The 57,671-nt window shown below is 39.6% G+C and carries 62 protein-coding genes and 3 pseudogenes (2 of these 65 cut by a window edge); 26 read left to right on the plus strand and 39 right to left on the minus strand.

Annotated elements, in window-relative coordinates:
* From MHH79_RS13490 to MHH79_RS13505, 4 genes are all read right to left on the minus strand, one after another.
* A protein-coding gene (locus tag MHH79_RS13490; protein WP_340034648.1) for a xanthine dehydrogenase family protein molybdopterin-binding subunit crosses the window boundary here: on the minus strand, positions 1-30 show its beginning. 2,301 nt of this gene lie to the left of the window's left edge; 30 of the gene's 2,331 nt are visible here — the first part of the coding sequence; the start codon lies at positions 28-30; the stop codon falls past the left edge of the window.
* Positions 31-35: 5 nt separating this feature from the next.
* Positions 36-656: an NTP transferase domain-containing protein gene (locus MHH79_RS13495; protein WP_063335478.1), complete on the minus strand. Its 621-nt coding sequence runs from the start codon at positions 654-656 to the stop codon at positions 36-38.
* Positions 653-1,687 carry an XdhC/CoxI family protein gene (locus MHH79_RS13500; protein WP_251217657.1) on the minus strand — a complete coding sequence of 345 codons (1,035 nt, stop codon included), beginning with the start codon at positions 1,685-1,687 and terminating at the stop codon, positions 653-655. The genes MHH79_RS13495 and MHH79_RS13500 overlap by 4 nt, the downstream gene beginning before the upstream one ends.
* Positions 1,688-1,755: 68 nt before the next feature.
* Positions 1,756-2,766 carry an FUSC family protein gene (locus tag MHH79_RS13505; protein ID WP_340035158.1) on the minus strand — a complete coding sequence of 337 codons (1,011 nt, stop codon included), beginning with the start codon at positions 2,764-2,766 and terminating at the stop codon, positions 1,756-1,758.
* A 753-nt stretch (positions 2,767-3,519) separates the two neighbouring features.
* Here MHH79_RS13505 and MHH79_RS13510 point away from each other — a divergent pair.
* The gene (locus MHH79_RS13510; protein ID WP_063335480.1) at positions 3,520-4,386 is read left to right on the plus strand and encodes a DUF1259 domain-containing protein; all 867 of its coding nucleotides are present in this window, start codon (positions 3,520-3,522) and stop codon (positions 4,384-4,386) included.
* Positions 4,387-5,389: 1,003 nt separating this feature from the next.
* Here MHH79_RS13510 and MHH79_RS13515 read toward each other — a convergent pair.
* The 12 genes and pseudogenes from MHH79_RS13515 to MHH79_RS13570 all read right to left on the minus strand — a co-directional run.
* Positions 5,390-6,427: an NAD(P)/FAD-dependent oxidoreductase gene (locus MHH79_RS13515; protein ID WP_181219825.1), complete on the minus strand. Its 1,038-nt coding sequence runs from the start codon at positions 6,425-6,427 to the stop codon at positions 5,390-5,392.
* 87 nt (positions 6,428-6,514) lie between these two features.
* The gene (gene czcD, locus MHH79_RS13520; RefSeq protein WP_340034652.1) at positions 6,515-7,474 is read right to left on the minus strand and encodes a CDF family zinc transporter CzcD; all 960 of its coding nucleotides are present in this window, start codon (positions 7,472-7,474) and stop codon (positions 6,515-6,517) included.
* Positions 7,475-7,913: 439 nt separating this feature from the next.
* On the minus strand, positions 7,914-9,236 hold the full coding sequence (gene brnQ, locus MHH79_RS13525) for a branched-chain amino acid transport system II carrier protein (RefSeq protein ID WP_063335484.1): 1,323 nt from the start codon (positions 9,234-9,236) through the stop codon (positions 7,914-7,916).
* 164 nt (positions 9,237-9,400) lie between these two features.
* Positions 9,401-9,733 carry a branched-chain amino acid transporter AzlD gene (gene azlD, locus MHH79_RS13530; RefSeq protein WP_003245988.1) on the minus strand — a complete coding sequence of 111 codons (333 nt, stop codon included), beginning with the start codon at positions 9,731-9,733 and terminating at the stop codon, positions 9,401-9,403.
* Positions 9,730-10,494 (minus strand): azaleucine resistance protein AzlC, encoded by a 765-nt coding sequence (gene azlC, locus MHH79_RS13535; RefSeq protein WP_063335485.1) that lies wholly within the window; start codon positions 10,492-10,494, stop codon positions 9,730-9,732. Before azlC ends, azlD begins: the two co-directional genes overlap by 4 nt.
* A 12-nt stretch (positions 10,495-10,506) precedes the next feature.
* A complete protein-coding gene (gene azlB / locus MHH79_RS13540) occupies positions 10,507-10,980 on the minus strand; it encodes an azlBCD operon transcriptional regulator AzlB (RefSeq protein ID WP_015483475.1) in 474 nt (157 codons plus the stop codon).
* A 597-nt stretch (positions 10,981-11,577) separates the two neighbouring features.
* On the minus strand, positions 11,578-12,813 hold the full coding sequence (locus MHH79_RS13545) for a cytochrome P450 (RefSeq protein WP_063335486.1): 1,236 nt from the start codon (positions 12,811-12,813) through the stop codon (positions 11,578-11,580).
* 51 nt (positions 12,814-12,864) lie between these two features.
* Positions 12,865-13,071, minus strand: a complete 207-nt coding sequence (locus tag MHH79_RS13550; RefSeq protein ID WP_063335487.1) for a GNAT family N-acetyltransferase — start codon at positions 13,069-13,071, stop codon at positions 12,865-12,867.
* Between the two features lie 397 nt (positions 13,072-13,468).
* On the minus strand, positions 13,469-14,035 hold the full coding sequence (locus MHH79_RS13555; protein ID WP_063335488.1) for a cysteine hydrolase family protein: 567 nt from the start codon (positions 14,033-14,035) through the stop codon (positions 13,469-13,471).
* Between the two features lie 230 nt (positions 14,036-14,265).
* Positions 14,266-14,637: a YrdB family protein gene (locus tag MHH79_RS13560; protein WP_080467346.1), complete on the minus strand. Its 372-nt coding sequence runs from the start codon at positions 14,635-14,637 to the stop codon at positions 14,266-14,268.
* Positions 14,638-14,682: 45 nt separating this feature from the next.
* Complete coding sequence (locus tag MHH79_RS13565; RefSeq protein ID WP_014477443.1) at positions 14,683-14,838, minus strand: hypothetical protein; 156 nt, start codon at positions 14,836-14,838, stop codon at positions 14,683-14,685.
* 166 nt (positions 14,839-15,004) lie between these two features.
* Positions 15,005-15,138: pseudogene (locus MHH79_RS13570) on the minus strand (sigma-70 family RNA polymerase sigma factor); the annotation flags it as partial.
* A gap of 49 nt (positions 15,139-15,187) precedes the next feature.
* Between MHH79_RS13570 and MHH79_RS13575 the strand changes: the two are divergent.
* A complete protein-coding gene (locus tag MHH79_RS13575; protein WP_250498478.1) occupies positions 15,188-15,262 on the plus strand; it encodes a hypothetical protein in 75 nt (24 codons plus the stop codon).
* Between the two features lie 230 nt (positions 15,263-15,492).
* Here the strand turns inward: MHH79_RS13575 and MHH79_RS13580 are convergent, their stop codons facing one another.
* Together MHH79_RS13580 and aadK are read right to left on the minus strand one after the other, a co-directional pair.
* The gene (locus tag MHH79_RS13580; protein WP_063335490.1) at positions 15,493-15,996 is read right to left on the minus strand and encodes a DinB family protein; all 504 of its coding nucleotides are present in this window, start codon (positions 15,994-15,996) and stop codon (positions 15,493-15,495) included.
* Between the two features lie 226 nt (positions 15,997-16,222).
* Positions 16,223-17,077, minus strand: a complete 855-nt coding sequence (aadK, locus tag MHH79_RS13585; protein ID WP_063335491.1) for an aminoglycoside 6-adenylyltransferase AadK — start codon at positions 17,075-17,077, stop codon at positions 16,223-16,225.
* A 396-nt stretch (positions 17,078-17,473) separates the two neighbouring features.
* Here aadK and MHH79_RS13590 point away from each other — a divergent pair, with 396 nt between their 5' ends.
* The 4 genes from MHH79_RS13590 (at position 17,474) to MHH79_RS13605 (ending at position 21,409) form a co-directional block, all read left to right on the plus strand.
* Entirely contained in the window at positions 17,474-18,517 is a 1,044-nt protein-coding gene (locus MHH79_RS13590) for a nitronate monooxygenase (protein ID WP_063335492.1), read from the plus strand.
* 346 nt (positions 18,518-18,863) lie between these two features.
* Positions 18,864-19,661, plus strand: coding sequence for a glutamate racemase (gene murI, locus MHH79_RS13595; RefSeq protein ID WP_340035160.1), 798 nt, complete (start codon positions 18,864-18,866; stop codon positions 19,659-19,661).
* A gap of 379 nt (positions 19,662-20,040) precedes the next feature.
* Positions 20,041-20,748, plus strand: a complete 708-nt coding sequence (locus MHH79_RS13600; RefSeq protein WP_015483480.1) for a YrpD family protein — start codon at positions 20,041-20,043, stop codon at positions 20,746-20,748.
* A gap of 583 nt (positions 20,749-21,331) precedes the next feature.
* The gene (locus tag MHH79_RS13605; protein WP_072175780.1) at positions 21,332-21,409 is read left to right on the plus strand and encodes a YjcZ family sporulation protein; all 78 of its coding nucleotides are present in this window, start codon (positions 21,332-21,334) and stop codon (positions 21,407-21,409) included.
* A 275-nt stretch (positions 21,410-21,684) separates the two neighbouring features.
* Here the strand turns inward: MHH79_RS13605 and MHH79_RS13610 are convergent.
* The 4 genes and pseudogenes from MHH79_RS13610 to MHH79_RS13625 form a co-directional block, all read right to left on the minus strand.
* A pseudogene (locus MHH79_RS13610) lies at positions 21,685-21,841 on the minus strand (hypothetical protein); the annotation flags it as partial.
* A complete protein-coding gene (locus MHH79_RS13615; protein ID WP_063335493.1) occupies positions 21,822-22,391 on the minus strand; it encodes a flavin reductase family protein in 570 nt (189 codons plus the stop codon). The gene MHH79_RS13615 and the pseudogene MHH79_RS13610, both read right to left, overlap by 20 nt.
* 469 nt (positions 22,392-22,860) lie before the next feature.
* A complete protein-coding gene (locus MHH79_RS13620; RefSeq protein WP_063335494.1) occupies positions 22,861-23,709 on the minus strand; it encodes a MerR family DNA-binding transcriptional regulator in 849 nt (282 codons plus the stop codon).
* A 510-nt stretch (positions 23,710-24,219) separates the two neighbouring features.
* Positions 24,220-24,552 carry an MmcQ/YjbR family DNA-binding protein gene (locus MHH79_RS13625; RefSeq protein ID WP_309530205.1) on the minus strand — a complete coding sequence of 111 codons (333 nt, stop codon included), beginning with the start codon at positions 24,550-24,552 and terminating at the stop codon, positions 24,220-24,222.
* A gap of 352 nt (positions 24,553-24,904) precedes the next feature.
* Here MHH79_RS13625 and MHH79_RS13630 point away from each other — a divergent pair.
* Both MHH79_RS13630 and MHH79_RS13635 read left to right on the plus strand, forming a co-directional pair.
* Positions 24,905-25,189, plus strand: a pseudogene (locus MHH79_RS13630) (phospholipid phosphatase); the annotation flags it as partial.
* A 91-nt stretch (positions 25,190-25,280) separates the two neighbouring features.
* The gene (locus MHH79_RS13635; protein ID WP_063335496.1) at positions 25,281-25,490 is read left to right on the plus strand and encodes a hypothetical protein; all 210 of its coding nucleotides are present in this window, start codon (positions 25,281-25,283) and stop codon (positions 25,488-25,490) included.
* Here MHH79_RS13635 and MHH79_RS13640 read toward each other — a convergent pair.
* Complete coding sequence (locus tag MHH79_RS13640) at positions 25,487-26,242, minus strand: metal-binding protein ZinT (RefSeq protein ID WP_063335497.1); 756 nt, start codon at positions 26,240-26,242, stop codon at positions 25,487-25,489. The genes MHH79_RS13635 and MHH79_RS13640 overlap by 4 nt on opposite strands.
* A 132-nt stretch (positions 26,243-26,374) precedes the next feature.
* The gene (gene sigZ / locus MHH79_RS13645) at positions 26,375-26,905 is read right to left on the minus strand and encodes an RNA polymerase sigma factor SigZ (RefSeq protein ID WP_015384188.1); all 531 of its coding nucleotides are present in this window, start codon (positions 26,903-26,905) and stop codon (positions 26,375-26,377) included.
* A 135-nt stretch (positions 26,906-27,040) separates the two neighbouring features.
* Between sigZ and MHH79_RS13650 the strand changes: the two genes are divergently transcribed.
* Positions 27,041-28,021: an aldo/keto reductase gene (locus MHH79_RS13650; protein WP_015483481.1), complete on the plus strand. Its 981-nt coding sequence runs from the start codon at positions 27,041-27,043 to the stop codon at positions 28,019-28,021.
* A 154-nt stretch (positions 28,022-28,175) separates the two neighbouring features.
* On the opposite strand, the gene csn is transcribed toward MHH79_RS13650, so the two are convergent.
* On the minus strand, positions 28,176-29,009 hold the full coding sequence (gene csn, locus MHH79_RS13655) for a chitosanase (RefSeq protein WP_047182934.1): 834 nt from the start codon (positions 29,007-29,009) through the stop codon (positions 28,176-28,178).
* A 443-nt stretch (positions 29,010-29,452) separates the two neighbouring features.
* Here csn and MHH79_RS13660 point away from each other — a divergent pair, with 443 nt between their 5' ends.
* Positions 29,453-29,743 (plus strand): CD3324 family protein, encoded by a 291-nt coding sequence (locus MHH79_RS13660; protein WP_340034654.1) that lies wholly within the window; start codon positions 29,453-29,455, stop codon positions 29,741-29,743.
* A gap of 108 nt (positions 29,744-29,851) precedes the next feature.
* Positions 29,852-30,667 carry an alpha/beta hydrolase gene (locus MHH79_RS13665; protein WP_063335498.1) on the plus strand — a complete coding sequence of 272 codons (816 nt, stop codon included), beginning with the start codon at positions 29,852-29,854 and terminating at the stop codon, positions 30,665-30,667.
* A gap of 407 nt (positions 30,668-31,074) precedes the next feature.
* Here MHH79_RS13665 and MHH79_RS13670 read toward each other — a convergent pair whose 3' ends face one another.
* The 3 genes from MHH79_RS13670 to MHH79_RS13680 all read right to left on the minus strand — a co-directional run bounded on the left by MHH79_RS13670 (position 31,075) and on the right by MHH79_RS13680 (position 32,612).
* Complete coding sequence (locus MHH79_RS13670) at positions 31,075-31,431, minus strand: SH3 domain-containing protein (protein ID WP_004398671.1); 357 nt, start codon at positions 31,429-31,431, stop codon at positions 31,075-31,077.
* A 52-nt stretch (positions 31,432-31,483) separates the two neighbouring features.
* On the minus strand, positions 31,484-31,843 hold the full coding sequence (locus MHH79_RS13675) for an SH3 domain-containing protein (protein WP_119899611.1): 360 nt from the start codon (positions 31,841-31,843) through the stop codon (positions 31,484-31,486).
* 382 nt (positions 31,844-32,225) lie between these two features.
* Positions 32,226-32,612, minus strand: a complete 387-nt coding sequence (locus MHH79_RS13680) for a VOC family protein (protein WP_041339577.1) — start codon at positions 32,610-32,612, stop codon at positions 32,226-32,228.
* 264 nt (positions 32,613-32,876) lie between these two features.
* Here MHH79_RS13680 and MHH79_RS13685 point away from each other — a divergent pair, with 264 nt between their 5' ends.
* Genes MHH79_RS13685 through MHH79_RS13705 form a run of 5 tightly spaced genes read left to right on the plus strand, consistent with a single transcriptional unit; the run spans position 32,877 to position 35,193 of the window.
* Positions 32,877-33,122 carry a hypothetical protein gene (locus MHH79_RS13685; protein ID WP_014477469.1) on the plus strand — a complete coding sequence of 82 codons (246 nt, stop codon included), beginning with the start codon at positions 32,877-32,879 and terminating at the stop codon, positions 33,120-33,122.
* 17 nt (positions 33,123-33,139) lie between these two features.
* Positions 33,140-33,508 (plus strand): spore coat protein, encoded by a 369-nt coding sequence (locus tag MHH79_RS13690; protein WP_335388725.1) that lies wholly within the window; start codon positions 33,140-33,142, stop codon positions 33,506-33,508.
* Between the two features lie 17 nt (positions 33,509-33,525).
* Positions 33,526-34,662, plus strand: a complete 1,137-nt coding sequence (locus MHH79_RS13695) for a zinc-dependent alcohol dehydrogenase (RefSeq protein ID WP_086344124.1) — start codon at positions 33,526-33,528, stop codon at positions 34,660-34,662.
* An 18-nt stretch (positions 34,663-34,680) separates the two neighbouring features.
* Positions 34,681-34,878 carry a hypothetical protein gene (locus tag MHH79_RS13700; RefSeq protein ID WP_014480384.1) on the plus strand — a complete coding sequence of 66 codons (198 nt, stop codon included), beginning with the start codon at positions 34,681-34,683 and terminating at the stop codon, positions 34,876-34,878.
* A gap of 15 nt (positions 34,879-34,893) precedes the next feature.
* Positions 34,894-35,193, plus strand: a complete 300-nt coding sequence (locus MHH79_RS13705; RefSeq protein WP_340034655.1) for a spore coat protein — start codon at positions 34,894-34,896, stop codon at positions 35,191-35,193.
* 236 nt (positions 35,194-35,429) lie between these two features.
* On the opposite strand, the gene adhR is transcribed toward MHH79_RS13705, so the two are convergent.
* Positions 35,430-35,852, minus strand: a complete 423-nt coding sequence (gene adhR / locus MHH79_RS13710) for an aldehyde stress transcriptional regulator AdhR (protein WP_015483484.1) — start codon at positions 35,850-35,852, stop codon at positions 35,430-35,432.
* A 182-nt stretch (positions 35,853-36,034) separates the two neighbouring features.
* On the opposite strand from adhR, the gene MHH79_RS13715 reads away from it, so the two are divergent.
* The 3 genes from MHH79_RS13715 to yraA all read left to right on the plus strand — a co-directional run bounded on the left by MHH79_RS13715 (position 36,035) and on the right by yraA (position 38,048).
* Positions 36,035-36,229, plus strand: a complete 195-nt coding sequence (locus tag MHH79_RS13715; protein ID WP_047182939.1) for a carboxymuconolactone decarboxylase family protein — start codon at positions 36,035-36,037, stop codon at positions 36,227-36,229.
* Positions 36,230-36,356: 127 nt separating this feature from the next.
* The gene (gene adhA, locus MHH79_RS13720) at positions 36,357-37,406 is read left to right on the plus strand and encodes a formaldehyde dehydrogenase AdhA (protein WP_340034656.1); all 1,050 of its coding nucleotides are present in this window, start codon (positions 36,357-36,359) and stop codon (positions 37,404-37,406) included.
* Positions 37,407-37,538: 132 nt separating this feature from the next.
* Positions 37,539-38,048, plus strand: a complete 510-nt coding sequence (gene yraA / locus MHH79_RS13725) for a cysteine protease YraA (protein WP_100506516.1) — start codon at positions 37,539-37,541, stop codon at positions 38,046-38,048.
* Between the two features lie 41 nt (positions 38,049-38,089).
* On the opposite strand, the gene sacC is transcribed toward yraA, so the two are convergent.
* From sacC to levR, 7 genes are all read right to left on the minus strand, one after another.
* Entirely contained in the window at positions 38,090-40,090 is a 2,001-nt protein-coding gene (gene sacC / locus MHH79_RS13730; RefSeq protein WP_340035161.1) for a levanase, read from the minus strand.
* Entirely contained in the window at positions 40,029-40,160 is a 132-nt protein-coding gene (locus MHH79_RS13735) for a hypothetical protein (protein ID WP_223497671.1), read from the minus strand. The genes sacC and MHH79_RS13735 overlap by 62 nt, the downstream gene beginning before the upstream one ends.
* 116 nt (positions 40,161-40,276) lie before the next feature.
* Positions 40,277-41,104: a PTS fructose transporter subunit IID gene (gene levG / locus MHH79_RS13740; protein ID WP_003229834.1), complete on the minus strand. Its 828-nt coding sequence runs from the start codon at positions 41,102-41,104 to the stop codon at positions 40,277-40,279.
* Positions 41,105-41,125: 21 nt separating this feature from the next.
* A complete protein-coding gene (gene levF, locus MHH79_RS13745; protein ID WP_063335502.1) occupies positions 41,126-41,932 on the minus strand; it encodes a PTS fructose transporter subunit IIC in 807 nt (268 codons plus the stop codon).
* Positions 41,933-41,948: 16 nt separating this feature from the next.
* Positions 41,949-42,437: a PTS fructose transporter subunit IIB gene (gene levE, locus MHH79_RS13750; protein WP_004399158.1), complete on the minus strand. Its 489-nt coding sequence runs from the start codon at positions 42,435-42,437 to the stop codon at positions 41,949-41,951.
* On the minus strand, positions 42,437-42,877 hold the full coding sequence (gene levD, locus MHH79_RS13755) for a PTS fructose transporter subunit IIA (RefSeq protein ID WP_003246144.1): 441 nt from the start codon (positions 42,875-42,877) through the stop codon (positions 42,437-42,439). The genes levE and levD overlap by 1 nt, the downstream gene beginning before the upstream one ends.
* 189 nt (positions 42,878-43,066) lie before the next feature.
* Positions 43,067-45,874, minus strand: coding sequence for a transcriptional regulator LevR (gene levR / locus MHH79_RS13760; RefSeq protein ID WP_063335503.1), 2,808 nt, complete (start codon positions 45,872-45,874; stop codon positions 43,067-43,069).
* 541 nt (positions 45,875-46,415) lie between these two features.
* On the opposite strand from levR, the gene MHH79_RS13765 reads away from it, so the two are divergent.
* Together MHH79_RS13765 and MHH79_RS13770 are read left to right on the plus strand one after the other, a co-directional pair.
* Positions 46,416-46,556, plus strand: coding sequence for a hypothetical protein (locus MHH79_RS13765; RefSeq protein WP_121517033.1), 141 nt, complete (start codon positions 46,416-46,418; stop codon positions 46,554-46,556).
* Between the two features lie 38 nt (positions 46,557-46,594).
* Complete coding sequence (locus tag MHH79_RS13770; protein ID WP_015483487.1) at positions 46,595-47,983, plus strand: amino acid permease; 1,389 nt, start codon at positions 46,595-46,597, stop codon at positions 47,981-47,983.
* Between the two features lie 96 nt (positions 47,984-48,079).
* Here MHH79_RS13770 and MHH79_RS13775 read toward each other — a convergent pair whose 3' ends face one another.
* Positions 48,080-48,712 (minus strand): LysE family transporter, encoded by a 633-nt coding sequence (locus MHH79_RS13775; RefSeq protein ID WP_340034657.1) that lies wholly within the window; start codon positions 48,710-48,712, stop codon positions 48,080-48,082.
* Positions 48,713-48,865: 153 nt separating this feature from the next.
* Here MHH79_RS13775 and MHH79_RS13780 point away from each other — a divergent pair, with 153 nt between their 5' ends.
* From MHH79_RS13780 to MHH79_RS13800, 5 genes are all read left to right on the plus strand, one after another.
* Positions 48,866-49,693 carry a TrmB family transcriptional regulator gene (locus tag MHH79_RS13780; protein WP_015483488.1) on the plus strand — a complete coding sequence of 276 codons (828 nt, stop codon included), beginning with the start codon at positions 48,866-48,868 and terminating at the stop codon, positions 49,691-49,693.
* A gap of 198 nt (positions 49,694-49,891) precedes the next feature.
* Positions 49,892-50,392: an RNA polymerase sigma factor SigV gene (gene sigV, locus MHH79_RS13785; protein WP_340034658.1), complete on the plus strand. Its 501-nt coding sequence runs from the start codon at positions 49,892-49,894 to the stop codon at positions 50,390-50,392.
* Entirely contained in the window at positions 50,392-51,249 is an 858-nt protein-coding gene (rsiV, locus tag MHH79_RS13790; RefSeq protein ID WP_100506512.1) for an anti-sigma-V factor RsiV, read from the plus strand. The genes sigV and rsiV overlap by 1 nt, the downstream gene beginning before the upstream one ends.
* 110 nt (positions 51,250-51,359) lie before the next feature.
* The gene (gene oatA / locus MHH79_RS13795; RefSeq protein ID WP_063335506.1) at positions 51,360-53,264 is read left to right on the plus strand and encodes a peptidoglycan O-acetyltransferase OatA; all 1,905 of its coding nucleotides are present in this window, start codon (positions 51,360-51,362) and stop codon (positions 53,262-53,264) included.
* A gap of 201 nt (positions 53,265-53,465) precedes the next feature.
* The gene (locus MHH79_RS13800) at positions 53,466-53,756 is read left to right on the plus strand and encodes a YrhK family protein (RefSeq protein WP_015483489.1); all 291 of its coding nucleotides are present in this window, start codon (positions 53,466-53,468) and stop codon (positions 53,754-53,756) included.
* A 242-nt stretch (positions 53,757-53,998) separates the two neighbouring features.
* Here MHH79_RS13800 and cypB read toward each other — a convergent pair whose 3' ends face one another.
* The gene (cypB, locus tag MHH79_RS13805) at positions 53,999-57,163 is read right to left on the minus strand and encodes a bifunctional cytochrome P450/NADPH--P450 reductase CypB (protein ID WP_100506510.1); all 3,165 of its coding nucleotides are present in this window, start codon (positions 57,161-57,163) and stop codon (positions 53,999-54,001) included.
* 16 nt (positions 57,164-57,179) lie between these two features.
* A protein-coding gene (gene fatR / locus MHH79_RS13810; protein WP_021480200.1) for a transcriptional regulator FatR crosses the window boundary here: on the minus strand, positions 57,180-57,671 show its 3' portion. 93 nt of this gene lie beyond the right edge of the window; only the last 492 of its 585 coding nucleotides appear in the window; the start codon falls outside the window, past its right edge; its stop codon occupies positions 57,180-57,182.

The raw sequence follows: 57,671 nt of genomic DNA on the forward strand, positions 1-57,671 counted from the left end.
TCGAATAACACTTTTCCCGATATACTCCAACTCATTCACTCCCCGAATTTATTCAGTAGTAAAGTGTAGTCTTTAACTGTATCTACGTCATAAAAAAGCAAAGGGTCTTGAAAGTTGATCATTTTTCCCGTATTTATCATACGTTCACGGATGACATACCGAGCGCCTTGATCTCCCTTTAACTGATGTAATACTGGAAAACATTGATTTGAGAATAAGATAGGGGGCATAGGAAGATGTTGATTTTCAGCAGCTATAAATGAATAGTGGTGCTCCCTTTGGTAGGAATCAATTAACGTATTGATGATATCTGTGGTGACAAATGGCTGATCTGCAAGGAGAATGATAACGGCATCAGCCTCATACTCTAATGCTCTTTTTAAACCACATTGTATGGAGCGGCCTTGGCCATTACCCGCTTGCTCACATTCCACCTGACTCCACTTATTTGACATAGGATATAAAAAGAAAAAAGCCGAAAGCCAATGGAGTGAATCACCCTTTCTAGTGATAACGAAAATATGATCTAATTTAGATAATAAGGCATTTTTAAGAGCCAGACTTCCTAGGGAGACTCCATTAAGAAGTAAACTTCGCTTATCCGTCCCCATACGTCTGCTTGTACCAGCTGCCAGGTAAATGGCTACTGTTTTCATGAGGTAGACCTTTGTTTTCGCATTTTTTTAAGCATCTCGCCAACAATACTTATCGCAATTTCCTCAGGGCCTTGTGCCCCGATAGGAAGCCCAATGGGGGAATGAATATCTTCTGGAACCTCAGACCCGCCTAATAGCCGTTCCGTGCGCCTCCTAGGGCCTAATACACCTTTATAAAACACATCCATATTTTTGAATTTATGTAAAATGATCTGATCTTTTTGAAAGCTGTGTGTCATAATGACTATAAAATCCCTTTGTGTAATGCCCAGACCCTCCATTACTTCTTCCAGTACTCCTACAATCAAATCGTTGGCTTTAGGAAAATGGCCGCTATGACATAAAGCAGGACGCCAATCAATCACTGTGACATGAAAGCCTATATCAGCTGCCAAAGAAACTAATGGCTTAGCATCTTCCCCTGCTCCAAAGATATATAAACAAGGTTTTGGAACCATCTGATGGATAAAAAATAAATCAGACGTATGTTCATCCCTTTTGATTCCCTTTTCCGTATCATAAAGAGGATTCTTATTTCTCAGTTTTTGAATATAGCCTAGTTCCTTAACATCCCCAGTTCCAAACACTCTGCCATCTTCAACGATATACATATCTTCCCTTGACTCTAAGCTTTTAGTGAATCGTTTCATTCGAGTAACAGACTTTTTTACATCTAAGCATTTCTTTACTGTCCTAAGATTTCTTTCTAATTCCCCTTTTACAGGTTCGAGTAAAACCGTCAAAACACCATTACAGCCAACTCCCTGTCCCCATGATAAATCGCCCTCCTCACTCATATCAAAATGAACAATCAACGGCTCTCCTGTAGCCCAAACTCGCTCTGCCCTTTCAACAAGATCTTCTTCAAGACAACCGGCAGATAACATTCCAACTCTCGTTTTGTCCCCTAAAATTAACATGGAGGCCCCTTCTTTCTTATAAGAGGACCCCTCTACTTTAATTATGGTAGCCAGTACCTTAGTATTTTTAGAATCGGCGACTATATCCAAAATTCGGTGGATATCATCCATTTTATTCCCCCACTTTTACCCAATTACATCTACATTTGTATATCCATATTCTTTTACTCTGAAAAATATTATAAATTTTCCAGCAATTTTATTGTTTCTAAAAAAAAAGAGACTTTATAGACCTTATGACTAGGCGGTGGATACAACAGCATTTTTGAACGGAGAGATTCCACTAACATGTTCTGTTCGTTCTGTTTCCAATTGTTTATTTCACCCTGTTGTATTCCTTTAAAATCATCAAAAAATTCACTTAACATTTTTAAATCATTGCCCAACTCCGTTTTGTCGCTTGAAGATAAAATCCCTTCTTTTTCCCATTCTTTTAACGTTTTCACTATATTTGATATATACTCATATCCTGCATTCATCTTTTGCATCTGTATTTGATATCTTGAAAGAATGATTTTATGCTTTTTACTGATTGGGTTGAATTTTAAGCTCTGAGAAGCCGTTTGTAACATTTCTTTTGTCGTATGTAACTCCTGTAGGAGATTGTTCATTTTATACTCCACTAAGTCCCCTTTTCCTTGTCCCCACTCAGATTGAACCCATTTGGAAAGTTCTAAAAGTATGTCAGAAAGCTGACGAGCTAATTTCTGAAAAGATTCCGCTGCCTTTTTTGTATAGTCTGGCGGAAAAAAGAACATATGAACCAGAATGGCGATGATGACGCCGATCATCGTATCGATTATTCGATCCATTGCATAATCTTTAGAGTTTCGTTCAAACGTAAAAACTAATAAAATGGTGAGGGCTACCTGATGTAAAACCGTTTCATCTAATCTTAACCACTTTGCAATGCAGGTCCCCCCTAACATTAATAGGCCTAATATCCAACCATTCATATGTAAGTGACTGACAAGATAGGCTGTTAAAATGATCCCAATGGCAGTTCCCACAATACGATGAAGAGAAAATCGAATCGACTTATCTATGGTTGTTTGCAAACATAATATAACAGATAGGGGTGCTAAATATGGGTGTTCAGAGCCCACTAATTTTGCCACTTCCCAAGAAACAGCAGATGCAATCGCCATTTTCCAAACCAAGGATGTTTTGTTTTCAATTTTTTTCACCATCATATTGCTCCCCCTTTCAGCGAACCTTTTCCATTAATTTTCTGTTACCCAAAGGATTTTATACTGTCATATTAAAGCTCTTTCCAGTGTTTTCTAAACGATCAGCAGCAGACAGGTTGATTAACTTGACGAAGTTAACTTAACAATGATTGAGCAAATGATACATCATTGATCACTCTTTACAGCAACCGAAATAGGCCATGGACAAATAAAAGCATATTTGGCTCAAGCTGCTACCCTAGATACGCAACAACCCCTTAATATATCCGCGATTATCATTATTGTTAGATTCGCAGACCCAGGTTCTTCAAGAAACAGGAGGTGGTAGGTTTGGCGAAGTGGGCACTATCATCAATTCTTTTTTATGGGAGGTTTATTATAGACGCTTTTTATATTGAATTTAATTTTTAGGCATTCTTATACGCTCCACAAAATCCTCAGTAAGAGAAATTTTGTTTTATATTCCAAAGCCAATTAAAACCACATTTGCTTATTAGCGTTACAATGAATGATTCTTGTATGGGGGTACAAATAGGTAGTGTTTTTCGTTGCCAGACAGTTAAAGATGTGTCATTGACGCCACACTACCATATTTCCATGTAAGAAAACCACACCATTGTGGCTACTAATTTTGTTTTTAGAGGATTAAACAAGAAGTGGATTTCCCCTGTATAGACTAATGCCGTGTTACATTTTTTCCATCTCCACATATGTTTAAAGTAAGTAGTAAATTTATTCAGGAGGAGATATTCAGTGGAAGAAATGGGCATGGAGCCATCACAACTTTGTAGGGAATTTGCAAGGATTCTCAATTCAACACCCAGTGTCGTAAATGATGTATGTACGGCTACAAGATTTCGAAACAACATTCATCCAGTGGTACTTGGAAGAAGAGCAGAAGCATTTCCCTTTATTCCTCAAGCCTTTTCATTTGAAAGCATGGATCGGAATGGCAGAGCTTTATGTTTAGGTGAGACTGTTTTACTTCAAGAAGAAGTAAACCCGTTTATGACTGAGTTACGCGAATTTGGTATTATTGTAACTGCCGTTCATAACCATTGGCTGTTTGATAAGCCACGTCTGATGTTTATGCATTTTGAATCAATAGACGAACCTCTCACCTTTGCAAGAAAAGTCAGGGAGGCTATGAAAGTTCTTATTAAGAAAACAGTCCGTGCGGAAGCAAAAATTGATGGTGAAATGATTAAACAGCATGGTCTTTGTGACGAATTCAACGATATTCTAGGTGGAACCATGCATACTTTTGAAAATGGAATTTGTACAGTGATGAGATCACGAACGAATATAAAACCAGAAGTACTAGGAAGACCAGGAAGATCATTTTTACTAATTCCTCAGATGTTTTCATTTGAATCAATGACAAAAGATGGCCGTGCTCTTTGTAGTGGTGAAACCGTGATTCTTCAAAAAGAAATCAACCCATTTATTAGTGTGCTTCGAGAACATGATCTTATTGTAACGTCACTTCATAATCACTGGTTGTTTGATAAACCAAGACTGATGTATATTCATTTCGAATCAATTGATAAACCTATCAACTTCGCTTTAAAAGTAAGAGATGCTTTAAAAGTTCTTACTGATAAAGAAGTTAGAGGTTAACATTATTTTGGGCAAAAAAAAGCGATTTAAAAAATCGCTTTTTACATATACTAAAAGAGTCCCTTAATATAGTAGAAGTATTTTATCAGAAAAGTTAGGGATGCTTTTATTGCATGAAGCAAATCACTTTCTACATATGTAAACCTTCATTCAATGAAGGCTTTTATTAGCAAGTTAGAAATGTATTTTGGGCGATTGCCTTGATCAATAAACAAGCTAGGTGCATATCCTGCCTAAAAGTCTTCAATGAAAGGGGTACAGATATGCATTTTCCATCCAAACCGTATGATAATTATTACGATTTTCGTCAACACCTTGATTTAAGTCAAGCAAATAATGAAATGCGAAGCCTTTTATCTACTATTCGCCAAATTCCAATACACTCATCCTCCTTCAAAGAGTCAATGGCTACAGTTGTGAAAGACTTGAGAGTGGTTAGCAGGGCTCTTGCTCTAGGATGCGGCATGAGTTCAGAATTCAGATTTCTTCCAGATACCTGGGGATTACGTGAACTTCATATTGTGCACGCGAAATACCTTACTCCATTGAGTTATCACGTTTATTCTGCCTTAGGTGCGGCGGAGCTTCTAGCCTCCGGACAAGGACGCGCGCCTCATTTCCCTCTTATGGTAGGCTGCATGAATTCGATACTTCGCCTATGGTCAAACTTCCCTGCTGCTATAGCAGACCTTCGAAGAGCATCCGGTCAACAATACGCGTCATCGGTAGACGAGGCAGAAAGTCTCCTAAGACCAATGGTCCCATACACACAACGGGCATTATCAGTCAGTCATTCTACAGTTCATCCAACTATTTGGGAGGCAACCTTACGTGCTACACATTTAGCACGGGAAGTACGGCAGAAGGTTGCACAATCAGTGAGCCAGGGTACCTCTTATTCATAAGTCAACAGTGATACTTTTGCGGCATTACACCGCAACATAACTAAACTTATTCACACAAAAGTAGAGCAGTAAACATGTGAGTTACTGCTCTACTTCGTTTATTCACCGTTCATTTGTTTTACAATGTATTCAGCATCATTTCCTACGCCTTGAAGCAACGCTGAACCTCGCCTATGCTGCCAAGGCAAACCTATAAAGTACAATCCTTCTACAGGTGAAACACCTCTATGATGTATGATTCGGCCTTCTTTATTCAAAACACCTTTTATATTTATCCAACATAGGGGATTCCTAAAACCCGTAGCCCAAATAATATTGTTTACTTCTAATGTAGATGAATCTTTAAAAATGATTTCATTTTGCTTTCCGGCAATGACTCTTTTTTTTAAGATGATCTCCTTCTGTTTTATTGCATGTTTTAATTCATGCCCAAATATTGGATCACCTTTCTTTTGAATGAATTTGCCTACTATTGATGTATGACTTATATTTAAAACTCCTAATTTATCAAACCACCAAAAGATGCTTCTTTTTCCGATCATTAAAGGGAAATAAACTAGTTTATTACTACAGGCTAAATATGTAACTCTTTCTTTGGATAATTCAACAGCTATCTGAGCACCACTATTCCCACCACCAACTACTAGTACATTTCCATATGCCAATTGTTTTGAATTCTTATATTGTGATGAGTGTAGTTGATTAATATCATCAGCTAAATCCTTTGATATTGATGGAATATTAGGGGTATGAAAAGGACCTGTAGCAATGACAAGATTCTTCGTTTGATATTCTTCCCGATTTGTTTTTATTAAGAAATGATTCTTTATTTTTAGGACACTTATTACTTCTGTCCGTAATTGGATTGGAATTTCAAATTTTTTAACGTACTTCTTTAGATAAGCAACAATTTCATTTTTTGAAGGAAATCCATGTTTTTCTCCTTCAAGATGCATTCCAGGCAAAGAGCTATACATTCGAGAAGTAAATAAAACTAATGAGTCATACCGATCTTTCCAGCTCTCCCCCACCTCATGACTTTTATCCAAAATAATAAACTTTTGATCGGACTGCTTAAGATAATATCCTATCGAGATCCCTGCTTGACCAGCCCCGATTACTATAGTGTCGTACACATTATCCCCCCGCCAATTTCAAATTGTCAGTAGACAGAATCTGCAAAATGCTAGTTGATCTCCTCACTATAAAGTTAGATAAAAAATTTAATGGTGATGGTGGTCACGCGGCTTCTCCATTTTGGCCTGACAAAGGATCGCATTGTCATGATTATGCGCTTCGGTTTCCATTTGAATGGTTACGTGCGTAATGCCTTTATGTTCAAGTTCATGTTCAATTTTGCGTAAAATATTTTCACTTTCTGAAATGGTCAGTTGATCGTCAACAACTGCGTGGCAAGAAAGAGCATTCAATCCACTTGTGATAGACCATATGTGTAAATCATGAATGTTTTGAATTCCCTCTGTCCCTTCAATTGTTCGAATGATATCAGAGACATCGATATTTTCTGGAGTTCCTTCCATTAATATGTGAATGGAATCTTTAGTCACATTGTAACCGCTTCTTAGAACAAGAATAGCCACAATGATACTGGCCAATGGGTCTGCCCAGCCCCATCCAAAGAAGATGATAAGTATGGCTGCTAAAATGGCACCTACAGAGCCGAGCATATCGCTTATTACATGTAAATAAGCTCCTCTTATGTTCAGATTATTCTCTGTATCTCCGCCACTCATCATAATCCGAGCGACCAATAGATTCACAACTAACCCGATGATACTAATTGTAAGCATGCCGGTTGTTGCTACTTCTGGTGGATTAGAGAAGCGTTCGATTGCTTCATAAATGATATAAAGAGAAATAAGAATTAAGGCAGCACCGTTTATCACAGCTGCAAGAATCTCAAATCGTTTATAGCCGAATGTCTTATTGTGATTTGCCTTTTTTTCAGCTAATGTAAAAGCAATCAGGGCAACCATTAATGAAATTGAATCACTCAGCATATGGCCTGCATCTGATAAAAGCGCCAGACTATTTGTTAAAAATCCACCTATAGCTTCTATTATCATATAACCTGTAATCATGATAAAAGAGATCAATAAAACCTTTTTATTTGCTCCTTCATTATGATTGTGACTATGATTGTGACTATGATTGTGCCCCATAAAAAACTCCTCCTTAACTAAAGTTTATTGATACATATGTATTTATTATTTCAAATCTGTTATGAAGCATTCTAACATGGTGCAAATAATATTTATATATGAGCATGTGTTCATGTATAAATATATCTGCTCTTTACTGAAATGTCAAAATATTTTTATGAAAATCCCCTAATACCTCCTTAATCTTTCCTAATATAAATTCACGAGGATTCTCTTATAAACATAAAAAAAGAGAAGCAAACCTGTGGTTTACTCCTCTACCCTAGTTTCTCTATCCTTTTCTTCTTCATATCCCTTATAAAAGGTATTGCGGACCCTCGATGATTTTTACCTTCATAAAATACATTATGCTATGTAACAGCTGTTTGTCCAAATGAGATTAAAAACATGCAAGCACTTTATCCTTCCTGCAGATCTGAGTGATATTGCTGTTGATTGATCAACTTGTTTTTGTTCTGAATATACTCAGTATATAGCCGCATATTCCCCCTGCAATAGCTGGAATGAGCCACCCCAGCCCTATGTTATACATAGGAAGAATCTGAGTGAAAATATGATTCACAACTTCAATTTTTATTCCCGCCTCCTTCAAACCGTCAAATAAGCTGATGATGAATGCGAATAATAAACTGCCTTGATACACTTCTGTCTTCCCTTTAAATACAGAATGCAAAAACGTTAAAAATATTAAGGAAATCGCGATAGGATACATCGTCAGTAAGACAGGCATTGACACCTTAATGAGCTGGGTTAATCCTATATTTGCGACAAGCGTACTAAACACTGATAAAACGACAGCAATTTTTTTATAAGAAATGTTCGGAAATAATTCATGAAAAAATGAAGAACACGCTGTGATCAGTCCGACACTTGTCGTCAGACACGCCACTGTAATCATTAAGCCCAATAAGATTGAACCATAAGATCCAAAATAATAGGATGAAACCTTAGCCAAAACCTCTGCTCCATTTTCTAAAATCCCCAGTTCTTCAACGCTGGAAGCCCCCATATATGAAAGAGCAGTATAGATAAGGGCTAAAAGTGTAGCAGCAATCGCGGCTGCTTTTGCACAAACAACCATCAGCTGTTTTTTGGTAGAAGCTCCTTGTTCTTTCAATGCATTCACAATGATAATTCCAAAAACAAATGCTACAAGGGCATCCAGAGTGAGGTATCCTTCCTGAAATCCTTTAAAAAACGCTTGTGATGTGTACCCTTTTGATGGTGCTTGAATGGTTCCAATTGGGCGAATAAGAGCTACCACTACAAGCAATCCGATAAATGTCAGCTTAATTGGCGTCAAAAATTTTCCAACTATATCAATGATTTTTGAAGGATTAAGTGATAACAAGCATGCCAATGCGAAAAATAATATTGTAAATATGACCAATGAGACAGGGCCTGCATCATTTGATAAAAAAGGTTTTACCCCAATTTCAAACGATACGTTTCCTGATCTCGGGATAGCGAAAAAAGGCCCGATTGCCAAATAGAGAATCGTCGTAAATACAATGCCAAACACCGGGTGAACACGGCTGGCTAACGACTGTAAGTTTTGTTTACCTGAAAAAACAAATGCTGTTATAGCCAGTAATGGCAAACCAACTCCGGTCACTAAGAAACCTGCATTAGCGATCCATACATTTTTTCCAGCCATTTGACCAAGCATAGGCGGAAAAATGAGATTTCCTGCTCCAAAAAACAATGCAAATAGCATTAATCCTATAATGATGATATAGGAAGCAGACACTTTTTTTGACATTATACATCCTCCGATTAAAGTAGACACTTCTTGAATAGCCAGGAAACATTACAGATGCTATTTGCACTGGCACAGTGTTGATTCCAAAATAAGCTTGTGTCAGTTTATATATTTTTATCAAGTTCAATAAAAAGCATGATCATTTTGATAGTTTCCGATATCGGTTAAAAAACCAATTGCACCAAAACCATATAAACAACGGTTCCCCCCGCTATGGAAAGAAGCATATTTTTCTTCCACAAGTGAAGCAGTACAACTGCAGCTGCTCCAACCAATTCAGGAATGCCATGACTTCCAGAAAGTAGACTCACATCTTTTAAACAATAAATGACCAAAAGCCCAATTACCGCTGATGGCAGTACTTTGCCAAGATACTGTACATATTTCGGTGTCGGTTTGCCAGACGGGAAAATCATGAATGGAAGGAACCGTGTCAGCATTGTTCCAAGCACGACCATTGCAATGGTGATCATTTGCTGCGTCATAGTCATCGTCATACGGAAACCTCAGCTTTCTCCAATGGTTTTCTCAAAACAGTCAGTACCCCTAAAATGGCGAGCATAGCAGGGATCATAAATTGGTTTCCGCCAAAAATGATAAGACTGGCTGCTGAAAGTCCAAGTCCTGTGAGAGCACTGTAATGCTTTTTCTCTTTCATCCATTGTTCTATGAATATCACAATAAACAGAGCAGTCATCACAAAATCAAGCCCTTCGGTATTAAACTTCACGTACGACCCAAAAATCCCTCCTATCGCTGCCCCCGCGACCCAATATAAATGATTAAGCAGTGTCACAAAAAACATAAACCAGCCCTTGTCAACATTCGCCGGAACATTAGCGGTATAATTAATAGAAAATGATTCATCGCACATTCCGAAAATCAGATAAAGCTTTTTCTTTCCAGTCCCCCTGTACTTATCCAACATGGAAATTCCATAAAACAAATGCCGGGCATTGACCATTAACGTCAAAAAAAGAGCATTCATAGGGTTGAACACACCAAGTAAAAAATTCGCTGCAACAAACTCCATTGAGCCCGCAAATATCATAAAACTCATGATGATTGGATAGATTGCGCTAAATCCCAAAGAATGCATAAAGATTCCATAAGCTATCCCCAAAAACAAAAACCCCGCAAAAATCGGAATTGTATATGGGAATGCAGAACGAAATGCAGCCCATATTTGACTTCTCTTATTCATATGAGTGTTTATAGCAGGAGAGCTTAAATGTAACGATTCTTTATTTTTATTCAAATCAACAACCTCCTACATTTCATCAATTGGCACACTGACAGTTCTTTTTTCTGTACTCATGACTATGCTTGTGTCAACTCCACTAATAGCAGGGTTCTGCATTAATGAATCAATGATAAAATTCCGATAACTCTCCATGTCCTTCGCCACAATCTTAAGCATATAGTCATGGCTTCCTGTAAGTGTGTAGCATTCTTGAACCTGTGGGAATTTGTTTATATCCTCTAAAAATGAATGAATTGTCTCCCTATTTAAAGGTGATAAATTGATGAGAGCTAGTGCTGTGACTTCGATTCCAAGTTTTTTCTCATCAACAATAGTCGTAAACTTTTTAATTATACCTGCTTCTAATAGGTTCTTTGTTCTTGCAAGGCAAGCTGATGGTGAAAGCCCAATTTTCTTAGATAAATTTAAATTTGATATTGAAGCATCTTCCTGCAATTCTCTTAAAATGGCCTTATCAGTTTCGTCAAGCGTAATACCCATTTCATAACCCCCAATACCTTCAATAGAATTATATTTCATATGATTTAAATCATAACGAATTTTTATTCCTTAATCAAATATTATTTAAATTTAAATCCTTTTAAAACATTATTTACAGAATAAAATTATTATCGCAGAAAGAAGTCCTGGGAGAGTTATGTACTTGTGTGACTTGATACCAACATCATAAGAAACTTATCAGAAGCCAAAAAGTTATTGCGGTCTCACCGAAAATTTAATTTGCGGTGCCCTATTGCCTTTTTCTTCGAACGAAAATTGTTAAAATTCACAAAACAGAAAGTCTACTCTATTATTATTTTTCTCATTAGAAACTATGCCCTCCATTATTTTATCTTAACAAACGTTTTCTATGTAACAGCTGTTTGTCCAAATGAGGCTGAAAACAAATAAAAAACACCGATAGGGGGAAACTATTGGTGTTTGCAAGACATTTTCATGCCCGGTAGGCATAAATAATGCTAAACTTTGTTTTTGAAAAGCTATCATATCAAATTTTTATGTTACAGCTTTTACTATCGTTTAATCTAATTGTGGAGTAAAACGAGATATGTTTGAAAATCACATATCCCCCAAAAATTAAAAACTAAGCGGCAGTTCTTCTAGTGCTCTCATCAGAAAATTCCCTTTCCATTTCATTTGTTCCTTTTCGCCTTTTAACTGTATATTTGGACAGCGGCGTAATAAGGTGGAAATCGCAATCTTTGCTTCTAAACGGGCTAGCTGTGCACCAAGGCAAAAATGATTGCCATGGCCAAAAGCAATATGGCGGTTGTTCTTTCTTTCAATATCAAATATGTCGGCATTTGGAAATATCTTTTCATCACGGTTTGCTGATGCTAAAGAAATGATGATCACGTCTTTCCGTTTAATCTCCTGCCCATGCAGTATAAACGGTTCAGCCGTCCAGCGAATAGTCGTTAACTCAACAGGGCTGTGAAACCGCAATGCTTCTTCTATGGCTGAATTCATCAGGTCCGGCTGCTGGCGGAGCTTTTCAAATTGATCACCGTGACACATCAGAGCATATGTCATATTGGTGATTAAGTTTACGGTTGTTTCATGACCTGCAACGATAAGCAGCATAATCATCGAGTACAATTCTTCTGTACTTAATTGTGTGCCTTCACTTTCCGCTTGAATTAATGCACTGATTAAATCTCCTGAAGGTTCTCTCCTTTTTTTGCGAACTAAGGATTCCAGATAATCAACAAATTCTCCTAACAAATGATCATTCTCCTGAAGTCTTTCAGGGGCATCTGAAAAATCAATAATTGCTTGCGACCACACTCTGAATTTTTGACGATCTTCTAGGGGAATGCCAAGCATTTCACTTATCACGATAATCGGCAAAGGAAACGCATAATCGTCTACTAGGTTCATGAGTTTGTTGGGTTGTACTTTATCCAATAAAGAATCTGCTATATGTTGGATTTTGTCTTCCAACTGCAAAATCATTCGATGAGTAAATGCTTTCTGAACAAGAGTTCGCAAACGATTGTGATCAGGGGGATCTGAATTAAGCATATGTTTTGTCAAAGGCTCTTCATTCTTCAATAGAACAGGAAGTTTCTCTTCTTTTGCGGTAATTACATTTTCATAGTTTTTCTTTAATTTTTCATTCTTTAATAAATGTATTGCATCATCATATCTCGATATGAGCCAGCCTTTCCCCAGAGCTCCTAAAGATAATGGGTAGAGAGGCTGTGATTTTCGCAATTCTTTATAAAATTCATACGCTTCATCTTTAAATGCTCTCGAAGACAATTGACTTTCCGTCAAAATGGTTACACTATTTTTTTCTTTTGAAGACATTCATTCGACCTCCATCTTTATGAAAGGTTATGTTAATCTTTAAATATAAAATCAGTACGATTTGTAAAATGATCTATTGAGATCAGTATTCATGATAAGTGCCAAAATGCCGCCCCCGCATTTTGAAATAAAAGATATCAGACAGTCATTAATCATTTTGCTGCCCAAACTCTTTCCTTGATAAAATGGCGAAACTCCTAATACTTCTAAATACCATGCCGGCTCTTTTAAGGATTTGGAAGATTTTTTTAGCCTCATTTTGATTAATGTTATCCCCCCTGCTGCTATATAATCGATCAAGTTAATGTCGGGTTTATCACGATGTTTTTAATAGAGCGGCAACAACAATTTCACCATTCTGAATGTCAACAAAAAAGAAATGCTTTTTAAAATATGCTCTTGTCAGTACTTTATGCATTTCAAAAATAAAATAAATGAATGATCTTTTTTTCGCGTTTTACGAGTAAATCCATAAAAGGATATTGATTGAAAGATTCATGGAATAGCTTTGCCACTTTGCTTCATTCATCTGCCCTTGCTTGTCGATAAAGAAACATTGATACATCTCCTTTGAGCAAGTAAAGCAGGAAATCGAATTAAAGCGCCCTTCCTATTGGAAAGGCGCCTGCCGTTTTACTGTGCAAAATGTTTTTCATCAGTGAGTTTTTATAAAATCATTTATTAATTGATCAGTTGTCAATATTGTGGCAAATTCATCATGCAATGTAGCTAGAGATATATTATGAATAGTCGCCGCATCATAATATGTATCATTTTGGTCTCTCATTCCGAAGGCTGCTGTTGCATCTGAAATCAGGTATGTATCAAACCCTAAATTACCACTCATTCTTGTGGTTGTTGATACACAGTGAGGCGTGGTTAAACCAGTTATGACTACAGTTGTTATTTCATTTAATTTTAAGAGTTCTTCTAAATTCGTTCCAATAAAGCTGCTATTTACTGTCTTGGTTATAATGACTTCTTCATCCATAGGCTTAACTATTTCCTTTATCGCAAACCCTTCATTCTTTGGATGGAATAAAGAATGAGGTTTATCAGAAGTGTGTTGTATGTATATGACTGTCCATCCTTTTTCTCTCCATAATTTTAGTATTTTACTAATGTTTTCTTCCGCCTTTACGTTATTTCGTTCCCCCCATTTTTTATCATCAAAGGCTTTTTGCACATCCACAATGATTAAAGCTTTTTTCTTTTCTTCCACAAGATAGCCTCCTACGTAGAATTTCTATTTATTACTACATTTTAAATACAAATTTTACTTTTGTACAATTGTTTAATGATGAATTTCAAATAAGCGCCCTCTTTATTGGAAAATGCGTTCTAAACTGCAACTGTGCCCAAGCCGTTAACCTTCAATAATCTAATCTGAGAATCACTGGCTCTACAGAGAATGATAAAAAGCACTCTAATAACGAGTGCTGAAATTAGAAACTATTGATTTAGAAGCCATTTGATACGCTCAGCTGAAAAGATGTAGTGGAGTATTATTAGACATAAAAAGACAATACCAACTGGTTTTAAATGACTAAAATAAAGCGCTGCAACAGCCATTGCAAAGATCAATAATTCAATAACTAACCTTGTTATCCCTTTTACAGCTATTACAGTTTGTCCACTTCGACTAGGATCATGAGGTACTGCAAATACAGACCAGATAATCATAACTGCAATAGGTAAAACCAAAGTTAAAACATATTTAAAATAACCATTAAAGCTTATCCAAGCAAACACCCCTAAGGAGATTAGTGCAGCGATTTCAAGGGTGAATCTTAAAAGTAAATTAGTCTGATTCAGTTTTTCCAACTCCTCTATAAAAAACACCCCCGTAGGAGATGCTCTTTCTCTGCTTTATTTCAGCGTATAAAAACTTTTCTGTTCTTCCTCTTTAGATTCTATTGTAGTTTTCGGCGAGATTACCTCTACTTTTGAAGAGATGATACCGACTGCTGCTGTTACCAATGCTCCGATTAATAGAACGATGATAAGTATAATGAAATATGACAACTTTTCCCCTCCTATCCAGTTAATTATCCAAATAATCAGGAAGTTGTCTACAATTTGCAGAATTTGTCGAACGAAGTAATCAATATACCATAAAAGCTGAATATTGACCTCGCTTATCGCTGGGAGGCTTTACTCATTGTATGAATTACAGTAATAATCTGCCTTCCCTTTTGAGAAGACGTTCCTCTCTTGTATCCATTTGTTGCAACTCAGCTAGACTCTTTCTCCTTTTGGCGCAGCTGCTTCTATTCCAAATTGAGCAACACCTGAATGTTTCATTGGAATTTCTGAACCATAGATCGTTGCTGAATTTGTTGCAAATGCATACGTAGGATTAGTCGAATGGTGGTTGAAAAACGAAATGCCTTACCCACCTCGAGTGATGGCAGAAAAAGTGGGGGTTTTGTTAGAGAGGAATCTATAGATATGTGTATCTAGAAGATTTGACAGCATTAAAAATTATACTTACATCGTTGGGAATAGGCCAACAATAAAGCGGAAGAACGTTGTCATTTGAAGTGTTTGGAATAAAAATGATTCGAATATGTTCTTATCATTGGTAAACGAACAAAAAAAGAACATGTTTTGAAAAAAGATAGATCAAAACATCTTCTTATATGTTGTCATAGCGTAACTTTTTTATAAAAAGGTTGATTACATTTTCGGGGCTTCCAAACCAAATTTTGCCCATTCTTCTTTTGCTGGACCATAAATACCTGGAACAGTTAAACCTGCTTGTCTCATAAGAACAGTCATTTGTCCTCGATGGTGATTTTGATGTTGAATTAAAAACATCAAAAGTGAACCATTAGGCAATTGTTGTCCGATAAAGTTGATACATTCTTGAAGTGTATGGTCAGTCCATTGGGTTTTTAATGCCTGTACAAATGCATTACTGGCTTGATGATAGCTGTCAGCTATCAACTGAGCTGAAGTTGGAACAGGATAATCTTCAGCTGGGGCATGGAACGTTAAGTCTGTGTTTGAGGTAATGATGCGAATGGCAGCAACAGTATGCCAAGCAATACGGCCTAGAGTCCAATTTTGTGAAGTTATTTCTTGTTTAAGTGATTCATCAGTTAGACTATTTAATAGTTTCTGTGTAGCATCTGCTTCGAACTCCCAAGATTTCAAAAAATGGTCTAAGGTTTGAAACACAAAAATCCTCCTTTTTATTCTTTTGTTTTTTCAATGTACCTATAGGTTAATTATAATGCCTCGTTTCGTTAAAAAGAACAAAAATTTTGGACAAGAATAATCATAGTAAAATGCGTAGACATTCTTAAACGTAACGATTTACGCATCTTTTTACAAACATGGTGACTCCTTGGTCACCATTGTCAGCGAGAATCAAATATCAAATGAAGACAATCCTATATTCTTATCACTTTACTGAGCAATAAATACCTTCCGTATACTTAGTGATGCCTTCATCGTAATCAGGATACTGATATGCAAAACTTTCTGATACAGCTTTTGAATACTTTCTAAATAATGCATAGCAAGTAAATAAAGACTTCCACATTTCCTGATACCCATTCACAGAATATGTAGATATGAGTTCCTCCCATTCTTTATTTGAAAGGTACCGTTTCATAAATTTATAGTTCTTCCCCATACTAAATGAATACCCTTTCTGAGATGCGATATGCCAGGCCATCATTCTCAATAAATTAGGACGTACAATTTCATTTAAATGGTCAATGGCAAAAAGGATTTCATTTCTTGCTAGTCCTTTTACTACGTAAGTCGAAACCATCCAGAACTCATTACAGCAATCATCAAATTCCCTTGCAGTCGGCTTTTTCATCCAGTATTGGCGATCATTTGGGGTCACTTTATAGTTGATGAACGAATCCTTATCGAGCAAGACCTGAACCAAACCATCGTTATTAGCAAAATAATCTTCTGCTTCACGAATTGGAATAAGGGTTAGATCTAATTTGTTGCCATCCTCAAAAAGAATGATGTATGAAAACCAATTACCTAATTCGGGAGGAAAAAGCTCCATATCTTCTGGTTTTTGCATCATAATGCGCTTCCCAAAGATTTCGAGCCACTGATCATTTTCTTTAAAAGAATCTACATCAGTTACAAAATACGAGATGTCATAATCTTGGAAGTTGTCAGGAGGGATATTTCTGTTTGTACGCGACCCTTCCAAAGTGACCAATCGGATTCTCTCATCGTTCAAAGCAAAGTCCAAGAAAATGTCCATCATTTCCTGCTCACTTCGCATTACATGTTCCTCCGTTTCAGCCTTAATATCTAACTGTAAAACCGAATATTGATCTGTACGTCTTATAGATTTTTTTACTCTTGAATGTGATGTATTCTTCTAAGCTTTATTTTACATGAAGTTCTCCTATATATCATTCAAAATTAAGATGCAAGACATCTCAAAATCAGATATCAACTATGAAGGACTACATAAATATTCAGTTTTTTGTAGAGCCGCCATGGGACGACACTATCTTTGACACACTTTAATCCCCCCTTGCTTTATCGTCATGTTAACTGGTATGAGAGATTGACAAAAAGAAGGAAAACGATATATTTAAGCGAATACGAGTTTTTGAGTAAATTTTAAAATGACACTTTTTTCAAAAATCATGTCTAAACGGGGGGATTCGGTATGAATGAATTTATGAAGAAGTTTTCCTTAACAAAACCGATTATTCAAGCTCCAATGGCTGGCGGTATTACAAAGCCCCGACTTGCATCTGCAGTTTCGAATCAAGGTGCTCTTGGCAGCTTAGCATCGGGGTATCTTACACCAGACCTGCTAGAACAACAAATAAAAGAAATGTTTGAGCTGACAGACGCTCCTTTTCAAGTGAATGTGTTTGTTCCGCTAGGTCTAGAGATGCCACCAAAAGATCAGATTAAAAAGTGGAAAGAAAACATACCGTTAGCTAATCAAGTAGATCAATTCACATCTGTACAAGAAGAGTGGGATGACTTCTATCAAAAAATTGATCTAATTTTAAAATACAAGGTTAAGGCTTGCTCATTCACTTTTGATCTGCCGCCTGAAGACGCAGTAAAGGAGCTAAAAACAGCTGGATGCTGTTTAATAGGAACCGCTTCAACAGTAGAAGAAGCATTGTTAATGGAAGAACGGGGAATGGATATAGTAGTCCTTCAAGGAAGTGAAGCCGGTGGACATCGCGGAGCATTTTTACCCTCCAAAGGTGAATCTGCCGTAGGTTTAATGGCTCTGATTCCACAAGCAGCAGATGCACTGAGCATACCTGTCATAGCTGCTGGGGGAATTATAGACCACAGAGGAGTAAAAGCAGCTTTAACCCTTGGAGCCCAAGGAGCTCAAATCGGTTCTGCCTTTTTAATTTGTCACGAGAGTAACGCACATCCAGTACATAAACAGAAAATACTAGAAGCAAACGAAGCAGATACAAAGCTTACGACATTATTTTCAGGTAAAGAGGCCAGAGGAATCGTAAATAAATGGATGGAAGAAAATGAACAGTTTGAGACACAAACCCTTCCGTACCCTTATCAAAATACACTAACGAAGGCAATGAGACAGCAGGCTTCACTTCAAAAGAACCATGATCAGATGTCTTTATGGGCAGGTCAAGGGATACGGTCATTGACTGAGGAAATGTCGGTTAAGCAGCTTTTAAATCGGCTTTGCCAAGAGGATATAAAAATATAGGCGCACCTCATTGATAGAGCAAAAAGCAAACTTCGACAGGCAGTTTGCTTTTTTTTCGTAATTTCATCCTCTGACTCTAGAAATCTAAATACTCCTACATTTTCAAAGCTAATTGAATCGGGTTACCAATCATCCCATTGATACGATGCGATCTTAATGATTTCACCACAACCACAATACATCACCAACATTTCGATCTAATCTCCTCTTCTCAAATTTTGCTATCTATTCGAAAAATCGATAGCTCCCATATTACATTCGAATAGTAAAATGGTTGTTTTTCGTTTGATTCAGATGATACAAAGTCATATGATAAAAAAGAATGAGACAGAAAGCGTGAGAAGTGATGAAAATAGGATTTTTTGATTCAAGAATTGGTGGCATGACTGTATTGTATGAGGCCATAAAAGTTCTTCCTTATGAAGATTACATTTTTTATGCAGATACGTTAAACGTTCCATACGGTGAAAAACCAAAGGGTAAAGTTAAAGAATATATTTTCAATGCAGCTGAATTTTTGGTCAGTCAAAATATCAAAGCTCTTGTTATTGCGTGTAATACAGCTACTAGCATTGCGATAGAGGATCTTCGGAGAAACTTCGACTTTCCGATAATCGGAATCGAACCCGCTGTAAAGCCTGCTATAAATAAATGTACAGAGGAAAGAAAAAGAGTTCTCGTAGTTGCTACTAATTTGACGCTTAAAGAAGAGAGATTTCATAATCTAGTTAAAGAAATTGATCACCATGACCTTGTTGATTGCTTAGCTCTTCCAGGACTAGTTGAATTTGCTGAGAACTTTGATTTTAGTGAAGACAAAATCATTAAATATCTAAAGAACGAACTATCTTCTTTTGATTTGAAACAATACGGAACGATTGTGTTAGGATGCACTCATTTTCCGTTTTTCAAAAACAGTTTTGAAAAACTGTTTGGGATAAAAGTTGATATTATTTCAGGCAGTGTCGGTACTGCAAAACAGTTGAAAAAAGTTCTTGCAGATCGTAATCAGCTTGGTAAAGGATCGGGCTCAATCACCTTTTTCAATTCTGGCCATAAAATTGTGGACCAAGATATCATATCAAAGTACAAAAAATTGTTTGAAATATTAGATGAAAATCAAAGGAGTCATGTTGGACATTGAATGTAAATGAAAAAGACAATCTCCTGAAGAAAAACATGAACTAAGAAGCGGGCTTAAAAAGCCCACTTTTTTTCTAACAAACAATTGAGTTATACACACATATCTGATTACAGTGTTTTCTCTCTTTCCCCTCTTATTTCTACCCCATCTCTATAGCTTTTCTATTTCAATAAAGCACAAGTATCGATTGAAAAGTTATCGTAACATGTACACTTCATAGGACATTTTCGAGATTGCGAATCGACCGTTTGCCAGATATAAAAAGTCATAATGTGTAAATTCTGTGTCTATTTGCATGTTAATTATGGAATTATTTTCATAATGTTTTATAATACAAGATGATAGCGTTTTTTAATTATAATAATAGGGGGAAATAATGATGATGAAAAAAGGACTGCTCGCGGGTGCGCTTACGGCAACTGTGCTTTTTGGCACATGTGCAGTAGATGTGCCGGGTATTATTAGCCCAAAAACCGCAGAAGCTGCATCACAGCTAACTGATGGAATCGGCGGGAGGGCTTACTTGAACAGCACTGGTGCAATTTTTGTTACGAAAATCCAGCTTCCTAGCTCCATTCAGGTTTCAAATGGGACAGCCTACATCTACTCTGGTTTTAGCGGAGGCACAGAATCCGATATCGGGTTTCAGTACAGTGATAAATATAATGTATGGAAACCATATATGAAAGTTGGTTCAAAAGGGCAGGATCAGGTTCAGTACCTCGAAGGAGGAAGCCAATTCACGAATACGAAAGGCTTCCGTCCCGGCAGCACCGTACAACTTACCATCTACAAAAACCTTAACGGCAATACCCGCGCTACATACTGGGGCACGAACAATGCGGGATACAACGGCCGTCTCATTTCAGAAATCAGCAAAACAAATGTCGGCTCCATCTCAAAATGGAAAGCGCTCGCTACAGTTGCTACAACAGGGTCACGCCAATCTATCAAATCAAATTTTTCAACATCTTTTACAAACATCACCATCGACAACAAAGCAATAACACCTGTAATTGATACACAAGACTTCGCTAAAGTAACAGTCTCAGGCAACAGTGTCAGTTTATCCGTTGTGAAAAATTAAAACATGTTAAACATACAATGCGTTAGGCTATTGAGAAGCTCTCGATAGTCTTAAAGGGGGGCTTAACATGCCCCTTTTTTCATTTCAATTTAACTTTCAGTTAGCTTCGGTACATGCCGTCTATCTCCGTCTTTTATCTGGGTGAAGTAAGGAGCAGCTCGCCCCTTCTGAACCTGTTCCATTTGCTCAACGCAAAAGGTGTGCATCACTGTCTTAAAAATGTTAAAACAAATGGCAGATGGTGCACTTTATTATTAGATGAGGCATGCTTACGCTCGATATGCAAGTCAAATGATTAAGGGTCTGCAAGAGAGAGAAGTTTTGGGTGTAATTCCATAAAAGAGGGATGTCTTCATATAGCTCGATTGCATCAGGAAGATTAGCCAGCGATTGGCCGAGAACAACACATCACTTTGAAACGGATTCATTCCAAAATGATAAGTATGATCCCATAACTAATAAAGATCAGTTAGCAGTCCAGCCTTAGACTAAAAAATATTTTTACATCAATTAAACTAGCATCACTATCGAATAAGCTCGATCTGCATATCATGTACTATCCTCTTTTAAGGAAGGTGATGTTATGAGGTCATTTCCATTAATTGTAGTTCTATTCATCCTATTAATCATCGTTGGGACATCTTTCTTTGGTGGCTATTAAGAACACACCTTACCTCATATCCATCAGACGCCATAAGAAATCTTTATGGCGTCTGTTTTTTATTAGATTTAAACAAAACCATTAAAGTGGGGCCATGCAAACACACCTATGGAGATTACTGCCGCGACTTGTGAGGGAAATGTTCTTCCCTTTATGGACTATTGTCGATCAAAAGAGAAAGTTGAAATACCTTTTTATGGTGAGATGAATCATATAAAAGACCGCAAAGCTTTCTTGAAGAAGCTTTGCGGTCTTTGGGTCTCTTTTTTGCTTTGTATAAGCCTATAGATTTCAAGCGGAATCCACTGCCATACATCCAATGATTTTATTTTGAAATAGGTTTCTTCTACTCTTCATGTGGGATGAACTCAAGGTATGCACGTCACAATAATGTGGCGGATCCTGAATGGTCTCAATCAGTTTTGGGATCAAATGCGTGTTGACGTTCCTCTGCTTTGCTGTTTAATATTCGGTAGCTCGATTTTCCAATATGAAGCGGAATATCCATTTTTTCTAAATCTGGCATTCCATTTTTCAGGAAAAGCTCTTTATCTTGATATCTCTGTAAAACTTCTCCCACAATCCACTCTTGATCGCCCAACGTGGAAACACTGTGTACTTTACACTCATAAGCAAAATAAGCAGCAGTTAAAATCGGCACCTCGGCTTTTAGCCCTACTTCGTATCCAATGTTAAATGCTTCAAACTTATTTATATCTCTACCACTATGGGTGCCTAATGCTTGAATTAATCCCGAACATCTCCCTGGAAGAAAATTCACACCGAAAACACCACTTTTCTCAATCATTTTGTAAGTATATGTCTCTTTGTTTACTGATATCCCATACATTCCAGGAGAAGATCCAATGTACGTATGCCACCCAGAAGCCATTGCGTTTTTTTCACCTTCATATTGAGCCGTAACTACAGCTACCATTCCAGGGTAGGCGTACCAAATTGGTTCATCTATCGGTGTTCTCATCTTCATCGCTCCTTTTGTTTTAGATTTAATTTTTATTTAAATTTGAGATGCGACAAAACAACAATGATAAAAGCTAGCCCAGCAAATTAGAAGTACATGAGCATGGTGGTCAAGGACTGAGGTGTCAGATGTCAATCAACCGATAATAAAGCAGTATCTCCATCGTATTTTTCGTTTAAGTATGCAAAGGAGCAAGCTCTACACCGCACTCCCCGCCAAAAACGATAACACGATCAGGGCTGTGCTTTTGAATTAAACTTTTGGCAGACCGAGCTTGCTTTAATCAAAAACTCCTTCCAATAATCCCCTGCTCTTTTTCAAGATCCGCATCTAAATCGACAAGTACTTCTTCAGCGGCATGAGTAACCGAAGCGCATACCTTCTTTATTTGTCATTTTATACATCCTTCCTTTCATGAATGAATATGATGAACAAATCATAAACCCTATAGCAGCTATAGGGTCAAGGGTTAGTTATTTTTTAGCACTCTTAATTCTGTAAGGAAGTTTTCTTCTCTTAATGAGTTATAGTCAATTGGAAGAGAAACTTGATATACTTTTCCATCCGTTTGGATGCCGTGAGATTCAATATATTGATAAAGCTTTTGATAATACTCATCATAATTTTTTGCAGACCAATTAAATGCGATACATACATATTCACCAGATGGGATCGTATCTAACCTCATGTTTTTTTCTCCTATGTCTATTTTTTTCCCACTGCAAACAGTCGTATAAATACTATTGCAATAAATTTCACGAGAATCCTTATAGGGCTTGAAATCATAAATGAATCCATAATAGTTATCTATTACATCTCCTATTTTTTCGACAACGTCAGCCAGCTTTCTGTAATACAAATCGGATTGATTATGAGGATTAACTTGAGGCGTCTCTACTTTTAATATTGTTTGTTTATCTATATACCGAAAATAAACGAAACCTTCATCTTTTTTACTGCATATGTCTAATTGTTCATTAAGCTGTTTTCGTCTCCTATGAAGTAATTGACGAGCACGTTCGAGCTTTTCCATTTCTTGCACAATAACGCTTTCTTTCTCCTCAAGAAAGTGTTGCATATCTTCTGGGGTGCAAGAATATGAGCTGAAACGCTTAATTTCTTCTAGAGGTGTCCTAATATATTTTAGATACTTGATAACATCTAAATAAAAGAACTGTTTGACATGATAATACCGATAACCATTATCCTGATCTGTATAATAAGGCTTGAAAATTCCGATCCTATCATAATAGCGCAATGTTTGAATTGAGATGTTATTTAGACGGGCTGTTTCGCCAATTGTAAAATATTCCTTCATCCATCTCATCCTTTCATCTTAGCTCTAAGAATTCTTTCTTACACTATACACGGTTACCTTCAAAATCTTAACTGAGCAATCTTGAGATCAATCTGTTATCTTCATTTTCGTTTTCTTAAAAAGATCCGCCAAGAAATGATCTTTCCAGTTTCATAACAATTGCATGTTAAGCAGGAAAAGTATTGACACTATCGTCACAACAGGGTTTATGATTTGTTACGCAACTTTAAAATAGTTGGAAAAAGGAGGGGGAGTATCTGTCAGAAGATGTTTAAAGTATCCACTGTAGTCGTGGCTGAGTTTATGAGGTAAGTCATTCAAGACTGACAGGCATAGATGATGTAAATGGGTCGTTACATATAATTGAACTTTTTAAAAAGCTTAATCCTTAAAAAAAATAAGCTTTTTTCCTTTACAATGCTCATCTTATAGATTCCATATCAAGACGCAAGGCTCTTGTAGCACTTCAAGGCTTTACATATTACATCCCCTCTCCCTCGGGCCTGTCGCTTACTTGGTTTTAGTTAACATGTAGCTTTGTGTTATCATATCGTATATGTCTTTATCTGGGAAAGTTCCGTCAAGAATGATAGAATTCCAATGCTCTTTATTGAGATGAAATGCTGGAACGACCGAAGTGTATTTCTGTCTCCAAAAATCGAGAAAACCGGGTTCGCACTTCACATTGATCCAAATATAATCATCTTTTTTAAATATCCACGCAAACACCTTTCTTTTTTCTATGTGTCGCATTAACGTCCAATTTTTATCACGAAACGGGTAATCTTCATATACATTTTTAAAGCTCAAACAATAATCAATTGCTTCCTCTCTATTTTTCATTGCTTGCCTCTCCTTCTACACATAAAAAACTGCCTAAAGTTTTTTCTTTAGCTATTGATTTCCTCTACTTTATTTAACAATAATGAATATGTGAATAAAAGAACTATGATTAAACAATTTGCAGATCGGGCAGTAAATTAAAAATTCAGTTGCTTTTTTCTGAAAGCTACTTTAGCTATTCGGGCGCATTGGAGAAACAGAGGCTTTCGTTGGTACCCCTGCCTTTCTTCGGCAATCCGCTAGCCTGTTTACCGGCATCATCAACCATCATTAGCACCGATAAACATAAACAAGCTGGCAGCAATAAGCACCAGCTTAAAACATATTCTTTATGAAGTGGCTCCCCCAACTGATCAATTGCCCCTTGTTGAATGCCAACATTCATTGCAGAACGCCGTACTTTCAGAGAGGAAAATGCCGCATATTTTAATATCGCAGAAACCAGAGCTACAGTGTAATTGACGGTCTTGGTCCGCTTACCGATGTATATCGAATGAAGGCGGGGGCGACGACAACGATTAACAGGGTACCGGCAAATGCCACGATGAAAAAATATAATGATAAAGGAACCAATTCCGGCAGCACGAGCTCCAGTCTCGGCAGCATCGTGAGTTTGGTCAATACGTTACGCGGACCCTAATCTTCAACGAACCCAGCTAAGAGATATTTTCACTTTGTTAATGCAATAACGTTGTTTTATTAATGTTTTGTTTATTTTTTAGGAGTCAATGAAAAAGAAGTTACCGCCGGCGGAGAGAGAAAACGGACAAAAAGCTGCTGGCGAAGGGTCAGCAGCTAACACAGGGACATTTAAACATTCAATCTCCATAAAGGATTGGCGTCTTTCCCCATTCTATCAATTTTCCACAGAAAAAATGGCTATGGCAGAACAACTTTATTTTAAAAGAACACCATACTTCATAGTAATCATCATTTAATGAGCCATCATCTCATGGGCAATATCGTGTCCATCCATTTTTGACGGGTAGTAGGTAGGCCAGTTTTTGACTTCATCAAGTAAAGCTTCACGGTCGTCCCCCCAATAGAGATGGTAATGACTAGCATTAGTCGGGTAAATACTATGATCACTAAACTGAATATACTGAGGCAGCCCTTCTGCTTTTTTAGCTAGTTTGAATATGTATCTTACCCCTCTATTGCCCGCATCATAGGTTAGAATTTCGTATCCGTCATACGTATACTTACCAGAATATTCTTTTCCATTTTTGAAGAACGTTACAGTATCTTTCTGGATTACAATACGGTCAACATCTGTTTGATAGCCTTTTTTATAATACTCTTTATATTCTTCAGCTGTCTTGCCGCCTTCGTATTCTGATTTATATGAAAACACTTCGTCAAGAGTACCATCTTGCAGGTATGGATATACAGATTGCCAATCTCCTTCCCAATCAGAAAGTAAGCGATCCTTTACTTGGCTGTTTTTAAAATAGCCTTCATATATTTTTTCTGTTTCTTCATCATGCGCATGACTATGATCGTGAGAATGTTCGTGTGTATGACTGTCAGATGTTTGCTCTTGCGTTTTGGAAGAGTCTTCTTCAACTGCTGAGGATGATGTTGTTTGATTAGACTCACCTGCAGAAGAACCGGAAGTCTGACATCCTGCCAACACTAGTAATGAACCAATCGTTAATATGCCTAGCCGCTTTGAAAATAAAATGTTCATTCCAACACTCCTTTTTATTAAATCGAAAACATTACGATTTATATTATACATACATCTCTTGCAAACATCAAAGGGAAAATGCTTTTCATGCGGATGGCCTATTTTAAAGGAATAACTGACTATGTTCATCAGTTATTCCTTTAAAATACGAAAGTCTACGATATTTCCATATCGATCCGCTTCAATATGACAGCACCCCTCAAGCAGCTGTTTTAATTTTCCCCGTCCGCGTTGTACCCTTGATTTTGCTCCCGAGTAAGAAATGCCGAGCTTTTCACTCAACTCTTTTTGTGATAACCCCTGAAATTCAGTTAACTCGAGCGCCTCTCGATACTTTTCAGGCAACCGTTTGATGGTCGATCGAATACACACAGCTGCTTCCTTGGTGAAATTTTCTTCCTCTGCACTGTCATTAAAATGTAGAACATCAGGCAATATTTCGCTTGTTTTTTTTGTACGGTAAAAATCAATAATCGTATTTCTAGTGATCCGATAAATCCAGCTGTCGATCTTTTGTTCATCGATCAGATTTGGGAGATGCACTTGTATTTTCATAAATACGATTTGCAAGAGGTCATCAACGTTAGATTGATCGTTAACCCTATGTGAAATATATGTTTTTAACGGCTGATGAAATTGATCCCATAGATCCTCTATATTCATTTGAAAAAACCTCCTATAAATTTGCGTCTGTTTTACATTTGCTTCGTCTTTTTAATCGTAACAAAGAGCGAAACAATTGTTGAATCAATTGTATTGCAGCTGTTGCAAAAAATAATGATAAAGGAGAGGTTTGTTGTGGAGTATACCTATTTAGGGAGAACAGGATTGCGGGTGAGCCGTTTATGTTTAGGCACGATGAATTTTGGAGTTGATACAGACGAAAAGACTGCGTTCCGTATCATGGATGAAGCGCTTGATAACGGCATTCAATTTTTTGATACTGCCAATATTTACGGCTGGGGCGAAAACGCAGGATTGACAGAGAGCATCATTGGAAAATGGTTTGCACAAGGAGGACAGCGCCGCGAGAAAGTTGTTCTGGCGACAAAAGTATATGAACCGATTTCTGATCCGAATGACGGACCAAATGATATGAGGGGCTTGTCTCTATACAAAATCAGACGTCATCTGGAAGGATCACTGAAGCGGCTTCAGACAGATCATATCGAATTGTACCAAATGCATCATATCGATAGGCGGACACCGTGGGATGAGATATGGGAAGCTTTTGAGACTCAGGTTCGCTCCGGCAAAGTAGACTATATTGGATCCAGTAACTTTGCAGGCTGGCATTTAGTTAAAGCGCAAGCTGAAGCTGAAAAACGGCGATTCATGGGACTCGTCACTGAACAGCACAAGTATAGTTTATTAGAACGAACAGCTGAGATGGAAGTGCTGCCGGCTGCACGGGATCTTGGTTTAGGAGTAGTGGCGTGGAGTCCCCTTGCAGGAGGGCTTCTTGGCGGGAAGGCATTGAAAAGCAATGCCGGAACTCGTACAGCAAAAAGAGCAGATTTAATTGAAAAACATCGTTTGCAACTCGAGAAATTTTCAGATTTATGCAAAGAACTAGGAGAAAAAGAAGCAAATGTGGCTTTGGCATGGGTGCTGGCAAATCCAGTTTTAACTGCTCCGATCATCGGGCCACGAACGGTTGAGCAGCTGCGTGATACGATTAAAGCCGTTGAAATCAGTCTGGATGAGGAGATTCTCCGCATGTTAAATAATATCTTTCCCGGACCTGGAGGAGAGACACCTGAGGCATACGCCTGGTGATACATTACTCAATACTGACATTTTTCTTAAATATTTATACTGAACTATCATATTAGGAAAGACAAGAGCTTGTTTGTCTCTTGTCTTTTCCGCATCATGCTGAAAATGCTGGCTAAACATCGACAAAAATGCTGCCGTTTTATTCATTTAATGCTTATTTGATTACGAAATTACCGTACTCGTTTGAACGAACATGAATTGGTCCGTTTAGATTATAGTTGTTCTCCTTGGCGATAGAGCGAAGCACGTCCACACGGGCAACTGATTCTCTCCATTCGTCACGGGTGTCATGATTGGCCGGATTCATCAGATCGTCATAGCGTACGTCCAAGAATTTATTTAACCACTTCTTCTCGTCTATTCCGTCTTTAGGTGATCCGCCCGCTTTTTTGTTCGTACGTTTAATCAAGGCATAAAAAGAGTCAGGGTCATCACCATCGCCATGCTGAATAACCGTATCGTACATCACAGCTCTTGCCAATGCTGTTTTTAGTCCGGCATTATCCGATCGTTTCATGGCAGGCTGATAATACAAACGGTCATTTACTTTGTCTTGGGCGGCGCGAAATTCCTTATCATTCGCAAGCGACTTCCAGGCAGAAGCGAATCCCTTGAGATTGCTTGTATCATCGCTTTCTTCCTTGGCCAGACGGCGCAATTCAGGCAGATACTTTTTCAGTTTGTTATTCGGAACTGCCTTTGTGTATACTTCCACTACTTCCAATGCATCCCCGGTAGCCGTTGTAAAGCCTGCCCGTCCGCATGTATAGCCTCGCCCGTCATCCAATCGCTCTACATATCCATATTGGATCTCCGTTGTGCCGTTTTCAAAGATACTTGTCAGCTGTTCCGCCCGGCGCTTTTGATCTTTATTCAGTCCCGCCGCAAAAACCGTTTCGCTCATCATCAGGGTAAAAAACATGGTGAAAACAAGTAATGAGATCGCTGTTTTTTTCCAAAAATCTGCTGTTTGCATACTGATTTTCATTGCACTTCCCCTTTCTAAATATTGTAAATACAGACTCAGTATACATGAAGAGACTGCCCTATTGTTGAAAATACATCAATTTGTCAATATTTTGAATCTAAAGTAATATAGCTTGAATCTTACTCTTTTGATTGCCAATCAGCCTTAGCCCCTCTCACTTGGAAGGTCCCTTGATTTTCATACTGCTTCAACTTTAATTAACAAGATGCCATAAGGCTTTACTCTATTTTATAATGGAAATGATCATCGAAAATCGTTAGGGAGGTGATGTAAATGGCAAGCAAGATGAGAATGCCAGATTCCGCAACGTCCCATGCAAAGCCTATTATTGGGAAGGCGATACTTTGCATGGGGTAGACTTTCTAAAAGATCGCCCAAGTAAGCTTTTCTGATATAGTGGCTTTGCACCTTATTTGACATAAAAAAATAAGGAGCTGGCAGAAATGGCATATGTAAAAGCAACCGCTATTTTACCTGAAAAGCTGATATCGGAAATTCAAAAGTATGTTCAAGGAAAAACAATATATATCCCTAAACCTGAATCCTCTCATCAAAAATGGGGTGCGTGTTCAGGAACAAGAAAGCTGATCGATGACAGAAACGCTTCTATTAAAAAAGCATTTAAAAACGGCAAAACCATTCATCAATTATCTGATGAATATCACCTCTCTGATGAAACAATAAAAAAATTGTCTACTCTAAATAAACAAAACGGAAGCACTGATGAAATATAATCAGTGCTTTTTATATGGCGGGTTTGTTTCTTAGTTAATTCCTGCATATGATACAATTGGCCAATTGAGTAAAGTTAAGGGAGATGAGAAGAAAGGAAGGTCCTACAAATGACGATAAACAATGGAACGTTGCAAGTACCCGGCGCGAACATCCACTATCAGGTGCGTGGCTCAGGTCCCATCATTCTTTTGGTCCACGGCGGAGGCGGTGATGCCGACAAGTTCCATCATGTTGCCAATCATCTGGCTAACTGGTACACGGTTGTTACTTATGATCGCCGCGGCCATTCCCGCAGCAATCTCGCCAATCAGATTGAGGATTACCGTGTGGAAACACACAGTGACGATGCTCACCGTCTTCTAGCCAAAATCACCAATAAGCCGGCATACGTATTTGGAAGCAGCTCCGGGGCTGTTATCGGGCTTGATCTGTGCATACGCCATCCCGAACAAGTACATGTCATGATCCCACACGAACCAATCTTATTGCAGCTTCTGCATGGAAATGAGCTGAAACAAGCCGAGCAATTTATGGAAGACCTTAAGAAAAATCATCGAAGTGAAGTCATTAAGTTAATGTCAAGATTAGAGACAGACGAACAATCAAAGGCTGTGCTGACAAAGCGGCTTCTCGGAAATTCAACGTATTTCACTGAGTATGAAATTCAAGGAATTCTCAACTATACATTAGATTTCGAAGCATTAAAAACTGTGTTTACATCTTCACCGATGAAGGTACTCCCAGCTGGCGGAAGTGCTTCTCGGGAGCTTTTTCCTTATCGTTGCGCGAACGCCCTAGCGGAACTATTGGAAACAGAATTGGTTGAATTCCCCGGAAATCATACGGGGTACACAATGTACCATAAAGAATTTTCTGAGAGGTTACACGACATGTTAGAAAAAGAAAAGAAACATACGTGTTAAGGATTGATTAAAATTTTCATAATAGGACAGATAAAACTAACTATGGAATTGGAGAAGATTTCACGAAGCGTAAAAAGAACTTTTCACTAACGAGAACGCAATGTGAGATGTTTAACCAAAGTGATATTAGGGATTTCATCGAAAAATAGGTTTGTACATTACGTTCTCCTATTGATTATTTCCTATCTTAATTCCGTATTTTATACCATTAGATACAACTCTAAAGCGGCTCATTATGTTGTCCTCAACAACAACCAGTGTCTAACATCATGACTCTCTTTTGAAAATCACCACAAATGCAGGTATGGAAGACTTCATCGCAGCAAAAACCATACCAACTATTGTTGTTGGTATGGTTCGTCCTAGATAGACCCTTAAGAAGAGATTCTATTGTACGGAGTATTTAGCTAATTGCATTTGTAACCGACAGGGCCGTCTGAACCTGTGTACACATATGTGTCAGAAACATATCCAATATTCACGACACCCCGGGAATCTTTCCACTGGATTTGGTCCCAGATATTACTCGTTCCATACTTCCCTGTAACAGTCGTTCCATAAGCGTAACAATAATAAGGAACACGGGAGCCGCTCGGAATGGAAAGCATAATAGGATAATTTGTACCAGGACCGCTGCGCATATTGACAGGCGCACCGCTGCTTGTTGAGACAGTAAAGTACTGAACGGCAAGTGCCTGACTGGAAAAAATGAATAATGATGCAATCATAACGGTTAACATACTCAGCATTTTCAGTTTAGTCAATGTCATCCCTCTTTCTTCAATTCCTTCATTTTAAGAAACGATAGAACATAGGCTACCAGCTGCATTTAGGAACAACCGGACCGTCTGAGCCTGTATACATATATGTATCAGAGACAAATCCAGGAACGATCTCCCCGCTGGCAAGCGTCCGCTCTGTGTAATTCCAAATATTACTCGTTCCATACTTTCCAGTTACAGTTGTACCGGTTTTGTAGCAATAGATCGGGATGCGGGTTCCGCTCGGAATGGTCGTTACAATTCCCCAACTTGTACCTGGGCCGCTGCGCATATTGACAGGAGCACCGCTGCTTGTTGAAACCGTATAATACTGAGCCGCAAGTGCATGGCTAGAAAAAATGAACAAAGATGCAATCATCACCGTTAGCATACTTAGCCTCTTTAACTTATTCACCTTATACCCTCCCCTTATAAATGCCGTACGTTTGACTTTCTTACATCCAGTTAAGGATTTACTTTCAGATAACATGCCCCCTCCCCTCCCATATATTTATCAATGTACCATAAACTAGATCTTTCAAAAGTGGAATTGTTCCTATGTTTTCGACAATTAAGGATACAAAATAAATGGTAGTCAGGCTTATATTGATGGTATGTTACATTTGGCTCTTAATCATTTGTCTAGTCATCAAAAACGGACACCATACAAATCAGCGTAAATGCTGCAAGTTCAGTGTCCGAAACCTATTATGACTTTGCTTTCTTTTATCAGGGCGTATAAAAAAATGATAAGGTACGTTATCAACCGTTATTCTATGATTTTGCGAGTCGAAAAATCATAACATTTTATATATTTCAATCAAGTTATGATCTGGATCTCTGAAGTGAGCAACTCGGGCACTCCATTCCTTGCGATCATGCGGTTTATTCACACATTTAACTCCTTTTTTGTGTAAATCGTCATACATTTTATCAACATCTTCTACCTTAAACTGAAGCAAAAATTTTGATTGAGCTTCTCCTTCCAACGATTTTTTTCCCTCTCCAACGATTTCAGCCATCGTTTCTCGAGATAAAAGCTCTATTTTCGTTTCCCCATTATCAAAGAGTGCATATTCCATTTCATTCTCTAACCAACTTATTTGAAGTCCTAATGAATCTTTGTAAAACTCGACGCTTTTCTTAAAATCATTCACCAAAAGTCTAATTTGTAACAGCTTCATATCGAGTGCCTCCTATAAAACCATACTTTTTACTGGTCATCCAATTTAATAATACAAAAGGAAACCTGACAGCACTATGTCAAGTTTCCATAAATAAATTTCCATACTTCACCTTTATTTCAGATTTAAGTGCAGTTTAGTGCAAGTCATAAGAACGAGCAAAAACAGCGATTCTTAAAACAAAAAATGATACCGAGTGTACTTTCTGTATGCTTCAACGTCATTTCGGGAAATGTAACGTTGATAAAAGGAGGTTACATCAATATGGATCATCAAACATTGGCAGCTCACGAGGCTGTTGACTTACATGAAATCGTGAACTTTAAAACACTTTGTATAGCGAAATCAAAGTTAATGCAAGGACTTGTGTTTGACCAAGAACTGAAGGACTTGATGCAAAAAGATGTGCAGCAATCCATTCAAGACCTTACTGAATTACAGGCGGTGTATGAGCGTGCCTCATTTCAGGCTCCTGTCCCTCAAAGCCGCCCAACGCCCATCATCAATTGAAAGGAAGGTAAGCCTCTTTGAATAATGATCATTTAGACCCCATTAATTCGCTGAATGTGCCTGAACTTGCAGACACTACATTCGCGATGGATTTTCTTATACGAGCTAAGGAAGGCGTAAGGAATATTGCTGTAGCTTTGACAGAAACCGCTTCACCAGATGTAAGAGCCTTGCTGCGGAAACAGCTGATGCAAGGAATTGCGATGCACCAAGAAATTACGGAACTGATGATCAGCAAAAAATGGTTCCATCCATATGAGCTGAGCGAACAGTATAAGTTGGATCAGCTCTCTGCAAAAAACACGATCATGGTCGGCAATATGAACCTCTTTCCTGATGAAACAAATCGCAAAGGGATGTTTGACCGGACACCTGATGAACACTAACACTGGAGGTTTTAAGCATGAAGGCAGTAACGTATCAAGGCATTAAAAATGTTGTTGTCAAAGATGTCCCCGATCCAAAGATTGAAAAATCCGATGACATGATTATCAAAGTCACCAGTACAGCCATTTGCGGATCAGATTTACACTTAATCCATGGATTGATTCCTAATCTCCATGAAGACTATGTCATCGGCCATGAACCGATGGGAATTGTTGAAGAAGTTGGGCCAGGGGTTACAAAGGTCAAAAAAGGTGACCGCGTCATTATCCCTTTTACGATCGCCTGCGGTGAATGTTTTTTTTGTAAAAACCAGCTGGAAAGCCAATGTGATCAGTCTAATGACAATGGGGAAATGGGTGCTTATTTCGGCTATTCAGGGCAAACTGGCGGTTATCCAGGCGGGCAAGCTGAATATTTAAGAGTGCCGTTTGCGAATTTTACCCATTTTAAAATCCCTGAATCTTGTGAGGAACCCGATGAGAAATTAAGCGTGATTGCCGATGCTATGACCACCGGCTTTTGGAGTGTGGACAATGCCGGTGTAAAAGACGGCGATACTGTTATCGTTCTCGGCTGCGGACCAGTCGGCCTGTTTGCTCAAAAGTTTTGTTGGCTAAAAGGCGCAAAACGCGTCATAGCAGTTGACTATGTAAACTATCGCTTACAGCATGCGAAACGTACAAACAAAGTAGAAATCGTTAATTTTGAAGACCATGAGAATACAGGGAATTATTTAAAGGAAATCACGAAAGGCGGAGCGGATGTAGTCATTGACGCTGTTGGGATGGATGGTAAAATGAGCGATCTCGAGTTCCTTGCCAGCGGCTTAAAGCTTCATGGCGGAACAATGAGTGCATTGGTCATTGCCTCTCAAGCTGTTCGCAAAGGAGGAACCATACAAATTACAGGTGTGTACGGAGGCAGATATAACGGTTTTCCGCTAGGAGATATCATGCAGCGAAACATCAATATACGCTCTGGACAGGCTCCTGTGATCCACTATATGCCGTACATGTTTGAACTAGTATCAACGGGCAAAATTGACCCGGGAGATGTTGTCAGCCATGTCCTGCCGCTTAGTGAAGCCAAGCATGGCTATGACATTTTTGATTCAAAAATGGATGATTGTATCAAAGTTGTGTTAAAGCCTTAAAAAACGGAGGTTACAGAAATGGAATACGCCTTACACGAAGTGCTTGAGGTTCAGGAAATGACTGCTTTCAAGACACTTTGTTTGACGAAATCTAAAACAATGAAAGCACTGGTATCTGATCCGAAGCTTAAAGAAATCATGCAGCAAGATGTTGATATCACCACACGCCAGCTGCAGGAATTTGCCTCTATTTTATCTAATGCAAAGCACGAATGAGGAGATGAATAAATCATGAATCCTATCATAGAATATCTGACTGGCATGAATGTTCTAACAGACCAAATCATTGCTATGGACTTATTAATTTCAGCAAAAAACGGAGTCAGAAATTATGCGATGGCAGTCACTGAAGCCGGAACGCCTGAAGTAAAAGAGGTCCTTATCCGCCATTTGGAAGAAGCACTCGATATGCACGAACAACTCTCGAGCTATATGATGGAAAAAGGCTGGTACCATCCTTGGAACCCTGACGAACAAGTCAAGCTGAATTTAAAAAATATTGATACAGCCATTCAATTGCCAACCCTTTAACATACAATGACTGATTTGCTGAGGAACAGTATTGATTGGCCACAACTGTTCCTCAGCTTCAAAATGAGCACTGTTTGTTCGGGTCCTATGACCGTAAATAGATTAACCGCTTTTCTCCATCTGATCTCGATACTGTTTGCAAATTCTCCAATCAAATAAGAATTCGTAACCACCTCTTTTTATGCGATTTCTTGATGGAGAAAACTTTAACCTGCCCTCTTCACACGCAAAGAATGCTACCTTCTTTGCTCCACTGATCCGTGAAGACTTTCCGTTTTAGGCCTGCTTTTGAGCTTTGCCTCATTTTCGCGCAATTTCCCATCATAATCTTTAATTTTTGTGTCTAATCTCTTAATTGTTTCATCAATTTCTTTCCGCTTCTCTATCAGCCGCTGTCGTTCGTCAGACAGGATATTTTTTCGAGCTTCTACCGTACGGTCACCTTCGGTAAATAATGTTGTATATTCAATTAGCGCTTCTATCGATAGTCCCGCATTTCGCATGCATTTAATGAATTCAATCCATTTGATATCTTCTTCATCATAGTCGCGAATGCCGCTGTCTTTTCGTTTTACAGGCGGGATTAATCCTACACGTTCGTAATATCTGAGTGTGGCGGCTGTCAGGCCAAACTGCTTTGCCACCTGAGCAATATTCATGATCTTCACCTCTCTATCCTGCATGTTGTGAAGGTAACACTTAAAGTTAACTTTAAGTCAAGCTCAAAACAAGTGGTTAGCTGCTGAATCTGGGTTTATATATTCGGGACTTGCCTTAAAGCACACTTTAAGCTCTATACTTCTCCATGCAATAAAAACAGTTTAGATGGAGGGATTGCTGAATGGCAAATAAACAAACTGCCGGAAGAGAACAATTAGGAGAATTTGCGCCAAAGTTTGCTGAACTTCATGATGATGTTCTATTCGGTGACATTTGGGCAAGAGAGGAAGAACTTTCACCCCGGGATCGCAGCATGATTACAGTTTCTGCGTTAATTGCTGACTGTAGCTCACCTTATAAATCAGGTTCATTTTAAATGCTATTTTAAAAAACCCTTGCCTTAAAGCAGACTTTAAGGTTTATCGTTATGTTGAAGACACCATAAAACATAAATAAGTGCATGTTTTTTTACAACACTTATGATGAAGAAAGGAAAGGTTCATATGTGTAATCAACATCAAACCCGTGTATTAAGCGTGTCACATGCAAAAGCCAAATTTGAACAAACGACGATTGAGCGAAGAGAATTACGGCCGCACGATGTCTTAATCGATATTAAATTCAGCGGTATTTGCCATTCAGACATTCATAGTGCTTTTGATGAATGGGGCGGTGGCATCTTTCCAATGGTGCCAGGACATGAAATAGCCGGTGTCGTAACAGCCGTTGGAGCAGAAGTCACCAAGTTTGCTGTCGGAGACCGCGTTGGTGTCGGCTGTTTTGTTGACTCTTGCGGAGAATGCGAATACTGTCTCAACGGAGAGGAACAATTCTGCACGAAGGGTGTTGTTCAAACGTATAACTCAGTAGACTACGACGGAAACCCCACTTATGGCGGGTACAGCCAAAAAATCGTTGTCACTGACAGATTTGTTGTTCGCATACCAGACCGTTTGGAAATGGATGTTGCCAGTCCGCTGTTGTGTGCAGGTATCACAACGTATTCCCCGCTGAAACACTGGAATGTTGGCCCTGGTAAAAAGGTTGCGATTGTAGGCGTGGGTGGCCTTGGACATTTGGCGATTCAATTTGCACATGCGATGGGTGCAGAGGTAACCGTCCTGAGCCGTTCCATGAATAAGAAAGAAGAAGCTCTGGAACTCGGTGCAAATCATTACTTTGCAACAAGTGATCCAGCTACATTCACTGCATTGGCCGGGCGTTTTGATGTGATCTTAAATACGGTATCGGCGAATCTTGATGTGGATGCCTATTTATCAATGCTTCGTATAGACGGGACACTTGTAAACGTTGGAGCTCCTGCCAAGCCGGACACATACAGTGTGTTTTCCCTAATCATGGGGCGCCGCAGCATTGCAGGTTCTCTAGTCGGCGGAATTCAAGAAACTCAAGAGATGCTGGATTTCGCAGCTGAGCATGGCATCGAACCTAAAATCGAAGTCATCCGAGCTGACCAAGTGAACGAAGCATACGAACGTATCCTCCGAAGCGATGTCCGTTATCGATTTGTGATTGATATTTCCACATTGTAATAGGTAAGTCCTTATATGGGCTGACCCGCTTTTATTGAAACTCACGAAAAACGATCTGGTTAAGCAAATATTTTGAAGGCCGGTCAATCTTCCTGTTATTCTATGAATAGAGAGTTATTAGGAGGGTTTTTTATGAGCAAAAAAATTGCAGTTCTTGTTACAGACCAATTCGAAGACATCGAATATACAAGTCCGGTAAAAGCATACGAAGAAGCTGGCTACAGTGTTGTGGCTATCGATTTGGAAGCCGGCAAAGAAGTTACCGGTAAGCATGGCGAGAAAGTAAAGATTGACAAAGCCATCTCTGATGTGGATGCAAATGACTTTGATGCACTTTTAATTCCTGGGGGATTCTCTCCGGATTTGCTTCGTGCAGATGACCGTCCGGGTGAATTCGCAAAAGCATTTGTCGAAAACAAAAAACCTGTTTTCGCAATTTGCCACGGCCCGCAAGTACTGATTGATACGGATCTTCTAAAAGGCAAAGATATCACAGGCTACCGCAGCATCCGCAAAGATTTAATCAATGCCGGTGCAAACTACAAAGATGCAGAAGTAGTCGTCAGCCACAACATTGTCACAAGCAGAACACCTGATGATTTGGAAGCATTTAACCGCGAATCTTTAAATTTGTTAAAATAACGAGAAGGCACAGACTGTTCGGGTCTGTGCCTTTTTTAAAATTAAGACTCCTTCTTTACATTCTGAAAGACAGCAGTCGCGTCCCACACATTCAAGCCAAATTGGCCTTCTGAAAATGCGGAATCATTTGCATCAATCACAAGACGATCATCTAAATAGATTTTAAAGCGATCGCCCTCGGCCTCTGTTTTCAGATGATACTTTTTATTAACGTCTATCGGTGTTTTGTATTCAGCAATGACAGAAGCAGCACCGTTCTCAAATTTAAAGAATTTCACCAGGTCATGCTTCGCGTCCACATTGGCAAGATAACCGTTTTTGGCATCTTGGTCAGAGCGAAACATTAGTGCTCCTGCCCCTCTTCCGTTTCCATCCTTAATGGTGATATCAGATTCATAAGTGAAGTCTGACCCGGATGCTGAAGACAAGATAAAGGAATCTCCGTCCGACCTCCCTTGTTTCCCCTCAATTGTGTCGGCCCACGTGCCATTTACAGTCGTCCAGCCAGTCATATTGGACATAAAAGGTGACGTTCCCCATACCTTTTTTAAAGGGTGTATGGTTAAAGATTTTACCTTTACACCGCCCTTTGCAGCATATAATTCAAGCCCTTTGCTTGATCGGTCTGGGAGAATAATATCCGTTATGACCTGCTTTCCGTCATTCCCAAATACTTCAACCGAGGAGCGGTCAACAAAAATGCGCATCTTAACCTTCCCATTTACCGGCTTCAATGGGGCTGTTTCTTTTCCGGTGTTAAAGGCCGGATTAAAGGTGTCGTTGCCCGACTCGCTCCGGTCAACGAACAATTTGGCGTTCCTTCGGTCATAGCCGACCTTCGTAAATTGATTTTCACCTGTTCGGACCTTAAAACCAAATTCAGCAGCTGAACCAGGGCTTACTTTAAATTCTGCATTTATTTCATAGGCATCTCCAGATTGCCCTGCTAACACATTATGACTTGCAGGCGATATGGTCAGATTCTTCCACTTCTTAGAGGTCCCACGAATGGTTTCCAGCTCTTTCACTGGTGTTTGGACCACTCTAACCCCTTCGGTAAACGCTTTCAATTTTAACTCTCTTGGAATGGACGTTGCACTTCTCCATGGGGATGTCGGAACATCATTCGCATATTGCCAATTGCTCATCCACCCTAACCATAGTCTCCGACTATCTGTGGCTGGAATATCGGACCAGGATACAGCGGCATAAAAGTCTCTGCCGTAATCCGTCCAGAGAACTTTGTTTGACGGGTTTTCATTTTTAAAATGAGTTCCATCAAAGTCCCCTACAAAATATTGCATGCCTGATCCTCCCGAGACCGCTCCGTTTCCGACACTGACCTGCATGACCCATTTCTTTTGATTCGGATTGCCGTCTACCGGAAGCTCAAATAAATCCGGGCATTCCCATACTCCCCCGTGGCTTCCTTGACCCTGTCCAAATTCACTTGCATACGTCCACTGCTTCAGATTTTTTGATGTATAAATGAGGATTCGGTCACCGGCCGCAAGCACCATTACCCACTTTTTTTCTTTCTCATACCAAAAGACTTTTGGATCGCGAAAATCTTTTTTAGGGTTTGGAATGACAGGGTTGCCAGCGTATTTCGTCCATGTTCTTCCTTTGTCGTTGCTATAGGCAATACTTTGCACTTGATGGCCTTCCCGATCCTGTGTATAAATGGCCACAAGCGGCCTCTCTTTGCCTGTTTGAAAACCGCTTGTGTTATTTTTATCTACAACTGCGCTTCCAGAAAAGATCGTGCCTTTTTCATCCGGATACAGCGCAACAGGAAGGTGTTCCCATGTAACCAAATCTTTGCTGACGGCATGCCCCCAATGCATGGGCCCCCACTGAAGCCCGTATGGATGGTATTGATAGAACAAGTGATATTCCCCGGCATAATATACCATTCCGTTTGGGTCATTCATCCAGTTTGCCTCTGGTGTGAAGTGGTATTGAGGACGGTAATCCTCATCATAGTAGCTTGAATCGGCTGCATCTGCCGAAAATGCCATAGTCAACAGCAGGGTGAACATGATCATGACTTGAATAAGTCTCTTTTTCATTTGTTCCTTCGCTCCTCTCTTCATGTTTGAACACTTTCAAGAGAGACTGCTAAGCAAGCTGGTCCGTTTCTGGCAATTCTCCTCTGTTTCGCTGTTATCCGAATGATTTATATATGAAAAGACTGCTGCAGTTTCTCTCTTTTTCCTTCACACAGCTTATGCTAAGAATCCAGCCCAATACCCGAGAATCCCGATGACAAAGATGCCGCAAATAATGAGAAGAGGGTTCACCCCTTTGCGAAGCATCCATGCCACCAATAACGTTAATCCGAGAGGCAGCGCACCCGGCATAATGCTGTCTAACACGTTTTGTACAGTTTGAACATCTACTTTTCCGCTTTCATCCTTAATCCTGGATACAACGATTGGAATGTTGATGGTGGTCCATTTGGACACGAGAGCCCCCATAACAAATAATCCGAGAATCGAAGCGCCCTCTGTAAGCTTTTGAATGCGATTCCCCGCTAAATCCTGAAGAATCTCCATTCCTTTCACATAGCCATACTTTAATCCGTAATATTTTGTGCTTAATCTTATGGCATTCAGCAAGAAAAAGAATAGCAAAGGACCGGCAATGTTTCCTCCTAAAGCAAGGGAGGCTCCTAGCGCAGCTAAGACAGGACGAATCGTTCCCCAGAAAATCGGGTCGCCTACGCCCGCTATTGGTCCCATCAAACCGATTTTCATTCCGCTTATCGCTTTTCCGTCAATTCCTTTATTGTTCGCCATTTCTTCTTCCATGGCTGCCGTCACGCCAAATATAGGCGCTGTCAGCCACGGATGTGTATTAAACCATTCCAAATGCCGCTGCAAGGCTTCGTTTCTTTTCGCTCCGGGACCGTACAATTTTTTGATCGCCGGTATCATGACATAACAATATCCCATTGCCTGCACACGTTCGAAGTTAAAGGAACCGAGTAAAAAATTTGAACGAATAAACATGCTGAAAATTTCTTTTTTCGTTAATCGTTTTTCTTTCTCCATTTTTTCTTCCCCCCTCATCGTTTAGGCATCAAGATCATCATCGGCATCATAAACAGCAACACTGCCACTGTCTGATGCGGCCGCGACTGCTCCGTGAGCGCTTTGTTTTTGCATTACCTGCTGGTATAAAAGCGCCAGACAGAGACCAAGGGCTCCAAATCCCACTAAGTTAAAATCGGTAAACGCCGCTAATAAGAAACCAATATAGAAAAATGGCTTTAAATAAGGAATATTCATCATATTGATCACCATGGCATACCCGACAACCACAATAATGCCTCCGCCTATTTGCAGTCCTTTTGTAATGACATCAGGAATATTTCCCAAGAACGCCTGAACAGCGCTGACACTAATTAAAGCAACAATCAATGTAGGAATCATGACGCGCAAAGCTTGAAACACCATCGCGGTAATATGCATAATTTCAATTCCTTTTATATTTCCTGCTTTTGCATATTGATCAGCGCGGTGGATGAAAAAGACAGTGATCGTCCGAACAAAAATCGTCAGCGCCTGACCCGCAGCTGCTAAAGCAACAGCGACAGCAATCCCTTCGCCAATTCCCTGATCAGCTGTAATAACTAAAATGGTTGAGATGACAGAGGCGATCGCTGTATCAGGTGCCATGGCAAGCCCGACGTTCATCCAGCCGAGCGCCATCAGCTCCAGTGTGCCTCCAAGAATAATTCCCGTTTTTAAGTCCCCGAGCACCAAGCCAACCAACGTACAGGCCACAAGCGGACGGTGTGTCTGCCCTTCATCCAATACACTTGCGATTCCGGTGATTGCTGCAATGATTAACAACAAAATAATTTGTAATGAAGACATATTCTCATCCCCTTGATTATTTTGTTACGTTCCGTAAAATCTGTACAAAATCCTCACTGGCATCTGAAGGCAGCTGCCTCAATTCCAGTTTCACGCCCTTGTCACTTAATGTTTCAAATGCCTTTATATCTTGTTCTGTGACACTGACTGATTTTGTGATTTGCCTGCGATGATTTTCAAAACGCATTCCCCCCACGTTTACGGTTTTGATCGGTACACCTGCTTCTATAAGAGATACAATATCGGACGGATTTTCAAACAAGAGCATTGCCGTTACCCCTTCGTAGCGCGGACTATGAAATGCTTTTGCCATTTTAGAAACCGAGACGGCACTCGCCTTTACATTTGAAGGCGCAACAGAAAGGATCAGCGTTTTTCTCATTTCGTCCTGAGCAATATCGTCGGAGACAACGATGATTCGGTCGGCTGCATGGACTTTTATCCACCTTGTCAGGATTTGGCCGTGAATAAAGCGGTCATCAATTCTTGCTAACACAATGTTCATCATAATTCATCCTCTCTTGTATCTTGATTGGCTGTTTTTACTTTTTCTAAATGTTCACTGCACACTTGAAAGCTTTGCTGACTCATTGCTTTTAAGTTGTTCAGCAAATCTTTGAGAGCCAGATGTTCTCTCAGGCTTAATACCTCCAGCAGAATCGGCAGGTTTACGCCGGCTGCCATATCCATTCTTTGATCCTCAGCAATAAAGGAAGCTGCCGCGTTATATGGCGTCCCTCCAAAAATATCGACTAAAAAAAGCACTTCATGTTCTTCCGGGATATCCTTGAGCGCCTGATGATATTTTTCTTGCAGCGTTTGTATTCCTTCCCCTTTAAAAAACGGCACTGCAATCAGGTTATTTTCTTCACCGAATATCATCCCTGAAGATTCTTTTAATGCTATGGGAAAATCTCCATGACCGCTGATAATAACTGAAATCATATCTATTGCTCCTTTCCTGTTTTGTACATCCATATATAATGCAAGGATCGTGCCAACACAGTTGTGTTAAGCGTTTTCATTGTTATTTCAGCCAATAGCAATTTGTTGTTGAAACACTTAAAACGAAAAAAATAAACCTGTATTAAAATGGTATTCCATTTAATACAGGTTCATATAAAAAAACTATTTTTAAAACAGCTGACCATGCACTTCTTCAGCAAATATGGCGGCTATAAATAATTTTTCATCATCACTTATGCGAAGTCCGAGCTTTTCTTCATAAGGGGCTAATGTCCGCTCTGTCACGTACACCATTTCCTTCAGCTGATCATTGATCTCTTCTTCCTCCGAGAAAGCGATCGGATTCTGCTTAATTACCCTTTCAAAGGCGAAAGCCGTGTGCATAATGACTTTGATCAAAACCGCATTATTGAAAATGACTCCCAGCTCATCTTGAACGGTTTGCAGCCACTCCAATAACATTTCGATCACATGATGAGGATTCAAGAAGACAAGGTATTTTTTCAGACTATCCTCGCAAAGCTCCCTGACAATAATATTTGCTTCGTTCAATCCATTGCTCAAGGGGATGCTTCCTTTTGTAATCGCCTGTTGAATCAGCTTCTCTCCCTCCCCTTCAATTAACACTTCTAAAGATACATGCGGAGCATTGATTTTAGGGTCTTTCGTTCCGACTGTCGCAAGGATTTCATACTCTTTTTCGATTTCTTTTATGCTGTTGGCCAGCTTAATCGATGATACGGTCAATATGTGAATCGGGGTATCGGAGGCCTTGTTTACGATCGTGGTTAGAATGTCTTCCAGCTTTTTGGCCGTTCCGCTGCCCGTCGTGCAGATGGATACCAATGCCTTCTTTTTGCCGGGTGCCGCTGGCTGACGCTCCCACAACTCGATAAAATCCTTCGTGACCGATTGATAGATCGCATGCAAATTTAAATTCAAATAGTTTACCTTTCTGACAGCATCCAGCACCATTGAAGTCGTAACATTGCTGATCGTTTTGATGGAAATGCCTGTCTTTTCCTCCAGCCTGCTTTCCATCATTGCAAGCGACCCCATATCTACCAGCATTAAAACACCTTCACCTTCATCAACCTGTTTCATTTTTTCCGCTACGCATTCAATAATGTCCGAAGGTGAAACAGAAAGCGGCATGTCAACTGCTGCAATCGGCGTGCTCCCTAGCAGTTCTGTCGCGACTTCAACCATCGAACTCGCCGTGCTGTTTCCATGAGCAGCCACGATGATACCGACTCTTTTGTTCTCCTTTAACGATTTGATGGAATGGATTAACATCGTTAAGTAGATGACTTCTATTTCAGGAATAGCCACTTTAAAATATTCCTGAATTTTATCTTTAAAAATCATCGCCACCCGATATTCTTTCACATGAGTATCACGAATTTCATCCGTCTCCTGTGTATTCAAAACATCAATTTGCTTTCCTCGCTTTAAAAATGCGTCAATATGCATACTCAAGAAATAAATAAACTTACGGTCAAATGTGCAATCCAGCTCATGTTCAGCTATTTCTTTTAACTGTTTTGTCATTTGAATCACATCATCTTCAACGAATGTCAGCAGGTTGTCTTTTTGAAAAGCTTGATGGTGAAAAAAACTTCTGACATGCAAATGGACATCAGTCAAGATGTATTGGTTAATATCCTTTTTGGATAAACCTTCTTTCATAAGCGTTTTCACTTTTTCCTCAATCAAATGATATAAGTTAAATGAGAGGTCTTCGTCAATTTTTGTTGTTTCATCTTCTACAATCGGAGAGATAATCGTTGTAATATTGACATATTCAGAAATGGCTTTGCTTCTTTGCATGTTTTTGCTGCTGGACATCCATTCTTGCTTGATTTCATCAGGCAGATCGCGAACAGTCAGTTCAATAACCTCATTTCTGTCAAGGTTATGCAAAAATCCGTGTGCGCAAACTAACTGGACATTTGATTTCAGCTGTCCGACATTCCCAAATTTCGCAGAATGAATAAGCGCATTATAGACATCGATATGCACACTCAGATTCTTCTTAATTCGCTCTGCTTCTTTCCCTAATAAAAACGTCGTCAAATCTACTCTTTCTTTAAGCGATCGTTCTTCAAGTGAAGGAATATGAATGGTCATTGGGATTCTTCGCAAAAACGTTTTCAATAGTGCAGAACTCGGATTTTCTGTAGTCGCACAAATAAACAATACATTCGATGTTCGTTTATGTTCAGATTCTCCAAGCCTGTTATAAGAACCGCTGTCAATAAAATAAAACAGCATTTCTTGTCCCTCGGGAGGGAGACGGTGGATTTCATCCATAAAAAGAATGCCCCCATTGGCTTGTTCGACTAAACCTGCCTTATCCTCGGCAGCACCTGTAAATGAACCTTTTTTGTGTCCGAATAATTGAGAAAGCAATAATTGAGGGTTGTTGTAGTAGTCTGCACAGTTAAATGTAATAAATGGTGCGCCGGCCTTCAATATGTCAGAGTAAATGGCAAACTGGTAAATTCGGTTCGCAAAAAGGGATTTACCGGAACCAGTCGGCCCTAGGAGGAGCATATGCAGACCGTTCGGCGGATAAAAGACAGCTGCTTTTGCCTGGGAGATCGCTTTCTTCAAACTCCCTTTTGCCCCTATCATAAGCTCTAAGGGATTCGTGGAAATGTGTTGATGATTTTGCTTTGAATTTCCGGAAAACGCCTGAAGGTCTTTCACTTCCATCATCTCTGTATCCCATTTCTTGTTGAATAATTTTTCTGCTATCTCGACTGGGATGTATCTTACAGGAAACGTTTTAATTTTGATGACCTTTTTGGACCGGACAAGATTGTTCAATTCAAAGCTGACATTGGACCGCTCCATTTTCAGCTGCTCGGCAATTTCCTTTGCTGAATTCCCTTGTATTTTTAAAAGATGATCTAAGGTTGAATCATGAAAATTATGCATGAGCTGATGGTATATTTTATCTTTTCTTCTCACGTCTATCATCCTTTGTCCTTATTAGATAAGCCATTAACAAGAATATTTCGAAACTTTATAGTCCGCGTTGAGATTATCTGCTGATACACGTTTAAAAAGGTCTCTATAGCAGATTGACAAAGCTGGCTTTTATGCGTATATGTTTACATTTTGAATCATTTGCATCTCATATTAGTATGATAGATTCGCAGTTCTTGAGGGCCAGTCCCCTTCAAAAGTAATAATCAGTAAACAGTTTATCATTCTTGGGGAATGTAATGATGTCAAAATCATCAATGACAAAAAATGAATCTTATAGATCAGGACAAATTACCCAAATATAACCCCTTAAGTTCGTTCACAACTAAAAAGACGGACACTCTATGTGACCGCCGCAGTATTACAATTTGCAAAACTTCGTCATTTTTGCAATCCACCTTGAAGGTTAAGGAATCTAAAAACTTTATCTCCGATTCTCGATTTGATCCCCCATGCAGGCCTCAATCATAGTGGGTATGCAATTATACAAATCGTTACCGATCTAGTCTGTCAGATTGTCCAAATGACTTTCCTGTTTTACTCTGCTATTCAGGTAGAATCACGAGTGAAAAATAGAGCCAGAAGACATGTAACAGCACTTAAAATAGTTTTAAAATTTAAAAATAAAAGTATCTATTCTTTTAAATGTTATAATATCCGATAAAACTTTACTCATCTTTTTATTACTGGAGGAAAATAAAATTGATAGGCAATTCTAGTAAAGACAATTTTGGCCAGCAACAGAAATTGTCTAGAGGCCTTAAAAACAGGCATATACAATTAATGGCGATTGGGGGTGCAATCGGTACAGGGTTATTTTTAGGTTCAGGTAAATCCATCCATTTTGCAGGACCATCCATTTTATTTGCTTACTTGATCACCGGCGTATTTTGCTTTTTCATTATGCGCTCGCTCGGAGAACTGCTCTTATCAAATGCGGGATACCACTCTTTTGTTGATTTTGTAAGGGACTATTTAGGAAACATGGCAGCGTTTATCACTGGGTGGACCTACTGGTTCTGTTGGATTTCCCTCGCGATGGCTGATTTAACGGCGGTCGGCATTTATACGCAATATTGGCTTCCCGATGTGCCTCAATGGCTGCCGGGTCTTCTTGCGCTTATTATCCTGCTGATCATGAACCTTGCCACCGTTAAACTTTTCGGAGAATTAGAATTTTGGTTTGCATTGATCAAAGTCATTGCCATACTGGCTCTGATCGTAACTGGCATTTTCCTGATTGCGAAAGGTTTTTCCGCAGCTTCCGGCCCTGCCAGCCTCACCAACCTTTGGAGCCACGGCGGCATGTTCCCAAATGGATGGCATGGGTTTATCCTATCGTTCCAAATGGTCGTCTTCGCTTTCGTGGGTATTGAACTTGTTGGACTGACAGCAGGTGAAACAGAAAATCCCCAAAAAGTGATCCCTAAAGCCATCAATCAAATCCCTGTCCGGATTTTACTTTTTTATGTTGGCGCACTTTTCGTGATTATGTGTATCTATCCTTGGAATGTGTTGAATCCAAACGAAAGCCCATTTGTTCAGGTCTTCTCTGCAGTAGGCATCGTTGTGGCTGCCAGTTTGATCAATTTTGTTGTATTAACATCAGCCGCGTCAGCTGCAAATAGCGCTTTATTCAGCACAAGCCGAATGGTCTATTCACTTGCAAAGGATCATCACGCACCTGGACTATTAAAGAAATTAACTTCTTCTAACGTGCCAAGCAATGCGCTGTTCTTTTCATCCGTCGCCATTCTGATTGGCGTTAGTCTGAATTATTTAATGCCCGAGCAAGTCTTCACACTGATTACAAGTGTTTCTACAATATGCTTCATTTTTATTTGGGGCATCACGGTGATTTGCCATTTGAAATATCGAAAAACAAGGCAGCATGAAGCGAAAGCAAACAAATTTAAAATGCCTTTTTACCCATTATCCAACTATTTAACACTTGCATTTCTCGCGTTCATTCTTGTCATATTGGCACTGGCGAATGATACACGTATTGCTTTGTTTGTAACCCCGGTCTGGTTTGTTTTATTGATTATTTTGTATAAGGTGCAAACCCGCAGAGGACATAAGATGAAATAAAAAAAAAGACAAGGGATACTCACTCCCTTGTCTTTTTTATAGGGCCAAACACTAAATTAAACTTTGGTTTCAAATTTCATTCACTTCATTTAAGTGTTAACTCAAACCAGTTTTGATGCCGAAACCTACTAATATTATTCCGGTAATTTTTTGAAACACTTTCTGGAACTTCGAGTTTTTCATCCATTTTTTCGCGTAATCAATAATATAAACAAGAAACAGAAACCACAACACCGCTAATAAGGTTAGGATTGAAGCTAAAATGATGAGCTGCTGGTTTATATTTCCGTTCAAATTGATAAATTGGGGCATGATTGTAACATACACCAAAACAGTTTTAGGATTGAGAATGTTACTGAGTGAACCCTGCATAAAGGAAGTTTTATAATACCGTTTCAGAGAACTTGCCATATTTTTTGATTGGGATTGCATGTCATCTAACGAAAACATACTTTTAGCAAAAAAACTTTTCACACCTAAATAAATTAAGTATGCCGCTCCCAAATATTTGATCGTTGTGAAAAGAATTACTGACTTTGCGATCACCACTGATAACCCTAAAATGGCAATCACCGTCCAAAAGGAAAGTCCTGTTGCCAATCCGAGAATGTTATAACGGCCGGCTTTCGGACCATACCTAAGCGTATTTTTCATCACAAGCATCGTATCTGCCCCCGGCATGATAACCATCATGGCAGCGATTGGTATGTATGCGAGTAAGCTGTGCACTGTTCTCTCCCCCTTTAAAAAATCCCCTCAATAATTTAGTGACTACAAAAGTAACTACTTATAAAAGTGTATCAATCAGTTTGGAATAAATCAATATGGTTTGTTAAAATAGCGATTACAAAGGCAGCGATTGCTCTTTATATTGGAGGATATATGAAAGAAAATATGTTAGACATTTTAAAAAACCTCAATTTTACAGAATATGAATCGAAAGCGTATTTGGCATTATTGCAAGAATCACCTTTAACAGGCTATGCCGTTGCCAAAAAATCCGGAGTTCCCCGTTCTAAAATTTATGAAGTCTTGGAAAGCCTTGTCATAAGGGGAGATGTTTTTGTCAGTCATGGAAATACGCCTCAGTATGTTCCAGTCCCCGCAAAAGAACTGATTAAAAACCGCCGGCTCAAAGCGGAAGAGCATTTTGATCAGGCTGAGAAATATTTTGAAAAGTTCGAGGAGACCGCAAATGACCGGGAAAACATCTGGAATATCACCGGCCGCAGTGAAATTCTTGAAAAGGTGAAGGCTTGTATCTTATCTGCCAAAAAAAGAATCCTCTTAGAAATATGGAAAGAGGATTTTGAGGAGATAGAATCAGAGCTCAAACATGCGGCAGATCAAGGCGTTATTGTCACCATTATTGCGTACGGAGACATCGTATCTGATTTTGCCAATGTTTACCTTCATGATATGAGCAGTGAAATTACAGAAGAGTATGACGGACGGTGGCTTGTCTATAGCGGAGATGATTCAGAAGTAGTAGCGGGCATTGTCTCACTTGGCAACGACAGCCGTGCTGCATGGACGATGCATGTAGGTTTAGTCATGCCTATTACTGAAGTGATCATTCATGATCTGTACCTCATGGAAATTCTGAAAAAGCATAGAGAGCTTTTAGAAGAGAGCTTCGGGAAAAATCTCATCCAGTTGCGCCGTAAATTTTCTATCCATTCAGATTTCAAAAAACATTATTTGGAATAATGTTTCGCATCTCTTACCCCAAAAACATGGCTTGTACAAAACAAGCCGTGTTTTTTTATGCATAAAACTCCCCCTTGCTGATTTACTTCTCTCTTTTAAAAAAATGCAATTCTGCGCAAACTATTTTTCAGCCTGCCGCGTCTATCCTAGGTAACAGCCTACGATATACGTATATTCAAAAAGGAGCCCTTTATTGCAATGAAGAAAAAACAAACAACAAAAGCGTTGCTTGTCACATGTATAACTGACCATAAGCAAGATTTCTACAGGTTGGCTTTCAGTTATGTAAAAAATCAAGATGACGCATTAGATATTGTTCAGGAATCTATAAAAAAAGCGCTGAGCTCAGTTGAAACGGTCAGAAACCCTGAGACGATAAAAAGCTGGTTTTATAAAATTTTAGTACGGACAGCCATTGATTTTTTGCGCCAACAAAAAAAGATAAGAGTGATGGACGACGAAACGATAGAATTTTTAAGCAAAGGAAAGGAAGACCATTACAAGGATACTGATCTCCATGAAGCGCTTGACGAATTGCCGTACCGCTATAAAACCATTATTATTTTACGCTTTTTTGAAGACCTCAAATTAGAAGAAATTGCGGAAATTACAGGAGAAAACACGAATACCGTCAAAACGCGCCTATACAGAGCATTGAAGCTGATGCGCATTCAGTTGACGAAGGAGGATCTTTCTTAATGGATAAGAGATTACAGCAATTAAGAGAAGAATATAAAAATGTTCAGATTCCTAAAGAATTGGATATCATTGTTGAAAAAGCCCTTCAGCAAGAACCAAAAAAGAAAAGAATCGTCATGTGGCCGACATCAGCAGCAATCGCTGCAGCTATTTTATTCACTGCGCTTGTTAATATCAACCCTGACGCTGCTCAGGCTATGTCAAAGATCCCTGTCATCGGCAAAATCGTCAAAGCGATCACCTTTATTGAAATCAAAGAGGAAAAAGACCAATCAAGCATTGATGTCAAAACACCTGCTTTGTCCGGGCTTTCTAATAAAGAGCTTGAAAACAGCATTAACCAGAAATACTTGAAAGAAAGCCAGCAGCTGTATAAAGAGTTTATACAGTCCACATCCAAAAACAAAAAAGGGCATCTCAGCATCTACAGTGATTACGAGACGGTCACAGACACGCCAGATTTACTCTCTATCCGGCGCAATATTGAAAAAACACAAGCATCTTCCTACACACAAAGCCGTTATATTACAATTGACAAAAAGAATGATATTTTACTTACATTAAAAAGCTTATTCAAAGATGAGCGCTATATCAAAGTCATCAGTCAAAACATCAAAGAACAAATGAAACAGCAAATGAAGGAAGATCCAAATAAAATATATTGGCTCACTGACGAAGATGCAGAACCGTTCAAAACGATTCTTCCTGATCAGACGTTTTACATTACTGAAGACCATAAACTTGTGATCTCATTTGACGAATATGAAGTCGCCCCCGGCTATATGGGCGTTACCGAGTTTACAATTCCAACCAGCGTCATTTCAAACTTGCTCATGGGAGAACGTTATATTCGATAAAATAAAAACATCCATCTAAGATCATGGATGTTTTCTCTCTTCTCTATTCGAGGTCGTAACCTCGCTATCAAAAACAACGAGAATATTTGCATACTATTGGAGGAATACCCATGTATCACAAGACACAGCATCATCGATACATCCCTGGACTTGATGGCCTTCGCGCTTTTGCCGTCCTTTCAGTTATCGCTTATCACCTAAATTTCAATTGGGCTAACGGTGGTTTTATCGGAGTTGATATCTTTTTTGTTTTATCCGGATATTTGATTACATCTATTCTATTACCGGCATATGGAAATGATATCAATCTTGATTTTCGGGACTTTTGGGTGCGCCGCATTCGGCGGCTTCTGCCGGCAGCGTACCTTATGATCTTTTCCACTGTTGTGTGGGTCGTATTGTTTGATCGAGAACTATTGCACACTCTACGTGGAGATGCGATCTCTTCTCTCTTTTATATGAGCAATTGGTGGTTTATATTTCACAAGCTATCATATTTTGATAGTTTCGGTTCCCCATCACCTCTAAAAAACCTTTGGTCGCTGGCGATTGAAGAACAATTTTATATCATATGGCCGATGTTCTTAGTTGTTGGAATGTACATAATGAAAAGCCGCGCCAGATTGGCTGCGGTGATATCATTGCTTGCGCTTTGTTCAGCCGTGATGATGAGCGTACTGTATGAACCTGGCGGAGATCCGAGCCGCGTTTACTATGGCACAGACACTCGTTCGTTTGGACTTCTCATCGGATGTGCCTTGGCTTTGGTATGGCCGATGAAAAGGCTGTCTTCCAACAGGCTGCCTAGCAAACTGAAGCACACTTTGCACGCCACTGAATTTTCGGCATTTTGTATTTTAGTGTTGTGTGTCTATTTCACAGATGAATACGAGCCTTTTCTTTACAGAGGCGGAATGCTATTCATTAGCGTGACTGCCGCAATCCTTATTGCATGTGTTTGCCATCCGAGCAGCTTTTTAGGCAATCTGCTTTCATGGAGGCCGCTTCGGTGGCTTGGAACGAGGTCTTACGGAATTTATCTTTGGCATTACCCTGTTATTGTGTTAAGCACGCCAGTTCAAGAAATCGGAAACCCTGTTTTTTGGCATATCGTGCTAAAGGTCATTGTGACATGTATACTTGCCGAGCTTTCCTATCTTTTTATTGAGAAGCCGATACGGACACAGGGATTTAGGTCATTTTTCCGCCGTGTTTTGATACATAGAATCAAGGAATGGAAAACGACATCTGTCATCAGCAAAATGTCAATTGGTTTCGTCATTTTCGCTATACTTATTTTTGCAGGCGGGCTGTCTGGGCTAGCCGGAGAGCAAAAGCACCCTACCAAATGGACATATAGCTCACAAGAAACAAATGTTGACACCAGCCTGGCTTCTGGGGATAAAAAGAATGCTGCAGCAGATAAAAAACACAATCCTGAACAAAAGACAACAGAATCCGATCAACGTCAAAAGGAAAACAAAGATAGTGGGCAAGAGACTCATAAAAAGAAAGACACGCAATCTCAACAGGCGAAAAAACCAGCAGACACTGCGAAAGAGGTGTTAGCTATAGGAGATTCCGTCATGCTTGATATTTCTTCACACCTGCGTCAGTCACTCTCACATGTGACGATTGATGGAAAGGTGGGGAGACAAATGTCTCAAGCTTTGGAACTCGCAAGGGAATACAAGTCTTTTAATCAGCCGAACAAGGCTGTCATCATTGAGCTTGGAACCAATGGCTACTTTACAAACAGCCAAATCGAACAACTGCTTCAATCTTTCTCAAAAGCTCATATCTATCTTGTCAATACACGGGTTCCCCGCCAATGGGAAAGCAAGGTTAATGAATCTTTACAACACCAGGCAAGCGCACATCAAAATGTTACGTTAGTTGACTGGCATACAGAAGCTCTTCAGCATCCAGAATATTTTACCCCTGATGGTGTTCACTTGATTCCTAAAGGGGCAAAAGCTTTGACTGCTCTTATTGTTCAGGCGATGAAATCGTAAAAAAAGAGATTCTATGGGATCTCTTTTTTACTAATTGCCTCTGGTTTTTGAAGGAAGATCTTGCGACTATAACTAAACATTCAAACAGAAGAGTATTCTAACTGCTTAAAATCGTTGATTATGTCTCCTTTCAGCAAGGCAGCCCTTATGTTTACATTCCGTTTACGTAAGGGTAAGCCAAAATAGAATGGAGGGATGATGGTGACAGTAAATGAAGAACGTGACATCCAAAAAGAGCTGAAACGATATGAGCTTTTTTTCAAAAAACGATATAAGATTCTTTATACAGTAAACGATTTTATTATTGGTGCTTTGTTTCTCGTCGGGAGCTTTTTCTTTTTTTATGACCGATTAATGTCGGCAGGGATTTGGCTGTTTGCGATCGGAAGCTTGCTGCTGTTAATCAGGCCCACGATCCGGCTGATTCATGACTTTCATTACCGTAAGCATGTGGAACAGCAATTCAAGCATCAATCTTCAACAGATGACTGATCTCGAGGAATCACAAGATAAAATGCAAAAAAATGATGTTAAAATTGCAATAAACGAGACTTTAAGACTATTTATTTTTAAAAATAAGGCAAAAAACATAAACTTTCGTCCCTGTTTGCCGATATTAACAATAAGACCGGCGCGATACTCCCTATAACATCCTTTTCAGTAGATTTCATTATCGTGCCGGTTTTCTCACATGCAAAGCAATCCCGCCAATCAGATTGGCGGGATTTTATGTTTTACATTCCTGTCCAAACGTCTTTTACATAACGTTTTTGATCTTGCAGCTTTTGCAGCCATTCAGCTGATTCTTCCTGACTTGCTCCTTTTTCAGCTTCATACGCCAATCGCAAAGTTTTCTCTACATCAGGAGCCATTTGCGATCCATCACCGCATACGTAAATATGAGCCCCTTTTTCAATGAGTGTCATCAATTTCTGCGTATCTTGCTTGAGCAAGTGCTGGACATATTCTTTTGGTTCGTTTTCGACGCGCGAGTAGCATCGGCGGATTGTGACCAAACCGTCCTGTTCCGCTTGATCCAGCTCTTCTCTGTAAAGGTCGTCATGGTCCGGGCGGCGGCAGCCGAAGTATAAAAGTGCTTCACCAAGGGTGCTTCCTTCCTTCTTCAAAACCGATCTTGCCTGAATAAAGCCCCTGAATGGCGCAATTCCTGTGCCCGGCCCGACCATAATCATAGGCGTTTCAGGGTCATCCGGCATCTGGAATCCGGACTGCGGCGTACGAATGAAACAGGCTGCTGCATCACCTGTATTCAATTCTGCTAAATAATTAGAGGCGACACCCCGGTATTCACCTCGGCCGCTCCATGCTGAGGCTTTCACAACTCCTACCGTCATGCTCACGATATTTGCATGAACTTTCGGTGAGCTTGAAATGGAATAGTATCTCGGTTTTAGTGATGGCAAAAGTGCTAAAAACCGTTCAAACGGCATTTCGCAGGCAGGATAATCCTCTAAAAAATCAAGTATGGTAAGACGTTTTGCAAGTACCTGCTCTTTGTAAATGCCATCATCTGAAACGAGCTGTTCCAGCTCTTTTTGATGCGGCGGACAGACTGTATAAGAGGCCAGCTCCCGAAGCTGAAGCCTTGATGCCGGTTCCTGCAGCTCTACATAGGACGACAATAAATCTACTACTTTGATCGGCCGATCCATCGGCAGATGAGCCATATGAGCGCTTCCGCTTACTTTTATCACATGATTGAACTGCAAACCGAATCGGCTGAGAACCCGCTGAACAAGCTCCCTGCTGTTCTTCGGCAGGATTCCGATATGATCGCCTTCTTTATATGTTTTACCATCCGGAATTTCCAATTCAATATGGCGGGTTGAACGCGTACTGTCAGCTGTCTGGAGTTCTCGATTCTCTAACACAATCCCTTCAAAGGCGCCATATGCTTTAGCAACCGGCGTTTCCGTCGCTTCACTGAGAAAAGTAATCGATAATGAAGGCCTGTCTTCTTTCTGGTCTAATTCGTTAATATCAAATGCGTCCATCGTTTCCTTCCAGAAGCGGTTTTCCCAAGACTCGCGATGGCTTTCAAAATCATCGGCGGCGTCACCTTCCCCAATCGCTGTTAAACGCGATGCCCCCTTTGCTTTCATCATGTCATCAATCAGGCGGGGAATCCGCTGATACGTGCTGGCCCAGCTCCGGTTCCCGCAGCCGAATACCGCATAGGAAACACCTTTCAATCGGCCTTCCTTAAGCTCTTTCAGCCACTCTACAAAGCCGGCAGCATTATCAGGCGGCGCCCCATTATAAGAAGCCGTTACAATGACGACTGCCCCTTCTTCAGGGAGCTTGCCGATATAATCATCAAGCGGAGCCGTTTCAGCTGCAAAGCCCATCTGGCGGCCTTGAGCAGCCAGTTCACCGGCTATTCCCTCAGCTGTCCCAAGGTTTGAACCGTAAAGAACGAGTAAAGGTGTGCCGTGTATAGGTTTGGTTTCTTTTGGCTTTGTTTCTGCTTTGATGTCTGCCTGTTCTTTTCTCTGTACATTGATTGCCGCTGTTTTCCGCGGTTTCACAGTAATTTTAAAATCATCCGGCTTGATCGTTAATGCTTCTTTGATTTTTAGTTCATAGCCAGTATGGTTTATCAATTCAAAATGCTTTAATACAAGACCGAGAACCATTGTCGCTTCTTGAAGAGCAAACTGCATGCCAATACAAGCGCGCTGTCCGTTTCCAAACGGCTTATACGCATGGTGAGGGATACTTGAAGGATCCTCAAACCGTTCCGGACGGAAATCTTCCGCATCCGGTCCCCAAGCGTTTTGATCCCGGTGCAGTTTTGGAATTAAAACAGTGACTGGCTGCCCTTTACTGATCGGATATTCCCCGCCTAGAACAGTATCCTCCTTCGCATATAGAGAAAAAGCCGGAGCTGTTGGATACAGTCTGAGGGTTTCATTTAATACCATCCGAATGTATTTGAGCTGCTGGATTTGTTTATATTCAGGCGTGTCATCTGTTAACACGCGATCCGCTTCCTCCTGAGCTTTTTTCAGTTTTTCCGGATGTGTAAGCAGACAATAAATCGCAAAGGAAAGCAACCCGCTTGTTGTCTCATGTCCAGCAATTAAAAATGTGATGATTTGATATCGAATGTTTTCGTCATCCAGCGTTTCACCCGTTACTGGATCTTTGGCATAAAGCATGAGAGACAAGAGATCCTTAATGTTTTCATCTGGATTCGCCTTTCGCTCCGCTATCATTCTATCAACCAGGGAGTTCATGACTTCTATATCCTTTTGGAACTGCAGCTTCGTTTTCACCATCATCTTATCTTGCAGACCCAGTCTTTTCGATTGATTCATCGCCTCTTTTAAGGCACGGAGCATACTGGTGATAAACGGATGCTGTGAATCACGGTAAAAGCTGTTGAATCGATAGTTAAAACCGCATAACCCAATTGTATCAAGCGTCAGACGTGTCATATCGTCCGCTACATCAATTTCTTCATTAGGGTTTAACCGGCTCCACTTTTGAATCAGCTGGGTTGCGATATCCAGCATCATAGAATGATAGCCTTTCATCGCTTTTTGACTAAAACTCGGCAGCAAAATGCGGTGGGCTTTTTGCCAGTTCGGTTCGTGCGTCCAGCTTGTAAATAAGCCATCTCCCCCGAACTCACGCACCTTTTGCAAGCCTTTGCCAAGGTTCTTGTCGAAGCGGCTTTCATCACACACTTCAGCCACAAGATTGTGGCCCGAGACAAAAACACTGGATACTCCCGGAAAATCAAAACGGAAAATCGGTCCCAATTCATCAGCTATCCGCCATAAGGATTGAGAAAGCTGTTCTTTCTCCAGATGCGGAAGATTTTTTAAAGGTCCGTATGTTTTGGGCTGAGGTATTGCGCTTGCCTGTTTCATTAACATCTCCCTTTCCTTATTTTTGTGATGAATGAAGCTTAATGGCGTCCCAGCAGCATTGTTCCAATTCAGTAATTAAATCAGTGTCCATCTCTATATCACCTGTTTGAACGAGCTGATATATCTTGAGAAACGCCCCTAATACAATCGCAATTAACACATTAGAGGGCAGGCTGCGAATCACGCCTTCCGCTTTTCCCTTATTAAAATAGTCATCAAGCATTTGAGTCAGATTTTCTATCATTTTTTTGCTTGTATGATTTAAGTAATGAGCATCTTTTTTGGTTTCAAGAAAAAAAAGCGCATAGTCGCTCTCTTTCGTAAACTGAACGAGACAGCAAAATACGTGGTGAAAGCCTTCTCTGACAGGCAATTCTGAAACGTCTTGCTTCAGTTTTTCCGTAAATCGCTGGATGCTTTCTTGAAACAGTACGTTGACGAGTGTTTCTTTGCTGTCAAAATAACGATAGATCGTTCCTGTCCCTACATGAGCACGTTCAGCTATCAT

It is taken from the genome of Bacillus sp. FSL K6-0993 (assembly GCF_037977205.1).
Classification (GTDB): Bacteria; Bacillota; Bacilli; order Bacillales; family Bacillaceae; genus Bacillus; species Bacillus subtilis.

Excerpts from the sequence above, each read along its gene's own strand:
- MHH79_RS13495 (WP_063335478.1), bottom strand. The coding sequence starts at position 656 with ATGAAAACAGTAGCCATTTACCTGGCAGCTGGTACAAGCAGACGTATG.
- MHH79_RS13500 (WP_251217657.1), bottom strand. The coding sequence starts at position 1,687 with ATGGATGATATCCACCGAATTTTGGATATAGTCGCCGATTCTAAAAAT.
- MHH79_RS13505 (WP_340035158.1), bottom strand. The coding sequence starts at position 2,766 with ATGGTGAAAAAAATTGAAAACAAAACATCCTTGGTTTGGAAAATGGCG.
- czcD (WP_340034652.1), bottom strand. The coding sequence starts at position 7,474 with ATGGGGCACAATCATAGTCACAATCATAGTCACAATCATAATGAAGGA.
- brnQ (WP_063335484.1), bottom strand. The coding sequence starts at position 9,236 with ATGTCAAAAAAAGTGTCTGCTTCCTATATCATCATTATAGGATTAATG.
- azlD (WP_003245988.1), bottom strand. The coding sequence starts at position 9,733 with ATGACGATGACTATGACGCAGCAAATGATCACCATTGCAATGGTCGTG.
- azlB (WP_015483475.1), bottom strand. The coding sequence starts at position 10,980 with ATGGGTATTACGCTTGACGAAACTGATAAGGCCATTTTAAGAGAATTG.
- MHH79_RS13545 (WP_063335486.1), bottom strand. The coding sequence starts at position 12,813 with ATGTCTTCAAAAGAAAAAAATAGTGTAACCATTTTGACGGAAAGTCAA.
- MHH79_RS13550 (WP_063335487.1), bottom strand. The coding sequence starts at position 13,071 with ATGAGGCTAAAAAAATCTTCCAAATCCTTAAAAGAGCCGGCATGGTAT.
- aadK (WP_063335491.1), bottom strand. The coding sequence starts at position 17,077 with ATGCGAAGTGAGCAGGAAATGATGGACATTTTCTTGGACTTTGCTTTG.
- MHH79_RS13590 (WP_063335492.1), top strand. The coding sequence starts at position 17,474 with ATGAATGAATTTATGAAGAAGTTTTCCTTAACAAAACCGATTATTCAA.
- murI (WP_340035160.1), top strand. The coding sequence starts at position 18,864 with ATGAAAATAGGATTTTTTGATTCAAGAATTGGTGGCATGACTGTATTG.
- MHH79_RS13600 (WP_015483480.1), top strand. The coding sequence starts at position 20,041 with ATGATGAAAAAAGGACTGCTCGCGGGTGCGCTTACGGCAACTGTGCTT.
- MHH79_RS13605 (WP_072175780.1), top strand. The coding sequence starts at position 21,332 with ATGAGGTCATTTCCATTAATTGTAGTTCTATTCATCCTATTAATCATC.
- MHH79_RS13615 (WP_063335493.1), bottom strand. The coding sequence starts at position 22,391 with ATGAGAACACCGATAGATGAACCAATTTGGTACGCCTACCCTGGAATG.
- MHH79_RS13620 (WP_063335494.1), bottom strand. The coding sequence starts at position 23,709 with ATGAAGGAATATTTTACAATTGGCGAAACAGCCCGTCTAAATAACATC.
- MHH79_RS13625 (WP_309530205.1), bottom strand. The coding sequence starts at position 24,552 with ATGAAAAATAGAGAGGAAGCAATTGATTATTGTTTGAGCTTTAAAAAT.
- MHH79_RS13635 (WP_063335496.1), top strand. The coding sequence starts at position 25,281 with ATGAAAAAGAAGTTACCGCCGGCGGAGAGAGAAAACGGACAAAAAGCT.
- MHH79_RS13640 (WP_063335497.1), bottom strand. The coding sequence starts at position 26,242 with ATGAACATTTTATTTTCAAAGCGGCTAGGCATATTAACGATTGGTTCA.
- sigZ (WP_015384188.1), bottom strand. The coding sequence starts at position 26,905 with ATGAATATAGAGGATCTATGGGATCAATTTCATCAGCCGTTAAAAACA.
- csn (WP_047182934.1), bottom strand. The coding sequence starts at position 29,009 with ATGAAAATCAGTATGCAAACAGCAGATTTTTGGAAAAAAACAGCGATC.
- MHH79_RS13660 (WP_340034654.1), top strand. The coding sequence starts at position 29,453 with ATGGCATATGTAAAAGCAACCGCTATTTTACCTGAAAAGCTGATATCG.
- MHH79_RS13665 (WP_063335498.1), top strand. The coding sequence starts at position 29,852 with ATGACGATAAACAATGGAACGTTGCAAGTACCCGGCGCGAACATCCAC.
- MHH79_RS13680 (WP_041339577.1), bottom strand. The coding sequence starts at position 32,612 with ATGAAGCTGTTACAAATTAGACTTTTGGTGAATGATTTTAAGAAAAGC.
- MHH79_RS13685 (WP_014477469.1), top strand. The coding sequence starts at position 32,877 with ATGGATCATCAAACATTGGCAGCTCACGAGGCTGTTGACTTACATGAA.
- MHH79_RS13695 (WP_086344124.1), top strand. The coding sequence starts at position 33,526 with ATGAAGGCAGTAACGTATCAAGGCATTAAAAATGTTGTTGTCAAAGAT.
- MHH79_RS13700 (WP_014480384.1), top strand. The coding sequence starts at position 34,681 with ATGGAATACGCCTTACACGAAGTGCTTGAGGTTCAGGAAATGACTGCT.
- MHH79_RS13705 (WP_340034655.1), top strand. The coding sequence starts at position 34,894 with ATGAATCCTATCATAGAATATCTGACTGGCATGAATGTTCTAACAGAC.
- adhR (WP_015483484.1), bottom strand. The coding sequence starts at position 35,852 with ATGAATATTGCTCAGGTGGCAAAGCAGTTTGGCCTGACAGCCGCCACA.
- MHH79_RS13715 (WP_047182939.1), top strand. The coding sequence starts at position 36,035 with ATGGCAAATAAACAAACTGCCGGAAGAGAACAATTAGGAGAATTTGCG.
- adhA (WP_340034656.1), top strand. The coding sequence starts at position 36,357 with ATGTGTAATCAACATCAAACCCGTGTATTAAGCGTGTCACATGCAAAA.
- yraA (WP_100506516.1), top strand. The coding sequence starts at position 37,539 with ATGAGCAAAAAAATTGCAGTTCTTGTTACAGACCAATTCGAAGACATC.
- sacC (WP_340035161.1), bottom strand. The coding sequence starts at position 40,090 with ATGTTCACCCTGCTGTTGACTATGGCATTTTCGGCAGATGCAGCCGAT.
- levG (WP_003229834.1), bottom strand. The coding sequence starts at position 41,104 with ATGGAGAAAGAAAAACGATTAACGAAAAAAGAAATTTTCAGCATGTTT.
- levF (WP_063335502.1), bottom strand. The coding sequence starts at position 41,932 with ATGTCTTCATTACAAATTATTTTGTTGTTAATCATTGCAGCAATCACC.
- levE (WP_004399158.1), bottom strand. The coding sequence starts at position 42,437 with ATGAACATTGTGTTAGCAAGAATTGATGACCGCTTTATTCACGGCCAA.
- levD (WP_003246144.1), bottom strand. The coding sequence starts at position 42,877 with ATGATTTCAGTTATTATCAGCGGTCATGGAGATTTTCCCATAGCATTA.
- MHH79_RS13765 (WP_121517033.1), top strand. The coding sequence starts at position 46,416 with ATGACTTTCCTGTTTTACTCTGCTATTCAGGTAGAATCACGAGTGAAA.
- MHH79_RS13780 (WP_015483488.1), top strand. The coding sequence starts at position 48,866 with ATGAAAGAAAATATGTTAGACATTTTAAAAAACCTCAATTTTACAGAA.
- sigV (WP_340034658.1), top strand. The coding sequence starts at position 49,892 with ATGAAGAAAAAACAAACAACAAAAGCGTTGCTTGTCACATGTATAACT.
- rsiV (WP_100506512.1), top strand. The coding sequence starts at position 50,392 with ATGGATAAGAGATTACAGCAATTAAGAGAAGAATATAAAAATGTTCAG.
- oatA (WP_063335506.1), top strand. The coding sequence starts at position 51,360 with ATGTATCACAAGACACAGCATCATCGATACATCCCTGGACTTGATGGC.
- cypB (WP_100506510.1), bottom strand. The coding sequence starts at position 57,163 with ATGAAACAGGCAAGCGCAATACCTCAGCCCAAAACATACGGACCTTTA.